Source organism: Microbacterium sp. JZ31, from assembly GCF_016805985.1.
In the GTDB taxonomy this organism is placed as follows: domain Bacteria; phylum Actinomycetota; class Actinomycetes; order Actinomycetales; family Microbacteriaceae; genus Microbacterium.
In genome coordinates this window covers 1,241,843-1,298,424 of sequence record NZ_CP017661.1, presented here as the reverse complement: position 1 = coordinate 1,298,424, position 56,582 = coordinate 1,241,843, and the positions used below count along the sequence as shown (strand labels likewise).

At 70.7% G+C, this 56,582-nt stretch carries 54 protein-coding genes, 1 tRNA gene and 1 pseudogene (2 of these 56 running past the window's edge); 23 read left to right on the top strand and 33 right to left on the bottom strand.

Annotation, left to right across the window (positions count from 1 at the left end; all coding sequences use genetic code 11):
• The 9 genes from uvrC to BJP60_RS06075 all read right to left on the bottom strand — a co-directional run.
• Positions 1-667, bottom strand: the beginning of a protein-coding gene (uvrC, locus tag BJP60_RS06115; RefSeq protein WP_203138276.1) for an excinuclease ABC subunit UvrC. 1,238 nt of this gene lie to the left of the window's left edge; only the first 667 of its 1,905 coding nucleotides appear in the window; its start codon is at positions 665-667; its stop codon lies off the left edge, out of view.
• A complete protein-coding gene (gene uvrA / locus BJP60_RS06110) occupies positions 667-3,570 on the bottom strand; it encodes an excinuclease ABC subunit UvrA (protein WP_203138274.1) in 2,904 nt (967 codons plus the stop codon). The genes uvrC and uvrA overlap by 1 nt, the downstream gene beginning before the upstream one ends.
• A gap of 79 nt (positions 3,571-3,649) precedes the next feature.
• Positions 3,650-4,096, bottom strand: coding sequence for a MarR family winged helix-turn-helix transcriptional regulator (locus tag BJP60_RS06105; RefSeq protein WP_238439595.1), 447 nt, complete (start codon positions 4,094-4,096; stop codon positions 3,650-3,652).
• Positions 4,097-4,500: 404 nt separating this feature from the next.
• Complete coding sequence (gene uvrB / locus BJP60_RS06100; protein ID WP_203138272.1) at positions 4,501-6,582, bottom strand: excinuclease ABC subunit UvrB; 2,082 nt, start codon at positions 6,580-6,582, stop codon at positions 4,501-4,503.
• Positions 6,583-6,642: 60 nt separating this feature from the next.
• Positions 6,643-8,358 (bottom strand): acetyl/propionyl/methylcrotonyl-CoA carboxylase subunit alpha, encoded by a 1,716-nt coding sequence (locus tag BJP60_RS06095; RefSeq protein WP_203138270.1) that lies wholly within the window; start codon positions 8,356-8,358, stop codon positions 6,643-6,645.
• Between the two features lies 1 nt (position 8,359).
• A complete protein-coding gene (locus BJP60_RS06090; protein ID WP_238439594.1) occupies positions 8,360-9,958 on the bottom strand; it encodes an urea amidolyase family protein in 1,599 nt (532 codons plus the stop codon).
• Positions 9,955-10,758: a putative hydro-lyase gene (locus BJP60_RS06085; protein WP_203138268.1), complete on the bottom strand. Its 804-nt coding sequence runs from the start codon at positions 10,756-10,758 to the stop codon at positions 9,955-9,957. The genes BJP60_RS06090 and BJP60_RS06085 overlap by 4 nt, the downstream gene beginning before the upstream one ends.
• On the bottom strand, positions 10,755-11,525 hold the full coding sequence (locus BJP60_RS06080) for a LamB/YcsF family protein (protein ID WP_203138266.1): 771 nt from the start codon (positions 11,523-11,525) through the stop codon (positions 10,755-10,757). The genes BJP60_RS06085 and BJP60_RS06080 overlap by 4 nt, the downstream gene beginning before the upstream one ends.
• 2 nt (positions 11,526-11,527) lie before the next feature.
• The gene (locus BJP60_RS06075) at positions 11,528-12,790 is read right to left on the bottom strand and encodes an NRAMP family divalent metal transporter (protein ID WP_203138264.1); all 1,263 of its coding nucleotides are present in this window, start codon (positions 12,788-12,790) and stop codon (positions 11,528-11,530) included.
• Between the two features lie 174 nt (positions 12,791-12,964).
• On the opposite strand from BJP60_RS06075, the gene BJP60_RS06070 reads away from it, so the two are divergent.
• On the top strand, positions 12,965-13,606 hold the full coding sequence (locus BJP60_RS06070; RefSeq protein WP_203138263.1) for a GntR family transcriptional regulator: 642 nt from the start codon (positions 12,965-12,967) through the stop codon (positions 13,604-13,606).
• A 3-nt stretch (positions 13,607-13,609) separates the two neighbouring features.
• Here the strand turns inward: BJP60_RS06070 and coaE are convergent, their stop codons facing one another.
• Positions 13,610-14,206 carry a dephospho-CoA kinase gene (coaE, locus tag BJP60_RS06065; protein ID WP_203138262.1) on the bottom strand — a complete coding sequence of 199 codons (597 nt, stop codon included), beginning with the start codon at positions 14,204-14,206 and terminating at the stop codon, positions 13,610-13,612.
• Positions 14,207-14,282: 76 nt separating this feature from the next.
• Here coaE and BJP60_RS06060 point away from each other — a divergent pair, with 76 nt between their 5' ends.
• On the top strand, positions 14,283-14,900 hold the full coding sequence (locus BJP60_RS06060; RefSeq protein ID WP_203138261.1) for a hypothetical protein: 618 nt from the start codon (positions 14,283-14,285) through the stop codon (positions 14,898-14,900).
• Between the two features lie 6 nt (positions 14,901-14,906).
• On the opposite strand, the gene BJP60_RS06055 is transcribed toward BJP60_RS06060, so the two are convergent.
• Positions 14,907-15,560 carry an HAD-IA family hydrolase gene (locus BJP60_RS06055; RefSeq protein WP_238439593.1) on the bottom strand — a complete coding sequence of 218 codons (654 nt, stop codon included), beginning with the start codon at positions 15,558-15,560 and terminating at the stop codon, positions 14,907-14,909.
• A gap of 103 nt (positions 15,561-15,663) precedes the next feature.
• On the opposite strand from BJP60_RS06055, the gene BJP60_RS06050 reads away from it, so the two are divergent.
• Positions 15,664-16,026: a VOC family protein gene (locus BJP60_RS06050; protein ID WP_203138259.1), complete on the top strand. Its 363-nt coding sequence runs from the start codon at positions 15,664-15,666 to the stop codon at positions 16,024-16,026.
• Between the two features lie 56 nt (positions 16,027-16,082).
• On the opposite strand, the gene BJP60_RS06045 is transcribed toward BJP60_RS06050, so the two are convergent.
• The 7 genes and pseudogenes from BJP60_RS06045 to rpsA form a co-directional block, all read right to left on the bottom strand.
• Complete coding sequence (locus tag BJP60_RS06045; RefSeq protein WP_203138257.1) at positions 16,083-16,631, bottom strand: CoA-binding protein; 549 nt, start codon at positions 16,629-16,631, stop codon at positions 16,083-16,085.
• Positions 16,628-17,964: pseudogene (locus tag BJP60_RS06040) on the bottom strand (O-acetylhomoserine aminocarboxypropyltransferase/cysteine synthase family protein). Before BJP60_RS06040 ends, BJP60_RS06045 begins: the two are co-directional and overlap by 4 nt.
• Positions 17,961-19,955, bottom strand: a complete 1,995-nt coding sequence (acs, locus tag BJP60_RS06035) for an acetate--CoA ligase (RefSeq protein WP_442923412.1) — start codon at positions 19,953-19,955, stop codon at positions 17,961-17,963. Before acs ends, BJP60_RS06040 begins: the two are co-directional and overlap by 4 nt.
• Positions 19,952-20,809, bottom strand: a complete 858-nt coding sequence (locus tag BJP60_RS06030; RefSeq protein WP_203138255.1) for an ABC transporter permease — start codon at positions 20,807-20,809, stop codon at positions 19,952-19,954. The genes acs and BJP60_RS06030 overlap by 4 nt, the downstream gene beginning before the upstream one ends.
• On the bottom strand, positions 20,806-21,858 hold the full coding sequence (locus BJP60_RS06025) for an aliphatic sulfonate ABC transporter substrate-binding protein (RefSeq protein ID WP_203138250.1): 1,053 nt from the start codon (positions 21,856-21,858) through the stop codon (positions 20,806-20,808). The genes BJP60_RS06030 and BJP60_RS06025 overlap by 4 nt, the downstream gene beginning before the upstream one ends.
• Positions 21,855-22,820 carry an ABC transporter ATP-binding protein gene (locus BJP60_RS06020; protein WP_203138249.1) on the bottom strand — a complete coding sequence of 322 codons (966 nt, stop codon included), beginning with the start codon at positions 22,818-22,820 and terminating at the stop codon, positions 21,855-21,857. Before BJP60_RS06020 ends, BJP60_RS06025 begins: the two co-directional genes overlap by 4 nt.
• 163 nt (positions 22,821-22,983) lie before the next feature.
• Positions 22,984-24,435 carry a 30S ribosomal protein S1 gene (gene rpsA, locus BJP60_RS06015; RefSeq protein WP_203138248.1) on the bottom strand — a complete coding sequence of 484 codons (1,452 nt, stop codon included), beginning with the start codon at positions 24,433-24,435 and terminating at the stop codon, positions 22,984-22,986.
• Between the two features lie 243 nt (positions 24,436-24,678).
• On the opposite strand from rpsA, the gene BJP60_RS06010 reads away from it, so the two are divergent.
• On the top strand, positions 24,679-25,086 hold the full coding sequence (locus tag BJP60_RS06010; RefSeq protein WP_203138247.1) for a DoxX family protein: 408 nt from the start codon (positions 24,679-24,681) through the stop codon (positions 25,084-25,086).
• A gap of 29 nt (positions 25,087-25,115) precedes the next feature.
• Here the strand turns inward: BJP60_RS06010 and BJP60_RS06005 are convergent, their stop codons facing one another.
• The 4 genes from BJP60_RS06005 to BJP60_RS05990 are packed head-to-tail and all read right to left on the bottom strand — an operon-like array spanning position 25,116 to position 30,262.
• Positions 25,116-27,029, bottom strand: coding sequence for a glycogen debranching N-terminal domain-containing protein (locus BJP60_RS06005; RefSeq protein WP_203138246.1), 1,914 nt, complete (start codon positions 27,027-27,029; stop codon positions 25,116-25,118).
• The gene (locus tag BJP60_RS06000; protein ID WP_203139014.1) at positions 27,026-27,859 is read right to left on the bottom strand and encodes a carbohydrate ABC transporter permease; all 834 of its coding nucleotides are present in this window, start codon (positions 27,857-27,859) and stop codon (positions 27,026-27,028) included. The genes BJP60_RS06005 and BJP60_RS06000 overlap by 4 nt, the downstream gene beginning before the upstream one ends.
• Before the next feature lie 23 nt (positions 27,860-27,882).
• Positions 27,883-28,998 carry a carbohydrate ABC transporter permease gene (locus tag BJP60_RS05995; protein WP_203138244.1) on the bottom strand — a complete coding sequence of 372 codons (1,116 nt, stop codon included), beginning with the start codon at positions 28,996-28,998 and terminating at the stop codon, positions 27,883-27,885.
• A 10-nt stretch (positions 28,999-29,008) separates the two neighbouring features.
• Positions 29,009-30,262: a sugar ABC transporter substrate-binding protein gene (locus tag BJP60_RS05990; protein ID WP_203138242.1), complete on the bottom strand. Its 1,254-nt coding sequence runs from the start codon at positions 30,260-30,262 to the stop codon at positions 29,009-29,011.
• A 124-nt stretch (positions 30,263-30,386) separates the two neighbouring features.
• Here BJP60_RS05990 and BJP60_RS05985 point away from each other — a divergent pair, with 124 nt between their 5' ends.
• Both BJP60_RS05985 and BJP60_RS05980 read left to right on the top strand, forming a co-directional pair.
• Positions 30,387-31,400: a LacI family DNA-binding transcriptional regulator gene (locus tag BJP60_RS05985; RefSeq protein WP_203138240.1), complete on the top strand. Its 1,014-nt coding sequence runs from the start codon at positions 30,387-30,389 to the stop codon at positions 31,398-31,400.
• Between the two features lie 130 nt (positions 31,401-31,530).
• Positions 31,531-32,985: a DUF4190 domain-containing protein gene (locus BJP60_RS05980; RefSeq protein WP_203138238.1), complete on the top strand. Its 1,455-nt coding sequence runs from the start codon at positions 31,531-31,533 to the stop codon at positions 32,983-32,985.
• Positions 32,986-33,007: 22 nt separating this feature from the next.
• Here BJP60_RS05980 and BJP60_RS15520 read toward each other — a convergent pair whose 3' ends face one another.
• The 9 genes from BJP60_RS15520 to BJP60_RS05940 all read right to left on the bottom strand — a co-directional run bounded on the left by BJP60_RS15520 (position 33,008) and on the right by BJP60_RS05940 (position 41,651).
• Positions 33,008-33,073 (bottom strand): TraR/DksA C4-type zinc finger protein, encoded by a 66-nt coding sequence (locus tag BJP60_RS15520; protein ID WP_336244374.1) that lies wholly within the window; start codon positions 33,071-33,073, stop codon positions 33,008-33,010.
• 92 nt (positions 33,074-33,165) lie between these two features.
• Positions 33,166-33,354 carry a hypothetical protein gene (locus BJP60_RS15515; protein ID WP_336244369.1) on the bottom strand — a complete coding sequence of 63 codons (189 nt, stop codon included), beginning with the start codon at positions 33,352-33,354 and terminating at the stop codon, positions 33,166-33,168.
• Positions 33,355-33,389: 35 nt separating this feature from the next.
• Entirely contained in the window at positions 33,390-33,860 is a 471-nt protein-coding gene (locus BJP60_RS05970) for a hypothetical protein (RefSeq protein ID WP_203138236.1), read from the bottom strand.
• Between the two features lie 269 nt (positions 33,861-34,129).
• Positions 34,130-35,158 carry a ketol-acid reductoisomerase gene (ilvC, locus tag BJP60_RS05965; protein WP_203138235.1) on the bottom strand — a complete coding sequence of 343 codons (1,029 nt, stop codon included), beginning with the start codon at positions 35,156-35,158 and terminating at the stop codon, positions 34,130-34,132.
• A gap of 84 nt (positions 35,159-35,242) precedes the next feature.
• Positions 35,243-35,752, bottom strand: a complete 510-nt coding sequence (gene ilvN / locus BJP60_RS05960) for an acetolactate synthase small subunit (RefSeq protein WP_203138231.1) — start codon at positions 35,750-35,752, stop codon at positions 35,243-35,245.
• Position 35,753: 1 nt separating this feature from the next.
• Positions 35,754-37,571, bottom strand: a complete 1,818-nt coding sequence (locus BJP60_RS05955; protein WP_203138226.1) for an acetolactate synthase large subunit — start codon at positions 37,569-37,571, stop codon at positions 35,754-35,756.
• Positions 37,572-37,620: 49 nt separating this feature from the next.
• Positions 37,621-39,336, bottom strand: coding sequence for a dihydroxy-acid dehydratase (ilvD, locus tag BJP60_RS05950; RefSeq protein WP_203138224.1), 1,716 nt, complete (start codon positions 39,334-39,336; stop codon positions 37,621-37,623).
• 77 nt (positions 39,337-39,413) lie between these two features.
• A complete protein-coding gene (gene otsB, locus BJP60_RS05945) occupies positions 39,414-40,202 on the bottom strand; it encodes a trehalose-phosphatase (protein WP_203138222.1) in 789 nt (262 codons plus the stop codon).
• 18 nt (positions 40,203-40,220) lie between these two features.
• Complete coding sequence (locus tag BJP60_RS05940; RefSeq protein ID WP_203138216.1) at positions 40,221-41,651, bottom strand: alpha,alpha-trehalose-phosphate synthase (UDP-forming); 1,431 nt, start codon at positions 41,649-41,651, stop codon at positions 40,221-40,223.
• A 167-nt stretch (positions 41,652-41,818) separates the two neighbouring features.
• Between BJP60_RS05940 and BJP60_RS05935 the strand changes: the two genes are divergently transcribed.
• The gene (locus BJP60_RS05935; protein ID WP_238439591.1) at positions 41,819-42,127 is read left to right on the top strand and encodes a hypothetical protein; all 309 of its coding nucleotides are present in this window, start codon (positions 41,819-41,821) and stop codon (positions 42,125-42,127) included.
• Positions 42,128-42,380: 253 nt separating this feature from the next.
• On the top strand, positions 42,381-43,004 hold the full coding sequence (locus tag BJP60_RS05930) for a GntR family transcriptional regulator (protein ID WP_203138215.1): 624 nt from the start codon (positions 42,381-42,383) through the stop codon (positions 43,002-43,004).
• Between the two features lie 147 nt (positions 43,005-43,151).
• Here the strand turns inward: BJP60_RS05930 and BJP60_RS05925 are convergent.
• A tRNA-Lys gene (locus BJP60_RS05925) sits at positions 43,152-43,227 on the bottom strand.
• Positions 43,228-43,404: 177 nt separating this feature from the next.
• Here BJP60_RS05925 and BJP60_RS05920 point away from each other — a divergent pair.
• The 15 genes from BJP60_RS05920 to BJP60_RS05850 all read left to right on the top strand — a co-directional run bounded on the left by BJP60_RS05920 (position 43,405) and on the right by BJP60_RS05850 (position 56,424).
• The gene (locus BJP60_RS05920; protein WP_238439590.1) at positions 43,405-45,090 is read left to right on the top strand and encodes a GspE/PulE family protein; all 1,686 of its coding nucleotides are present in this window, start codon (positions 43,405-43,407) and stop codon (positions 45,088-45,090) included.
• 127 nt (positions 45,091-45,217) lie between these two features.
• On the top strand, positions 45,218-46,408 hold the full coding sequence (locus BJP60_RS05915) for a type IV pilus twitching motility protein PilT (RefSeq protein WP_269467744.1): 1,191 nt from the start codon (positions 45,218-45,220) through the stop codon (positions 46,406-46,408).
• Positions 46,405-47,640, top strand: a complete 1,236-nt coding sequence (locus BJP60_RS05910) for a type II secretion system F family protein (protein ID WP_203138214.1) — start codon at positions 46,405-46,407, stop codon at positions 47,638-47,640. The genes BJP60_RS05915 and BJP60_RS05910 overlap by 4 nt, the downstream gene beginning before the upstream one ends.
• A gap of 80 nt (positions 47,641-47,720) precedes the next feature.
• Positions 47,721-48,218: a type IV pilin protein gene (locus BJP60_RS05905; protein ID WP_238439589.1), complete on the top strand. Its 498-nt coding sequence runs from the start codon at positions 47,721-47,723 to the stop codon at positions 48,216-48,218.
• An 80-nt stretch (positions 48,219-48,298) separates the two neighbouring features.
• The gene (locus BJP60_RS05900; protein WP_442923411.1) at positions 48,299-48,742 is read left to right on the top strand and encodes a type IV pilus modification PilV family protein; all 444 of its coding nucleotides are present in this window, start codon (positions 48,299-48,301) and stop codon (positions 48,740-48,742) included.
• A 7-nt stretch (positions 48,743-48,749) separates the two neighbouring features.
• On the top strand, positions 48,750-49,292 hold the full coding sequence (locus BJP60_RS05895) for a prepilin-type N-terminal cleavage/methylation domain-containing protein (protein ID WP_203138212.1): 543 nt from the start codon (positions 48,750-48,752) through the stop codon (positions 49,290-49,292).
• Positions 49,280-50,911 (top strand): hypothetical protein, encoded by a 1,632-nt coding sequence (locus BJP60_RS05890; RefSeq protein WP_203138211.1) that lies wholly within the window; start codon positions 49,280-49,282, stop codon positions 50,909-50,911. Before BJP60_RS05895 ends, BJP60_RS05890 begins: the two co-directional genes overlap by 13 nt.
• Positions 50,908-51,735: a prepilin peptidase gene (locus tag BJP60_RS05885; protein WP_203138210.1), complete on the top strand. Its 828-nt coding sequence runs from the start codon at positions 50,908-50,910 to the stop codon at positions 51,733-51,735. Before BJP60_RS05890 ends, BJP60_RS05885 begins: the two co-directional genes overlap by 4 nt.
• Positions 51,736-51,747: 12 nt before the next feature.
• Positions 51,748-52,752, top strand: coding sequence for a type IV pilus biogenesis protein PilM (gene pilM, locus BJP60_RS05880; RefSeq protein ID WP_203138209.1), 1,005 nt, complete (start codon positions 51,748-51,750; stop codon positions 52,750-52,752).
• Positions 52,749-53,816 (top strand): hypothetical protein, encoded by a 1,068-nt coding sequence (locus BJP60_RS05875; protein WP_203138206.1) that lies wholly within the window; start codon positions 52,749-52,751, stop codon positions 53,814-53,816. Before pilM ends, BJP60_RS05875 begins: the two co-directional genes overlap by 4 nt.
• Positions 53,813-54,505, top strand: a complete 693-nt coding sequence (locus tag BJP60_RS05870) for a hypothetical protein (RefSeq protein ID WP_203138205.1) — start codon at positions 53,813-53,815, stop codon at positions 54,503-54,505. Before BJP60_RS05875 ends, BJP60_RS05870 begins: the two co-directional genes overlap by 4 nt.
• A gap of 136 nt (positions 54,506-54,641) precedes the next feature.
• Positions 54,642-55,469, top strand: a complete 828-nt coding sequence (locus BJP60_RS05865; protein ID WP_238439588.1) for an inositol monophosphatase family protein — start codon at positions 54,642-54,644, stop codon at positions 55,467-55,469.
• Entirely contained in the window at positions 55,466-55,993 is a 528-nt protein-coding gene (locus tag BJP60_RS05860) for a hypothetical protein (protein WP_203138203.1), read from the top strand. The genes BJP60_RS05865 and BJP60_RS05860 overlap by 4 nt, the downstream gene beginning before the upstream one ends.
• A gap of 99 nt (positions 55,994-56,092) precedes the next feature.
• On the top strand, positions 56,093-56,287 hold the full coding sequence (locus BJP60_RS05855; RefSeq protein ID WP_203138202.1) for a hypothetical protein: 195 nt from the start codon (positions 56,093-56,095) through the stop codon (positions 56,285-56,287).
• Complete coding sequence (locus BJP60_RS05850) at positions 56,284-56,424, top strand: hypothetical protein (RefSeq protein WP_203138201.1); 141 nt, start codon at positions 56,284-56,286, stop codon at positions 56,422-56,424. Before BJP60_RS05855 ends, BJP60_RS05850 begins: the two co-directional genes overlap by 4 nt.
• Here BJP60_RS05850 and BJP60_RS05845 read toward each other — a convergent pair.
• Positions 56,411-56,582: the final stretch of a DUF3618 domain-containing protein gene (locus BJP60_RS05845; RefSeq protein ID WP_203138200.1), read on the bottom strand. Its footprint extends 392 nt past the window's final position; 172 of the gene's 564 nt are visible here — the last part of the coding sequence; its start codon lies off the right edge, out of view; it ends in the stop codon at positions 56,411-56,413. The genes BJP60_RS05850 and BJP60_RS05845 overlap by 14 nt on opposite strands.

Below are 56,582 nucleotides of genomic sequence, written 5' to 3'. Positions count from 1 at the left end.
CCGCCGCCGCCTTCATGCGCGCGGTGAGATCCCGCGTGAAGCGCTCGTCGCCGCCCTGCATGAACGCGATGAAGTCGTCGACGATCGCGCGATGCTCCGCGATCGTCACGCGGTGCGAGCACGGCCCGCCGCACTTGCCGATCTGGCCCGGGAAGCACGGCCGTCCGGTCTGCATGGCGCGCTTGTACGACGAGTCGCTGCACGTGCGGATCGGGAACACCCTGATCATCAGGTCGATCGTGTCGTGCACGGCCCAGATCTTCGGGTACGGGCCGAAGTACTTCGCCCCCGGGATGCGACGGTTGCGCGTGACCATGACGCGCGGCGCCTCGTCTCCCAGCGTGATGGCCATGAAGGGGTAGGACTTGTCGTCGCGGTAGCGCACGTTGAACGGCGGATCGAACTCCTTGATCCACTGGTACTCGAGCTGCAGCGAGTCGACGTCGGTGGGCACGACGGTCCACTCGACCGACGCGGCCGTCGTCACCATCCGGCGCGTGCGCTCGTGCAGCGTGTGCAGCGGCGCGAAGTAGTTCGACAGACGCTGGCGCAGGTTCTTCGCCTTGCCGACGTACAGCACGCGCCCGTGCGCGTCGCGGAACCGGTAGACGCCAGGGTTCGTCGGGATCTCCCCCGGCTTGGGCTTGTAGGCGAGCTGCTCCCGCATCAGCCCGCCTTACGGACCGGGGCCTCGATCTCCCGCTCCCGCAGGCCGAGCACCTCGGCGAGGAACGCGCCCGTGTGACTGCCCTCGACGCGGGCGACCTGCTCGGGCGTTCCCGTGGCGATGATCTGGCCGCCGCCCGATCCGCCCTCCGGGCCGAGGTCGATGATCCAGTCGGCCGACTTGATCACGTCGAGGTTGTGCTCGATCACGATCACCGTGTTGCCCTTGTCGACGAGGCTGTTCAGCACCTCGAGCAGGCGGCGCACGTCCTCGAAGTGCAGGCCCGTCGTCGGCTCGTCGAGCACGTACACGCTGCGGCCGTTGCTGCGGCGCTGGAGCTCGGTCGCGAGCTTGACGCGCTGCGCCTCGCCGCCCGAGAGCGTCGTGGCCGACTGACCGAGGCGCACGTAGCCCAGGCCGACGTCGACGAGCGTCTTCATGTAGCGGTGGATCGCCTGGATCGGCTCGAAGAACTCGGCGGCCTCGGCGATCGACATCTCGAGCACCTCGGCGATGTTCTTGCCCTTGTAGTGCACCTGCAGCGTGTCGCGGTTGTACCGCTTGCCGTGGCAGACCTCGCAGTCGACGTACACGTCGGGCAGGAAGTTCATCTCGATCTTCAGGGTGCCGTCGCCCGAGCAGGCCTCGCAGCGCCCGCCCTTGACGTTGAAGCTGAACCGGCCGGCCTGGTAGCCGCGCACCTTCGCCTCGGGCGTCTCGGCGAACAGGTTGCGGATGCGGTCGAACACCCCCGTGTAGGTCGCGGGATTCGACCGCGGCGTGCGTCCGATCGGCGCCTGGTCGACGTGCACGACCTTGTCGAGCTGGTCGAGACCGGTCACGCGCGTGTGCTTGCCGGCGACGCGGCGGGCGCCGTTCAGGCGGGTGGCGAGCACCTCGTACAGGATGTCGTTCACGAGCGTGGACTTGCCGGATCCGGACACGCCCGTCACGGCCGTCAGCACGCCCAGCGGGAACTCCGCGGTCACGTCGCGCAGGTTGTTCTCGCGCGCCCCCACGACCGAGATCGTGCGCTTGCGGTCGATGCGGCGGCGCTTGGACGGCGTGGGGATCTCGCGGCGGCGCGCGAGGTAGTCGCCCGTGATGGAGTTCTCGTCGGCCAGCAGCTGTCGGTACGGACCCGAGTGGACGACCTCGCCGCCGCCCTCGCCTGCACCGGGGCCGATGTCGACGATCCAGTCGGCGGCCTCGATGGTCTCCTCGTCGTGCTCGACCACGACGAGCGTGTTGCCGAGGTCGCGCAGCGTCACGAGCGTCTCGATCAGGCGGCGGTTGTCGCGCTGGTGAAGGCCGATCGACGGCTCGTCGAGCACGTAGAGCACTCCCGTCAGCCCCGTGCCGATCTGCGTGGCCAGGCGGATGCGCTGCGCCTCGCCGCCCGAGAGCGAGCCCGCGGCGCGGCTGAGCGTGAGGTAGTTGAGGCCGACGCGGATCAGGAAGTCGAGCCGGACGCGGATCTCGCGCAGCACCTGCGCGGCGATGTGCGCCTCGCGGTCGGTCAGGGTCAGCAGGTCCATGAACCCGCGCGCGTCCTCGAGGCTGAGGTGGGACACCTCGGCGATCGAGCGGTCGTGGATCTTGACCGCGAGCACCTCGGGCTTGAGGCGGTCGCCGTCGCACACCGGGCACGGCACCTCGCGCAGGTACTCGCCCCAGCGCTGGCGCTGGCTGTCGCTCTCGGCCTGAGACCACTGGCGCTCGATGTAGGGCACGACGCCCTCGAACCCGCTCGCGTAGCGGACCTCGCGGCCCCACCGGTTCTTGTAGCGGACGTTGACGTTGTAGCCCTCGCCGTACAGGACGGCGTCCTTGACCGCCTGCGGCAGCGCGCGCCACGGAGTGTCGAGCGAGAACTTGAGGTCATGCGCCAGGCCGACGAGCAGGCGCTCGTAGTACTGGAACAGGCCCTTGCCCTGCGTGGTCCACGGCACGATCACGCCCTCGCGGATGGACAGCTCCTCGTCGCCGAGCATGAGCTCGACGTCGACCGACATGCGGGTGCCGAGGCCCGAGCACGCGGGACAGGCGCCGAACGGCGCGTTGAACGAGAACGTCCGCGGCTCGATCTCCGTCAGCTGCAGGGCGTGCCCGTTCGGGCACGACAGCTTCTCGGAGAACGACTGCCAGGCGTCCTCGCCTTCCTCGTCGACGAAGTTGACCTGCAGCACGCCGCCCGCGAGGCCCAGGGCGGTCTCGACCGAGTCGGTGATGCGCCCCAGCATGTTCTCGCGCGAGACCAGGCGGTCGACCACGACGGAGATGTCGTGCTTGTAGCTCTTCTTGAGCGTGGGCGGCTCGGCGAGCTGGATGAGATCGCCGTCGACGATCGCGCGGGAGTAGCCCTTCGCGCCGAGCTCCTTGAAGAGGTCGACGAACTCGCCCTTCTTCTGCGTCACGACCGGCGCCACGACCTGGTAGCGCGTGCCCTCGGGAAGACCGTTCAGCTGATCGGCGATCTGCTGCACGGTCTGGCGCTGGATCCGCTCACCGCACTCGGGACAGTGCGGCACGCCGATGCGCGCCCACAGCAGACGCATGTAGTCGTAGATCTCGGTGATCGTGCCCACCGTCGAGCGCGGGTTGCGGTTCGTCGACTTCTGGTCGATCGACACCGCCGGACTCAGGCCCTCGATGAAGTCGACGTCGGGACGATCGACCTGACCGAGGAACTGGCGCGCGTACGCGCTGAGCGACTCGACGTACCGGCGCTGCCCCTCGGCGAAGATCGTGTCGAAGGCGAGGCTCGACTTGCCGGAGCCGGAAAGGCCCGTGAACACGACCATGGAGTCGCGCGGGATCTCGAGGTCGACGTTCTTCAGATTGTGCACGCGGGCACCGCGCACACTGATCTTTCCGGGGCTGGAGACAGGGACGATCGGCACCAGACCAGTCTAGGTGGGGCTACCGACACGCGGACGTTTGTTCGAATTCCGCGGCCGGATCCTCAGCGGAACCCCAGTCTCAGCCGGTCTTCTCAAGGCGTCCGGAGAACGGCTTCAGCGCGTCGCGCAGCGCCGCCACCTCGTCGACCGTCATGCCGACCCGCTCCATGATCTGCAGCGGCACAGACAGGGCCTGCTCGCGGAGCGCGCGACCGGCCTCGGTGAGTTCGATGCCGAGCCGGCGTTCGTCGTCGGGCCGGCGCCGCCGGTGCACGAGACCCTGCGCCTCGAGGCGCTTCACGAGCGGCGAGGCCGTGGCCGGATCGAAGGCCAGTGCCTCCGCGATCTCCCCGAGCGTGCGGGGCGACTGCTCCCACAGCGCGAGCATCACCAGGTACTGCGGGTGCGTCAGACCGAGGCGCTCGAGGACGGGACGGTAGATCGACACGACGTTGCGCGCGGCGGTCACGATCGCGAAGCAGAGCTGGTTCTCCAGCGCGAGCAGGTCATCCTCGGGGTGCTGCACGGCCCTAGTCTTCCACACGCTTTGTTTAGTACACTAATCGTTATGGGAGAGAAGACTCCGCTCCGCGCACGCATCCGGGAGGCCGGCGGCCTCTACCAGTGGGCGAACACGACGCTGATCCGTCTCGCCGGTCCGCCCCACGTCAGCCCGAACCTTCCTCGCAATCGCGACGCCGATCCATGCGCGCACTGCGGACAACGCAGGGACGCCCACACCGCGGGTCCCGACGGCGCACTGCACTGCCCCTCCGTCTGACCTGACGCGGGGGCCTCGCTGCCCTGTCGAGGTCTGCAGCGACGCGGAACGCGCACCGGGGTCGGAGAGTCCGCAGAAGCCTGCCCGGCTGCCTCACTCTCAGCCATTCAAGGACAGATTCACCCGCGCGCGTGCTCCCGCCGTCAGCCCTACGCGTGGCCCGCCTTCTCCATCTGCCGCAGTTCGCGCTTGAGGTCCTGCACCTCGTCGCGCAGACGCGCGGCGAGCTCGAACTTCAGCTCGTCGGCCGCCGAGAGCATCTGGCGCGAGAGGTCGGCGATCGCCTCCTCGAGCTGGGTGGCGCCCTCGGCCGCGAGGCCCTCGCGCTTGCGCACGGGCGTCGGCGACTTGCCCTTGCCGCTCTTGAGGCGCGAGGCGTCGCGCTTGGACAGCATCGCGTCGGTGTCCGCGCCCTCGCGCGCGAGCTGATCCGTGATGTCGGCGATCCGCTTGCGCAGCGGCTGGGGGTCGATGCCGTTCTCGCGGTTGTACGCGATCTGGATCTCCCGCCGGCGCTCGGTCTCCTCGATCGCGTTGCGCATCGAGTCGGTCATCGAGTCGGCGTACATGTGCACCTGGCCCGACACGTTGCGCGCCGCGCGGCCGATCGTCTGGATGAGCGACGTGCCGGAGCGGAGGAAGCCTTCCTTGTCGGCGTCGAGGATCGCGACGAGCGACACCTCGGGCAGGTCGAGGCCCTCGCGGAGCAGGTTGATGCCGACGAGCACGTCGTACACGCCCTGCCGCAGCTCGGTCAGCAGCTCGACGCGGCGGAGCGTGTCGACGTCGGAGTGCAGGTAGCGCACGCGCACGCCGTGCTCGCCGAGGAAGTCGGTGAGCTCCTCGGCCATCTTCTTCGTGAGCGTCGTGACGAGCACGCGCTCGTCGCGACCGACGCGCAGGCGGATCTCCTCGAGCAGGTCGTCGATCTGCCCCTTGGACGGCTTCACGATGATCTCGGGATCGACGAGCCCCGTCGGGCGGATGATCTGCTCCACCACGCCGTCGGCGATGCCCATCTCGTACTTGCCGGGCGTGGCCGAGAGGTACACGGTCTGACCGATCCGGTTCTTGAACTCGTCCCAGCGCAGCGGCCTGTTGTCCATCGCGCTCGGCAGCCGGAAGCCGTGCTCGACGAGCGTGCGCTTGCGCGACGCGTCGCCCTCGTACATCGCGCCGATCTGCGGCACGGTCACGTGCGACTCGTCGATCACGAGCAGGAAGTCGTCGGGGAAGAAGTCGAGCAGCGTGTGCGGCGGCTCGCCCGCCATGCGGCCGTCGAGGTGGCGCGAGTAGTTCTCGATGCCGGAGCAGAAGCCGAGCTGCTGCAGCATCTCGAGGTCGAACGTCGTGCGCATCCGCAGACGTTGCGCCTCCAGCAGCTTGCCCTGTGACTCGAGCTCCTTGAGGCGCTCCTCCAGCTCGTGCTCGATGGTCTTGATCGCGCGCTGCACGGTGTCGGTGCCCGCCGCGTAGTGCGTCGCGGGGAAGATCGCGATCGCATCCAGGCGCTCCAGCACGTCGCCCGTGAGCGGATGCAGCTTGTACAGCGCCTCGATCTCATCGCCGAAGAGCTCGATGCGGATCGCATGCTCCTCGTACACGGGGATGATCTCGATCGTGTCGCCGCGTACGCGGAAGTTGCCGCGCGAGAAGTCGACGTCGTTGCGGTTGTACTGCATGCCGATGAACTGGCGGATGAGCGCGTCGCGGTCGTACCGCTCCCCCACCTGCAGCGCCACGAGCGCGCGCAGGTACTCCTCCGGCGAGCCGAGGCCGTAGATGCAGGACACCGTGCTGACCACGACCACGTCGCGGCGACTCAGCAGCGAGTTGGTCGTCGAGTGGCGCAGACGCTCGACCTCGGCGTTGATCGAGGAGTCCTTCTCGATGAAGGTGTCCGTCTGCGGCACGTACGCCTCGGGCTGGTAGTAGTCGTAGTACGACACGAAGTACTCGACCGCGTTGTTCGGCAGCAGATCGCGGAACTCGTTCGCGAGCTGCGCCGCGAGCGTCTTGTTGTGCGCCATCACCAGTGTCGGCCGCTGCACCTGCTCGACCAGCCAGGCCGTAGTGGCCGACTTGCCCGTACCCGTCGCGCCGAGCAGCACGACGTCCGTCTCGCCCGCGTTGATGCGGGCCGCGAGCTCGGCGATCGCCTTCGGCTGGTCGCCCGACGGCATGTACTCGCTGACCACCTCGAACGGGCGCACACTCCGAGTCGTCTGCATGATCCCAGCCTAGAAGGGGCCACGGACACCGGGCCGGGGCTTCGCTGGAGGCGGACGCCGTCAGCCCTCGACGACGCCCAGCGGATCGCCGACGGCGACCGCGCTCCCCTCGCTCGCGCCGTGGCGCAGCACGCCCGAGCGGTGCGCGGGGACCTTCGTCTCCATCTTCATCGCGTCGATCACCGCGACGTCCTGCCCGGCCTCGACCGAGGATCCGTCCTCCGCGAGCCAGCGCACGAGCGCACCCGGCACGGGCGCCTCGAGCGAGGCGGGGTCGCGCGGGGCGACCGCGGCAGGGGCGGCGGGCGCCGCCGCGACCCCCGACAGCAGCTCGGCGGGCAGCCCGACCATGACGCGACGCCCGTCGAGCTCGATCGGGAACCGCCGCAGGGGCGCGTCGGGCAGCGGCTCCGGGCGGGGCTGGGTCTCGAGCCGCGGCATCAGCTCCGACTCGATCCACTGCGTGTGGACGGCGAATCCGCCGGTCGAGAACGCGGGGTCCGCCAGCAGCTCGCGCGCGAAGTCCGCGACGGTCGCGACCCCTTCGATCCCGAGCTCCCGCAGGGCCCGGCGGGCACGCACGAGCGCCGCGTCCCGGTCCGTCGACGAGACGATGAGCTTCGCGACGAGCGAGTCGAAGGCCGGCTGGACGGCGTCTCCCGCCTCGATGCCGCTGTCCCAGCGCACGCCGGGCCCCGCGGGGATCCGCAGCGCCGTGACGACGCCCGGGCTCGGCAGGAAGCCGCGACCGGGGTCCTCCGCGTTGATGCGCAGCTCGATCGCGTGCCCAGTCGGTGCCGGCGTGGCGCGCAGCGACAGTCCCTCTCCCGCCGCGATGCGCAGCTGCTCGCGCACGAGGTCCACGCCGGTGACCGCCTCGGTCACGGGGTGCTCGACCTGCAGGCGCGTGTTGACCTCGAGGAAGGAGATGACGCCGTCCTCGCCCATCAGGAACTCGACGGTTCCCGCACCCCGGTACGACACGGCGGTGCAGATGTCGCGCGCGGCGTCGTGGATCCGCTGCCGCTGCTCGGCGGTCAGGCCCGGCGCGGGCGCCTCCTCGACGAGCTTCTGGTTGCGGCGCTGCAGCGAGCAGTCGCGGTCGCCCACGACGACGACCGTGCCCGCGCCGTCGCCGACCACCTGCGCCTCGATGTGCCGGGGGCGATCGAGGAAGCGCTCGACGAAGCATTCGCCGCGTCCGAACGCCGCGAGGGCCTCGCGCGATGCCGAGTCGAACGCCTCCGCGACGTCCTCGAGGCGCCGGACGACCTTGAGGCCGCGTCCGCCGCCGCCGAAGGCCGCCTTGATCGCGATGGGCAGGCCGTGCTCGCGCGCGAAGGCGACCGCCTCGTCGGGCGAGCCCAGCGGACCGTCCGTGCCGGGGACGAGGGGCGCGCCGACACTGCGGGCGATGCCCCGCGCCGTGATCTTGTCGCCGAGCGCCTCGATGCTCTCGGGGCTGGGCCCGATCCAGACCAGGCCGGCCTCCTCGACCGCGCGCGCGAACGCCGCGCTCTCGGAGAGGAAGCCGTAGCCCGGATGCACGGCGTCGGCGCCCGAGGCGCGCGCGGCAGCGAGGATCGCCTCGATGCTGAGGTAGCTGTCGGCGGGTGTCGCACCGCCGAGCGCGTGCGCCTCGTCCGCGAGTCGGACGTGCAGCGCGTCGGCGTCCTGGTCCGCATAGACGGCGACGGACGTCATCCCTGCCTCGGCGAGCGCGCGGATCACGCGGACCGCGATCTCGCCCCGGTTGGCGATCAGCACCTTCTGCACGTCAGTCTCCTGTCTCGCCCGTCGCCACGTCGTCCGAGACGAGGCGGAAGCGGATGCGGGCGCCGGGCGGCAGCTGCCCGGCGAGGTCGAGGTCGGCGTCGATCACGGCGCCGATGATGGGATACCCGCCCGTGAGCGGGTGGTCGGGGAGGAACAGCACGGGCTGCCCGTCGGGCGGCACCTGGATCGCGCCCGTGACGGCGCCCTCGCTCGGCAGCTCGCCAGGGATCGCGCGCTCCAGCGGCGTCGCGCCCTCGAGCCGGACGCCCACGCGGTCCGAGCGGGGCGTGACGAGCCATTCCTGGGCGAACAGCGTGCGCAGGCCCGCGTCCGTGAACCAGTCGTCGCGCGGTCCGCGGACGATCCGCAGCTCGACCGCATCACCCGCGGCGGGAAGCGGTGGGCGCGGTGCGGGAACAGGCTCGACGGCGTACGGCGCGGCCGCGGGTCCGTTCACCGGGATCACGGTCCCCGCCGCGAGCGGGGAGCCGCCGAGCTCGCCGGCGCCGAGCCCGGCGAGCGTGTCGCTCGCGAGGCTGCCGAGCGCGGGTTCGAGGTCGAGACCGCCCCGCACGGCGACGACCGCACGCAGCCCGTCGCGCGCGGCGCCGAGGCGCAGCTCGTCGCCGTCCTCGATCGCCGCCGGGACGCCGTCCGTCACGGGCAGCTCGACGCCATCGGGCCGGACGAGTACCGGGTCCATCGCCGCACCCGCGACCGCGATCACGCCCGCACCGCGCGAGCGCAGCACAGCACCGCCGCCCGCGAGCTCGAGCGCGGCCTCACCCGGGCGATTGCCCACGGCGCGATTCGCGCGGCGCAGCGCGCGCCGGTCGGCGACGCCCGAGGCCGAGACGCCGAGTGCCGCGTTGCCCGGACGCCCGAGATCCTCCACCACGAGCTGCAGGCCCGGCCGGACGACCTCGACGGCGAACGGGCCTTCGTGGACGGCGGGAGCGGGGCGCGGCGCGGCCGACACGCTCTCGCGACCCGCGCGCTCGAACCGCACGACCGTGCCCGGCGCGAACAGCGCGGGAGGGTCGCGACGGAGGTCCCACATCACGGCGTCCGTGCGCCCGATCAGCTGCCAGCCGCCCGGACTCTCGCGCGGATAGACGCCCGAGAACGTCCCCGCGAGCGCGACGGACCCGGCGGGGATGCGCGTGCGAGCCGTGGGGCGACGCGGCACGTCGAAGACCGGGTCGTCGCCCACGAGGTAGCCGAAGCCGGGCGCGAACCCCGTGAAGGCGACGCGCCAGGTGGCGCCGCTGTGGCGGGCGACGACCTCGTCCTCGCTGAGCTCGAGGATGCGCGCGACCTCGGCGAGGTCTTCGCCGCCGTAGTGCACGGGGATCACGACCGAGCCCGCGTCTCCCCCGGCGTCCGCGATGGGCACCAGCCGCGCGATCCGGCCGGCGAGCTCCGCCGCGCCGCTGGCGGTCGGGTCGAAGCGCACGAGCACCGTGCGCGCGGCGGGGATGAGCTCCGTCACGCCGGGAAGAGCGGCCGCGGCGAGCGCCGCGTGCAGGCGCATCGCGGCGTCGAGGTCGTCCTCCTCCACGAGCAGCGCGGTGTCGGAGGCGGTCAGCACGCGCCTCACGCGAGGTACTCCCCATCCGGGACGTCGGTGACGAACATGTGGCCGGGTGCGTGCGTGAGCGCGAACGGCGGGCGCGAGGCCATGATCGCCGCCTGCGGAGTCACCCCGCAAGCCCAGAACACGGGCACCTCGCCCGCGCGGATCTCGGGGGCGTCGCCGAACTCGGGCACGTCGATGTCGGCGATGCCGAGCGCGGCCGGATCGCCGACGTGGACGGGCGCGCCGTGCACCGCGGGATAGCGACCGGAGATCGTCACGGCGTCGGCGACCCGCTCGGCGGGGATCGGCCGCATGGACACCACAAGCTCTCCGCGCAGCCGCCCGGCGGGAGCGCACTGCCGCGCCGTGCGGTACATCGGGACGTTCCTGCCCAGCTCGCGGTGCCGGATCGAGATGCCCGCGTCGTCGAGGCCGGCCTCGAACGTGAAGCTGCACCCGATCAGGAAGGACACCAGGTCGGGATGCTCCTCCCACGCCGCCGAGGCGTCCGTGGTCTCCTCGACGAGCTCGCCGTCGCGCCAGACGCGATACGCGGGGATGTCGGTGCGCAGGTCGGATCCGGGCGCCATGCGCGACTCGACCGCGCCCGCGTCGAGCACCTCGAGCACCGGGCAGGGCTTGGGATTGCGCTGCGCGAACAGCAGCACGTCGTACGCCCAGTCGGCGGGCACGGCGATGAGGTTCGCCTGCACGAGGCCGTGCGCGACGCCGCTCGTGGGCGTGACCCGGCCCGCGCGGTACGCGGCCCGGGCGGCACGCGCTTCGGCTCGTGCCTCCGCCACCGTGTCGGCGCGGCTCACGCCGCCTCCCCCGCGAACGGCGCGATCCGGATCCCCTCCGCCTCCAGCAGGTCTCGCGTGGCGCGGGCCATCTCGATCGCTCCGGCGCTGTCGCCGTGCACGCAGATCGAGGCGGCGCGCACCGGCACGAGGCTGCCGTCGATCGCCTCGATGACGCCCTCCCGCGCGAGTCGCAGCATGCGCGCGGCGACGAGCTCGGGATCGTGCAGGACGGAGCCCGGCTCCGTGCGCGAGACGAGCTCGCCGCCCGGCGTGTAGGCGCGGTCCGCGAACGCCTCGGCGGCGGTCGCCAGTCCTGCGCGCTCGGCGACGTCGATCGCGACACCGCCGGCCAGACCGAGCATCACGAGCGACGGGTCGACGGCGCGGATGGCCGCGACGACATCCCGCGCCTGCCGCTCGTCGCGCGCGATCGTGTTGTACAGCGCGCCGTGCGGCTTGACGTACCGGACGGCGCCGCCGACGGCGGCCGCGAGGCCCATCAGCGCGCCGAGCTGGTACTCCACGTGCGCCTGCAGCGTCGCCGAGTCGACGTCCATCGCCTTCCGTCCGAAGCCCTCGTAGTCGCGGTAGCCGGGATGGGCGCCGATCGTGACGCCGTGCGCCACGGCCGACGCCAGCGTCTTCCGGATGCCCTCGGGGCTGCCCGCGTGGAAGCCGCACGCCACGTTCGCGCTGCTGACGATGCCGAGCATCGCCGCGTCGTCCGCGACCACGCGGTCCGGCGTGTTCTCTCCGAGGTCGGAGTTCAGGTCGATGGTCGTCATTGTCAGCCTCCGATGCCGATGAACGCGAAGATGGGTCCGATCGAGACGGCGCCCATGTACCAGCTCAGCAGCGTGGCGAGCGAGCCCACCACGAGCAGCCACACGGGGTACCGGTAGCCGCCGAGCAGGTCGCGCTGCCGGAACCACCCGATGTACATGAAGATCGTCATGCCGATGGGCAGGATCAGGCCGTTGAAGCCGCCGACGAACACCAGGATGGCCGCGGGCGCCGCGCCGATCAGCAGGTAGAACACGAGCGACACCACGATGAACGCGACCGTCGTCAGCTGCAGGCCCCAGCCGGCCGCGAGCTTCTTGGAGAACGTCGAGATGAACGTGGCCGAGGTGTACGCGGCGCCGATCACGGACGTGATGGCCGCGGCCCAGAAGATGGCGCCGAAGATGCGCATGCCCGCGTCGCCGAGCACCGCGCCGAACGCCTGTCCCGCGGGGTTGGCCGCCTGGCTCGACAGGTCGAGCGCGACGCCGGATGCGACGACGCCCAGGACGGCGAGGAACAGGACGTACCGCATCACGCCGGTGACGAGGATTCCCGTGACGGATGCCCGGTGCACGGCGGGAACGTTCTCGGCGCCGACGTGACCGGAGTCGAGGTAGCGGTGCGCACCGGCGTAGGTGATGTAGCCGCCGACCGTGCCGCCCACGATCGTCGTGATCGTGGCGAAGTTGAGCTCGTCGGGCACGAACGTCTGGCGGAGCGCGTCGCCGACCGGCGGCTGGGACGCGATCGCCACCGCCACGGTGAGCACGATCATCGCGACGCCCATCACGAGCACGACCGCGTCGACGATCCTGCCGGCGCGCTTGAACAGGAAGATGCCGATCGCCAGCAGCGCCGAGACGAGCCCGCCGATCTTGGGATCGATGCCGAGCAGGGCGTTGAGGCCGAGACCCGCGCCGGCGATGTTGCCGATGTTGAACGCGAGGCCTCCGACGACGATCAGCACCGCCAGGACGTGGCCGGCGAACGGGATCGCCGCGTTCGCGAGCTCGCCCGCGCGCTTGCCGGAGACCGTGATGATGCGCCACACGTTCATCTGCAGCGCGAAGTCGATCAGCACGGACGCGAGGATCGCGAACGCGAACGACGCACCGAGCTGCGCCGTGAAGGTGGCGGTCTGCGTGATGAAGCCGGGGCCGATGGCGGAGGTGGCCATCAGGAAGATGGCACCGAGGATCGCTCCGCGGCGTGAGCGGACGAACCCGGTCGCCCGCTCGGCGGTGGTCGTGGTGTCGGGGGTCATGGGGGTGGCTCCTCTGGGGCGAAGGGCGGTCGTGGAGGTGGGGCTTCCGCATCGTCGCGGTGGGGCTCACGACGTTCGTGTGGAACAACATCCCACGCATTGTTCAACAATCCAAGTCATTCGTGTTTCGATCGTGTGACGCGTCACTCTCCGGCGCGGCCATAGGATGCGAGCATGCCCGCCCCCGACGACACGCTCGCCGACGCCCTGCGGGAGCGGATCATCCTGGGCGAGTTCGCGCCGGGGACGCGGCTGTCGGAGGCCTCGCTCGCCGATCACCTGGGCGTCTCGCGCAACACGCTGCGCGAGGCGTTCCGCGTGCTCGCCGAGCAGGGATTGATCGAACACGTGCCGCACCGCGGCGTCTCGGTGGCCTCGCCCGCGGTGGCCGACGTGATCGACATCTATCGCGCCCGTCGTCTCATCGAGCCGGCGGCGCTCGCGGCCGGATCGCCGCTGCATCCCGCGGTCGCCGACATGACAGCCGCGCTCGAGCGCGGCGAGGCGGCTCTCGCGGCGCGCGACTGGCGCGCGCTCGGCACTGCCAACATGGCCTTCCACGAGGCGATCGTGGCGCTGGCCGACAGCCCGCGACTCGGGCGGCTCTACCGCGACATCGCGGCGGAGCTGCGGCTGGCGTTCCTCGAGATCGACAGCCCGGAGGCCCTGCACGCACCGTTCGTCGCCCGCAACCGCTCGCTGCTGGAGACGTTCCTGGCGCACGGCGGCGAGGCCGCCGCGCGGCAGCTGCACGACTACCTCGTGCACTCCGAGCAGACGGTGCTCGGCGCGTACACGCGACAGCGCCGCGGCTGAGGCTCAGCCCCTCAGCGACTCCCACAGCGCGTCCGCCTGCACGAGCGTCTCCTCGAGCGTGCCGGACGTGTCGATCACGACGTCCGCGAGCTTCAGGCGGTCCTCGTCCGACGCCTGGTTCGCCACGCGCGCCCGCGCCTCGGTCTCGGACATGCCGCGGTGCTCCGCGAGGCGGGCGATCCGGACCTCCGCGGGCGCGTGCGCGACGACGACCCGATCCCATTCCCCGGTTCCCCGCGCTTCCGCGAGCAGCGGCACGTCGTAGACGACGAGCGCATCCGGATCCGCGTCGAGCGCCTCCCGGAACCGCCGCTGCGACTCGGCCTTGACCGCCGGATGCACGATGCCGTTCAGACGCGCCAGCCGGTCGGGATCTCCGAACACGAGCGCCCCGAGGGCGGCGCGATCCAGCTCCCCGGACGCGGTGAGCACGCCGTCCCCGAACTCGGCCGCGATCGCCGCGAGCACCGGCTGTCCCGCCTGCTGCAGCTCGCGCACGAGCGCGTCGGCGTCGATCACGACCGCCCCGTGCTCGGCCAGACGCCGGGCGATCGTCGACTTCCCCGAGGCGATCCCGCCCGTCAGCGCGATGAGTGGCATTCCCCCAGTCTTCCACCGGTGCGGGCGCGCGCGGACCGCGCGGCCCTGCGGCGCGGTCATGTGCTTCGATGACGGCATGACGCACGACGAGCAGCAGCGCCCCGCAGAATCCCCCTGGCACCGCTGGGCGCCGATCGGGCAGACGCTCGACGCGAGCGGCGTCGTCGGAGGGCCGGTGCCGAGCATCGCGTCACTCACGCTGCTTCCGCTGGACGAGATGCTCGCTCCCGAGAAGCCGCGGGCGGGCGAGACGGATCCGTCGGAGTGCGGCCACTGCGGTCCGTCCGAGCACACGATCTGGGCGAACGACACGTGGCGGGTGGGTTCCGGCTTCGCGATCCCCGGCCTGCCGTTCCTCGCGTCGATCTCGCCACGAGAGCACGTCCTGCTGGAAAACGCGCCGATCGAGGTGCTCGCCGGGCTGGGGCCCGTCCTGCAGCGCCTGTCGAACGCGGTCAAGCAGATCCCCGGCGTCGCGCGCTGCCACTTCATGCGCTGGAACGACGGCTCCGCGCATCTGCACCTGTGGGCCTACGCGCGACCCGAGGGGATGATGCAGGGGCGCGGCGCGATCCTGCCCTACTGGGAGCAGGTCATGCCCGCCATGCCGGAGGACATGGCGCGCGAGCACATCGAGATCGTCGCGCAGGCGATGCTGCGCAGCGGGGACGGCGCGTACTACCCGGAACGCTGATCCGGCTCAGCTCTGAAGGGTGAGCCGGATCCGGCCCTCGGTGAGCGCCACCGAGACCTGGCGCAGGTCGCGCAGGGCGTGGGTCGGGTCGTGCGCGGCCGCGGCCTCGCCGACGCCGATCACCCGCATGCCGGCGGCGCGGCCGGCCTGGATCCCCGCATGGGAGTCCTCGAACACCACGCAGTCGGCCGGCTCGACGCCCAGCTTCCGTGCCGCGAGCAGGAAGCCCTCCGGATCCGGCTTGCTCGCCGTCACGTCGTCGGCCGTGACCGCGACGCGCGGCACCGACATCCCGGCGGCGGTCATGCGCGCGCGGGCGAGTTCGAGGTCGGCCGACGTGACGAGCGCGTGAGGCGCATCCGCCAGCGCGCGCAGCAGCACGGCGGCACCCGGAATCTCGACGACGCCCTCGGTCTCGGCCGTTTCGCGCGCGAGCATCTCGCGCGCCTCGGCGATGTTGATCTCCACGGGGCGCTCGGGCAGGAGCACGGCCATGCTGTCCTTCGCCTGACGACCGTGGATGAGCGCGAGCACCGCATCGGGATCCAGGCCCTGCTTCTCGGTCCACTCCAGCCACAGCCGCTCGACGACCGACGTCGAATCGACGAGAGTCCCGTCCATGTCCAGCAGCACCGCGCGGGCCTCGAGAGTGATCGTCACTCCTGCACGCTACCCGGATGCGCGATCGATGCGCTCTTGCCGGTGTCGGCGGCCGGGAATACGGTGAGCGCGTCAGTCACGCCCCGCGGAAGGAAGGTCAGTCATGGCACACGGCGACGTCACCCATCTGGAGATCCCGGTCAGCGACCTGGAGAGCGCGAAGGACTTCTACGCCGACCTGTTCGGCTGGGACATTTCGTCGCCGCCCGGCTTCGAGGAGTACCCGATGTGGCAGGCACCCAACAAGATCTCGGGCGGCGCACTGACCCCGCGCGAGGAGGGCTTCACGCAGCCGCGATCGGTGATCGAGGTCGACTCGATCGAGGAGACGCTCGCGAAGGTCACGGCCGGCGGGGGCAGGGTCGTCCAGCCGCGCGCGCCGATCGACGAGACCAGCTGGTGGGCCCTGTTCGAAGACCCCGACGGCAACGTCATCGGCCTGTTCGAGGGCACGATGGGAGGCTGATCCCCCGCTGCGGCGCGAAGTCCGGCTTCCTTCCCCGCCGGGGAGGAAGCCGGCCCTCAGCGCGAGATGAGCTGGCGCTTCGAGCTGATCACGCCCGTGTCGAAGCCCGCGAGGTGCAGACCGCCGTGGAAGCGCGCGTGCTCGATCTTCACGCACCGGTCCATGACGACCGTGAGACCGGCGTCCTCGGCCCGCGCCGCGGCATCCTCGTTCCACGAGCCGAGCTGCAGCCACAGGGTCTTCGCCCCGACGTCGATCGCCTCCTGCGCGACGCCCGGCAGGTCCTCGTGCCGGCGGAACACGTCGACGAGGTCCGGCACCACCGGCAGGTCGGCCAGCGACGCGTAGGCGGGGCGTCCCAGGATCGTCGTTGCGCGCGGGTTGACGAAGTACACGTCGTACGGCGAGCTCGACAGCAGGTACGTCGAGACGAAGTAGCTCGCGCGCGCCGGGTTGTCGGACGCGCCGACGATCGCGATCGACTTCGTGCGGCGCAGGATGTCGTAGCGGTCCTGTGCGTTCGGCCCGGTCCAGGTGCGGCCGGGGGCCGGCTCCTTGGCCCACGGAAGCTCGCACGCCACCAGTCCGCCCGGTGCCTCGCTCATCGGTTCACTCCCGTCGCCTGCGTCAGGGCCTGATCCAGGTCCCAGATGATGTCGTCCGCGTCCTCGAGTCCCACCGAGATGCGGATCAGGTCCGCCGGCACCCCGGCGGCGACGAGCTGCTCGGGGTGAGCTGCTGATGCGTGGTCGACGCGGGGTGGATGACAAGCGTACGTGCGTCGCCGATGTTGGCGAGGTGGGACGCGAGGCGCACCGAGTCGATGAACGTCTCGCCCGCTTCCCGCGCGGCCGCCGCGCGGGCCTCATCGTCGGAGAACTCGCCCGTCGGCTTGACGCCGAACGCGAAGACCGAGCCTGGGCCCAGCGGGAAGTACTGCTGCGCGCGCTCATGGTGCGGGTGTCCCTCGAGTCCCGCCCACGTGACGAACGACACGCGCGGATCCGTGGACAGCCACTCGGCGACGACGCGGGCGTTGGCGATGTGGCCGTCGATCCGCTGCGCCAGCGTCTCGATGCCCTGCAGCAGGTTGAACGCCGCCTGCGGGCTCAGCGCGGGCCCGATGTCGCGCAGCTGCTCGCTGCGCAGCTTGGTGAGGAAGCCGTACTCGCCGAAGTTGTCCCACCAGCGGATGCCGCCGTACGACGGCACCGGCTCGGTCATGGTCGGGAACTTCCCGTTGCCCCAGTCGAAGCGGCCCGCCTCGATCACCACGCCGCCGAGCGTCGTGCCGTGGCCGCCGAGGAACTTCGTGACCGAGTGGATCACGATGTCGGCACCGTGCTCGAGCGGTCGCGAGAGGTACGGCGTCGCGAGGGTGGCGTCGACCACAAGCGGCACGCCCGCCGCGTGCGCGACCTCGGCGAGGCCCGCGATGTCGGCGACCTCGCCTCCGGGGTTTCCGATCACCTCGGTGTAGACCACCTTGGTGTTCGGCGTGATCGCCGCGGCGAAGTCGACCGGGTCGCTCGAGGCGACGAACGTCGTGTCGACGCCGAAGCGGCGCAGCGTCACGTCGAGCTGCGTCACGGTACCGCCGTACAGCTGGGCGGAGGCGACGACGTGGTCGCCGGCACCGACGAGCGCGGCGAACGTGATGAACTCGGCGCTCATGCCGCTCGCAGTCGCGACCGCGCCGATCCCGCCCTCCAGCGAGGCCAGTCGCTCCTCGAGGGCGGCGACCGTGGGGTTGCCGATGCGCGAGTAGATGTTGCCGTACTTCTGCAGCGCGAACAGGTTCGCGGCATCCTTCGCCCCGTCGAAGACGAACGAGGACGTCTGGTAGATCGGCACGGCGCGGGCGCCCGTCGCGGCGTCGGGCGTGCCGCCGGCGTGCAGAGCGCGGGTGCGGAACCCGAAACGGTGCTCCTCGGTCATGAGTTCTCCTTCTCTCGGGCGGCCTCCACCGCGGCGCGCACGCCGTCGACGGCCCAGGGGTTCTGCAGCGATGTGGTGTCGCCCAGCTCGTCACCCTGCCACAGCTGGGCCAGCAGCCGGCGCAGGATCTTGCCCGAGCGCGTCTTCGGCAGCTCGGGGACGAACACGATGTGCTTGGGCTTGGCGACGGGCCCGATGTCGCGCGCGACCTGCGCGCGCAGCCCGTCGGCGTCGACCGGCTCGCGCGTGGCGACGAACGCCGCGACCGCCTGGCCCGTGAGCGGATCGGCCACCCCGGCCACGCCGGCCTCGCCGACCGCCTCGTGCGCGACGAGCGCCGACTCGATCTCGATTGTCGACAGGCGGTGCCCCGAGACGTTCACGACGTCGTCGAGGCGGCCGAGGATCCAGACGTATCCGTCCTGGTCCACGGTCGCGCCGTCGCCCGCGACGTAGTACCCGCCGTGCGCGCCGTGTCCCGCGTACGGAGCCCAGTACGAGTCGCGGTACCGTTGCGGGTCGCCCCACACGGTGCGGGCCATGCCCGGCCACGGCCGGCGCACGACGAGGGTGCCGGATCGCCCGGGAGCGACCGGCTCGCCGTTCTCGTCGACGACGGCCGCGTCGATGCCCGGCAGCGGCACCGTGGCCGATCCGGGCTTGAGGGTCGTGACGCCGGGCAGGGGCGCGATCATCGCGGCACCGGTCTCCGACTGCCACCACGTGTCGACCACGGGCAGCTCGTCGCGGCCGTGGTTGCGGCGGAACCACACCCAAGCCTCGGGGTTGATCGCCTCCCCCACGGTGCCGAGCAGCCGGAGCGTGGACAGATCATGCCCCTGCGGAATCCGCTCGCCCCACCACGTCATGAACGTCCGGATCAGCGTGGGCGCCGTGTAGTAGACCGTCACGCCGTAGCGCTCGATGATCTCGAGGTGCCGCTCCTGCGTGGGGGTGTCGGGCGTGCCCTCGTAGATCACCTGCGTGAGCCCGTTCGACAGCGGACCGTACAGCTCGTACGTGTGCGCCGTGACCCACGCGAGGTCGGCCGTGCACCAGTGCACGTCGTCGGGCTTGGCGTCGAAGTGCGCCCAGTGGGCCCAGCTCGCGTGCGTCAGGTACCCGCCCGACGTGTGCACGAGGCCCTTGGGCTTCCCCGTCGTGCCGGACGTGTAGATGATGAACAGCGGGTGCTCGGCGTCGAACGCCTCCGGTGCGTGCGTCTCGGGCGCCGTGTCGACGACGTCGTGCCACCAGACGTCGCGCCCCGCGGTCCACGGCACGTCCTGCCCGGTGCGGCGCACGACGAGCACGTGCTCGATGTGCGGCACGTCCGCCGCGGCCTGGTCGGCGGCCGACTTGACCTCGACGGCCTTGCCGCGACGCCACTGGCCGTCGGTCGTCACGAGCAGCTTGGCGCCCGTGTCCTCGATCCGGAACCGCACGGCCTCGGCCGAGAAGCCGCCGAACACGAGCGAGTGGACGGCGCCGATCCGCGCGCACGCGAGCGCGATCACGACGGTCTCGATCAGGACCGGCAGGTACACCACGACACGGTCGCCGGGCTGGATGCCGAGCGCGAGCAGCCCGTTCGCCGCCTGGGACACGCGGCGCTGCAGATCCGCGTACGTCACGGCGATCCGGTCGCCCGGCTCGCCCTCGAAGTGCAGGGCGACCTTGTCGCCGCGGCCCGCCTCGACGTGCCGGTCGACGCAGTTGTACGCGACGTTCAGGCGCCCGCCGACGAACCAGCGCGCGGCCGGAACGGTCAGCTCCCCGTCCTCGCCGGGGACGGGCGGCTGCCAGTCGTGGGCCGTTTGCCAAGGCTCCGCCCAGTCGAGGCGGCGGGCGGCGTCCTCCCAGAACGCCTCCGGATCGGCTGCGGCACGGTCATAGGCCTCGGCGCCGACGTTCGCCTGCGCGGCGAACGCCTCGGGCGCGGGATAGGCGCGGCTCTCGGTGAGACGGGCCTCGTCGATCACGGAGCTCACAGCCACCTCCTCAGCACGGCGCGCTCGAACAGCACGAGCAGCGCGTTGGTCAGGGTGCCGAGCAGCGCCAGCAGGACGATCGCCAGCAGGATGCGGTCGACGCGACCGGTCTGCTGCGAGTCGGTGAGCAGCCAGCCGAGGCCCATGGACGAGGCGATCAGCTCGGCCGCGACCAGGAACAGCCAGGCCTGCGCGAGCGCAAGCCGTAGTCCCGACACCAGCGACGGCACGACAGCGGGGAGCTGGACGGTGCGCAGCAGCGACCAGCCGCGCAGCCCGAAGGAGCGCCCCGCCTCGACGAGGTGCGGATCCACGCGGCGCAGTGCTCCCGCGACCGTCGTGTACACGGGAAAGAACGCGCCGATGGCGATCAGCGTGATCTTCGACTCCTCGCCGATCTGCAGCCACAGGATCAGCAGCGGCACCCACGCGAGCGACGGCACGGCGCGCAGCGCGACGAGCGTCGGGCTGAAGAGGATGTCCCCCGCTCGTGACAGACCGACGATCGCCGCGAACGCGAGCCCGATCGCCGATCCGGTGAGGAAGCCGATCAGGACGCGCTGCGTCGAGATGGCGATGTGCAGTCCCAGGCTGCCGTCCTGGATCAGCTGCCCCGCCGCCTGCACCACCGACAGCGGCGCGGGAAGCCGATGCGCCGGCACCAGGCCCGTCGTCGTGACGACGTGCCACACGGCGATCACGACGACGGGCACGAGCAGACCGCCGACGATCACCGTCGACCGGCGGGTCCAGAACGGTCGCCCGCCGCGGGGGCGCGTGATCGAACCGCCGAACGTCGCGGCGGACGGCCCGAAGCCCCCCGCCGCGGCGTTCGTGTCGTGCGTGTCCGTCACTGGCCCGTTGCCTGCTTCGCGAACGAGTCCTCGATGATCGTGTCGAGCGCGTCGGTCACGGCCTGCTCGCCGCCCTGGACATCGCCGGACTCCACGATCACGGGCGCGATCTTCTCGAGCACGGCGATCTGGTCGGCGCCGGGAACGCCCGAGACGTCGAGGTTCGAGCGCTCCTGGATCACCGTGGTGGCAACCTCGGGCGCGATGCCCGCGGCGTCGGCGAGCAGTGCCGCGGTCTCCTCCGGGTGCTCGAGCGCCCAGGCGCGGGCCTCCTCGTAGGCGTCCACGATCACCTGCGCGACGTCGCCGTGGTTGTCGATGAAGTCCTCGGTGGCGTTCAGGAAGCCGTAGGTGTTGAAGTCGACGTTGCGGTAGATGAGCTGCGCGCCCGACTCGACCTCCGCCGCCGCCATGATCGGGTCCAGGCCCGCCCACGCATCGACGGAGCCGCCGTCGAGGGCCGCGCGGCCGTCGGCGTGCTGCAGGTTCTGCACCTCGACGTCGTCGAGCGACAGGCCGGCCTCCTCGAGGGCCTGCAGCAGGAAGAAGTAGGGGTCGGTGCCCTTCGTGGCCGCCACGGACGTGCCGGCGAGCTGCTCAACCGAGGTGATGTCGCTGTCGGCGCCGACGACGATCGCCGACCACTCGGGCTGCGAGTAGATGTCGATCACCTTGATGGGCGAGCCGTTCGCGCGGGCGAACAGCGCAGCGGATCCGGCGGTCGACGCGACGTCGGCGGATCCGGAGCGCAGCAGCTCGTTGGCCTTGTTCGAGCCGGCGGACTGCACCCACTCGACCTCGACGTCGTCGCCGAGGGCTTCCTCGATCAGGCCCTGGTCGCGCACGACCAGGCTGAGCGGGTTGTAGGTCGCCCAGTCGACCGTGACCGAGTCCGTCGACCACTCTCCGGCGGCGTCGCCGCCGGCCGCGGCGGCTCCGGAGGCGTTCTCGCCGGCGACGCAGCCGGTGGCGAGCATCGCCATGGCGCCCGTCAGCAGGATCGCGGGGGCGCCGCGACGGACAAGCGTGGGGCGGATGACGGTGCTCATCGGTTCTCCTTGGATGGCGGGTGGTGGTGGGTGGACACGCCGAGTCCCTCGAGGAGGGTGGCGCGCAGATCGGCGAGGGCTCGGTCGGCGCGGTCGCGGGGCCGGGAGCCCGGCACGGTCACGACGCGCGCCACGGACCCGTCGACGCGGCTCGCGGCGGGAGGGGCGACGTGGCGCTCGACGTGCGCCGGCAGCGCCGCGCCGGACGCGCCGATGCCGGCGCCCGAGCCGAGTGCGAGCACCCGCGCGCGGGCCTCGGAGGAGGCGTCGACCGCCGGCGCGTGAAGGGAGCGCAGCAGCATGACACGGTCACCGAGGTACAGCGCCTCCTCGACGTCGTGCGTCACGAGCAGGATCGTCGTGGGCTGGGCCGCGTGGATGTCCAGCAGCAGATCCTGCATGCGCAGGCGCGTCAGGGCGTCGAGGGCGCCGAAGGGCTCGTCGAGCAGCAGCACCTGCGGGTTGCGCGCGAGCGCACGGGCGAGCGAAGCACGCTGCGCCATGCCGCCCGAGACCTCGCGCGGGCGCTGGTCGGCCGCGTGGTCGAGGCCGACGAGGTGCAGCAGCTCGCGCACGCGCTCGCGTCCGGCGCGGCGGCCCTCGCGTCCGCGGAACGCGCCGCGCGGCAGGCCGAGCTCGACGTTCTGCGCCAGCGTGCGCCACGGCAGCAGTCGCGGCTCCTGGAAGGCGACGGCCGTGCGCTCATCCGTGTCGGCGAGCGACGTGCCGTCGACCGTGATCGCTCCGCCGGTGGGCGCGTCCAGGTCCGCGATCAGCCGCAGCAGCGTCGACTTGCCGCAGCCGGACGGGCCGATGACGGACAGGATCTCGCCGGGCGCGAGATCGAGCTCGATGCCGCGCAGCACCTCGCGCTCTCCCCCGGGCGCCGCGAACGTGCGTCCGACGCCGGTCAGGCTGACCGCGCCGGCGCGCGCGGGCGCGTCCGAGGCGAGGAGGGTCATGAGCACAATGCTCCCGCCGCCGACGCCACGGTCCGAATCGGCGTGCAACATTGCGACACACAGCGCCCGGACGTGCAGATCGGCGGTAGAGAGCCCGCGCCGGGAAACGACAACGGGGCCGGATCCCGAAGGATCCGGCCCCGTTGCGGGTGTCAGCTGAGGATCAGCGGCCCGCCAGCTTCTCGCGCAGCGCGGCGAGGGCCTCGTCGTCGGCCAGGGTGCCGGCGCCGGCCGACTCCGAGCTGAACGACTGGCCGGCGGCGAACTCGTCGCCCGCCGCAGCCTCGGCCTCGAGGGCCTTGGCGACCTGCGACTTGTGCTGCTCCCAGCGAGCCTGAGCGGCGGCGTACTCCTGCTCCCACTTCTCGCGGGCCTCGTCGAAGCCCTCGAGCCACTGGTTGGTCTCCGGGTCGAAGCCCTCGGGGTACTTGTACTCGCCGTTCTCGTCGTACTCCGTGACCATGCCGTACAGCGCCGGGTCGAACTCGGTGCCGTTGGGGTCGACCATCTCGTTCGCCTGCTTGAGCGAGAGCGAGATGCGGCGACGGTCGAGGTCGATGTCGATGACGCGGACGAAGACCTCCTCGCCCACCGACACGACCTGCTCGGCGAGCTCGACGTGCTTGGCCGAGAGCTCCGAGATGTGCACGAGGCCCTCGATGCCGTCGGCGACGCGGACGAACGCACCGAACGGAACCAGCTTGGTGACCTTGCCCGGCGTGATCTGGCCGATCGCGTGCGTGCGGGCGAAGACCTGCCACGGGTCCTCCTGGGTCGCCTTCAGCGACAGCGAGACGCGCTCGCGGTCCAGGTCGACCTCGAGGATCTCGACGGTGACCTCCTGGCCGACCTCGACGACCTCGGAGGCGTGCTCGATGTGCTTCCACGACAGCTCCGAGACGTGCACGAGGCCGTCCACGCCGCCGAGGTCGACGAACGCACCGAAGTTGACGATCGACGAGACGACGCCCTTGCGGACCTGACCCTTGTGCAGGTTGTTGAGGAACTGCGTGCGCGTGGCCGACTGCGTCTCCTCGAGGAGGGCGCGGCGCGAGAGCACGACGTTGTTGCGGTTCTTGTCGAGCTCGAGGATCTTGGCCTCGATCTCCTGGCCGAGGTACGGCGTGAGGTCGCGGACGCGACGCAGCTCGATGAGCGAGGCCGGGAGGAAGCCGCGCAGGCCGATGTCGACGATGAGGCCACCCTTGACGACCTCGATGACGGTGCCGGTGACGACGCCGTCGTTCTCCTTGATCTTCTCCACGTCGCCCCACGCGCGCTCGTACTGCGCGCGCTTCTTCGACAGGATCAGACGGCCTTCCTTGTCCTCCTTCTGGAGAACCAGAGCCTCGACGACGTCGCCGACGCTGACGACCTCGTTGGGGTCAACGTCGTGCTTGATGGAGAGCTCGCGCGAGGGGATGACGCCCTCGGTCTTGAAGCTCACGTCCAGCAGAACCTCGTCGCGGTCGATCTTGACGATCGTGCCCTCGATGATGTCGCCGTCGTTGAAGGACTTGAGGGTCTTCTCGACCGCGGCCAGGAAGTCCTCAGCAGAGCCGATGTCGTTGATCGCGACCTGCTTGGTGGCCGGGGCGGTCGTTGCGTTAGTCATGTAGTGGGTTGTCCTTGTTGGATGTTTACTCGGGCCGTGGTCCGGCCTCCGCCCCGGCTGTCCGGGCGCACGAGACCACGGTGTGAACCGCGGCAGTTGGATTGTGTTCGCTCATCCCGCGTGGGTCCGTCCCGGGAAAGCCCAGGCGACGCGCACACGCGTGACACTCCAGGGTATCAGAGCGGCACCTCGGATATCGAGGCGCCGTTGCAGGCCCAGACGCCGCGTGCATACGCTCGCCGCATGGACTCCAACAACGCGCGACCGTCATCCCTTCCCCGCACGATCGGCCGCGTGTTCCTGGGCGCCGCGCTGGTGTTCGCGGGCATCACGCACCTGACCGTCGCGCGCGAGGAGTTCCAGGCCCAGGTGCCCGACTTCGTGCCGCTCGATCCCGACACGACCGTCGTCGCGTCGGGCGTCGCGGAGATCGGCCTCGGCGCCGCGCTGCTGTTCGGACGCCGCCGGCGGCTCGTCGGCACGGTCGCCGCCGGGTTCTTCACCGCCATCTTCCCCGGCAACATCGCGCAGTGGCTCCACGGTCGCGACGGCTTCGGCCTCGACACCGACCGCAAGCGCTTCGTGCGGTTGTTCTTCCAGCCGGTGCTCGTCGCGCTCGCGCTGTGGTCGACCCGCGACCGTCGCTCCTGACCCGGCAGCCCGCCGGGCGCTCGCAGCGCCTACCCCTCGGCTCGCACGCTCCACGCCACGATCGCCGCGGCGGCCGACCACGCCTGCGGGCGGCAGGCCGCCGGGTACGGCAGGGGCACTCCGACGCGCGCGGCCGCGTCACCGCTGTGCAGCTCGGGCACGCGGTAGTCGAAGCCCTCGGCGGCGGCGAGCATGCCCTCCACCACGGCGCTCGCCTCGTCCCGCAGCCCGGCGCGCAGCATCCCGTGCGCGACGATCGCGGTGTCGTGGGTCCAGACGCTGCCGCCGTGGTACGACAAGGGCCAGTACCCGGAGGCGCCGGTCGACATGGTGCGGACCCCGAACCCTGAGGCCATCGACTCCCCCACGAGCAGCGACGCCACGTGACGCTCGTCGTCGGCATCCAGGATGCCCGTGCCGATCAGATGCCCGATGTTGCTGGTCAGCGCGTCGACCGGCCGCTGATCCCTGTCGACGGCGATCGCGGGGTAGCGACCCTCCGACGTCGAGACCCAGAAGGCCTCCGCGAACCGCGCGCGCAGCGCGGCGGCCCATGCGCGCAGTTCCGCCGCGGTGTCCGGGTCGTCCGACAGCTGCTCCAGCAGGTCCGCGCCGGCCAGCGCGGCCTCGTACGCGTAGCCCTGCACCTCGCACAGCGCGATGGGGCCGCGCGCCAGCGTGCCGTCGCGCCACTGGATCGAGTCGCCCGAGTCCTTCCAGCCCTGATTCGCCAGCCCGTGACCCGAGCGGTCCAGGTAATCGACGAAGCCGTGGCCCGCGCTCGCTCCGCGCTCGGTGAGCCATCGGAGCGCGCGCCGCAGCGCGGGCACCAGCGCCCGCACCTCGTCCTCCGCCATGCCGGCCCGCCACGCGTCGGCCAGCAGGCAGATCCACAGCGGCGTGGCATCGACGCTGCCGTAGTAGCGCGGCGGCAGCGTCACCCGCTCGCCCGGGATCTCGAGGGTCATGGCGCGCAGCTCGTGGAGGATCTTGCCGGGCTCCTGCGCGGACTCCGGATCGTCCTCCGCGCCCTGCAGGCGCGCCAGCACGCGCAGCGTCGACGCGGCGATCGACACGTCGAGAGGCAGCAGCAGGCGCGCGGTCCAGATCGAGTCGCGTCCGAACAGCGTGAAGAACCACGGCGCGCCGGCCGCGAAGAACTGCTCCCCCGGGGCATCCGGCAGCGCGAGCCGCAGGGCGTCGAGGTCGTCGAGCGCCGTCTCCAGCCACCGCGCGAGCCTCGGCTCCGAGCGGCGCACGGATGCGCTCACCGCGCTCGCATCCCACGGCACCGTGCCCTCCGCTGCCCGGACGACGAGCGTGTCGTCCGTGAGCACCACCGACCACGCCGCGTCGGCCTTGCCGCGCGCGTCCGCCCGCATCCGCCACTCGAGCTCGACGAGATCGTCGCCGGGCCGCACGACGCCGTCCCGCGCCGTGACCGTGAAGCGCTGCGCTCCCGAGGTGACGACGGCGGTTCCCTCGGCGACGAGCAGCTCGAACTCCGCTCCGCCGCCCTGGCCGGCCTTCACGGCGTGCAGCGAGGCGAACTCGGGCCGGATCAGGATGCGCAGCGTCACCTCGACAGGCACGTCGCGTCCGTTGCTCAGTGCGAGACGTTCGCGCACGACGCCGTCCTCGACCGTGCGCTCCCGCGTGAGCCGCACGCGCGGATCGGGCATGTCGTCGTCGACGTCCCGGAGCAGTCCCGAGAACGTGGCGCGCGTCGCGCTCCGCCGCGCGGATCCGATCCACTCGATGACGGACTCGTCGCAGGTCAGGACGGCGGAGCGGATGTGGCGCACGTCGCCGTGGTAGATCCCGTCGATCGCGGCGGCCCCGAGGTCGCCGCCGGCACCCGACCACACCTGGGTCGGCGCGCGCAGCACGATCTCGCGGTCGTGCAGCAGCGGCTGCAGCGGTCGGTCGGCGTTCACGGTCATCCCTTCACTGCCCCCTCGCTGGCGTTCATGATGCGGCGCTGGAAGACGAAGAACAGCACGGCGACCGGGATGGTCATGATCGCGGCCGCGGCGAGCTTCAGAGGGTACTGGCTGCCCTGGCTGAGCTGACCGCTCGCGAGCGATGCGACGCCCTTCGTCAGCGTCGTGAGCTCGGGCGACTGCGTCGACACGACGAAGTGGTTGAGCTCGTTCCATGATCCCTGGAACGACAGGATCACGATCGTGATGAGCGCCGGACGCGCCATCGGCAGTACGACCGACCAGAACGTGCGGAACACGCCTGCGCCGTCGATCCGCGCCTGCTCCTCGACGGCCTCGGGGATCGACTCGAAGAAGTTCTTCATGATGAACACGCCGGCCGCGTCGACGAGCAGCGGGAGCACCATGCCGGTGTACGAGTCATACATGCCCAGCTGGTTGATCACCAGGAAGCGCGGGATGAGCAGCACGACGATCGGCACGGACATCACGGTGACCACGCCCGCGAACACGATCCCGCGGCCGCGGAACCGCAGCCGCGCGAGCGCATAGCCCGCGAGGGAGTTGAAGAACACCCGTCCCGCCGTGACGAGCACGGTCACGAGCGCCGAGTTCGTGAACCAGACGGGGAAGTCGGAGTTGAGGAACAGCCGCTCGTACGCGGCCCAGGTGACGGTCGCGGGGAACAGCGAGATGGGCGACGAGGCCGCTTCTGCGTCGGTCTTGAAGGACGTCGCCACCTGCACCAGGAACGGATAGATGTACACCGTGGCCAGCAGAATCAGGATCACGAGCAGCGAGATCTGACGCAGGACCACGCCGCGCGACATCCTCGTCCGGATCGTCGTCCCGCTCACTGCGCGGCCCCCTCTCGCGTGCGCTCGACGCCCTCGTACATCCGCATCCGCCGCCGGGACACGGGCCGCTCGCGCAGCGCCCAGCGCTGCAGCAGCGTCATGACCACGATGATCGCGAACAGGATGAACGCGATCGCGGCACCCTGGCCCCACTGCTGAGACAGGAATGCCGACTGGTAGCTCAGGAACGCGGGCGTGAGCGTCGTCTTGCCCGGCGTCCCCTGCGTGCCGGTGTAGATCTGGTCGAACACCTGCCAGCAGCCGATCAGCCCCAGCGTGAGCACGGTGAACAGCGTCGGACGCAGTTGGGGCAGAGTCACCTGCCAGAAGCGCTCCCACGCGCTCGCCCCGTCGACCATCGCCGCCTCCTGCACCTCGCCCGACAGGTTCTGCAGCGCCGCGAGGAACAGCAGCATGAACGTCCCCGACGTCGTGAAGATCGCCATCAGGATGTACGCGCTCATCGCGACGGAGGGGCCCGCGAGCCAGTCCCACCACGTCAGGCCGAGGAACCGGCCGCCGCTGAGCGCCTCCGGCGCCTGGGTGACGCCGATCCCGCTCAGTGCGCCGTGGATGATGCCCCGCGGCTCGTTGAACCAGTTCGGTCCGCTCATCCCCACGAACGACAGGACGCGGTTGACGACGCCGTTCGTCGAGAACAGGAACAGCCACAGCACCGTGATCGCCACCGAGCTTGTGACGGACGGGAAGTAGAACGCGGTGCGGAAGAACCCCCTGCCGCGCAGAGCCCCGCCGTTGACCAGCACGGCGAGCAGCAGCGCGAGCGCGGTCTGCGCCGGCACCACGAGCAGGACGTACCAGGCGTTGTTGCGCATGGCCGTGCCGAAGTCGCGCTCGGCGAGCCCGCCGCCCGTCGTGACCTCGGCGTAGTTGTCGAGCCCGACGAACGACACGGAGGACGAGAACGGGCTGCCGCGCCCTGTCCAGTCGCTCAGGCTCACCCACAGCGCCATCAGCACCGGCACGAACAGGAACACGCCGAGGATCAGCACCACGGGAAGCGTGAAGATCCATCCGGCGGCGCCCTCGCCGCGCCGGATCCCGGAGGAGCGGGCGCGGCGAGAGCCGGCCGGAGCCGCGGCAGCGGTCATGGTGTGCGAATCAGCCCAGCGCGGCTTCGAGGTTGCCCTGCACGGTCTGCAAGATGGCCGCCGGGTCGCCGTCGCGCAGGCCCTCGAGCTGCGCGTTGAAGTCGGTGATGATGTCTGCCGCACCCTGGATGTTCGGCGGGAACTGCGCGCTCTCGGCGCCGTCGAGGAACGGCGCGAGCTCGGGGTTCGCCTGGCGCCAGTCCTCGGCCGCCGACTGGATCGACGGCATCGGCCCGAAGGCCTCCGAGAACGCCAGCTGCTGCTCCGTGCTCGTCAGATGCTCCACGAGCGAGAGCGCCTGCTCCTGGTTGGGGCTGTCGGCCGCCATTCCCCAGCAGTTCGTGAACTGCAGGGTGCCCTCCCTGGCGGGACCGGCGGGAAGCGGCGCGACCACGTACTCGACGTCCGGGTAGTCGTTGGACATGGCACCGGTGATCCAGTTGCCCTCGATGACCATGGCGGCCGCCTCGGTGCCGAGCGCCTCGCCGCCCCAGCCCGTCCCGATGTCCGCGGCGAACGCGAAGGAGCCGTCCGCGAGGCGGTCCTGCACGTACTGCAGCGCCTCGACGTTCTCCTCGCTGTCGGCGACGGCCTGCCCGTCCTCGATCAGTCCGCCGCCGGCCTGCGCCATGAAGGCGCCCACACGCTGGTACTCGGCACCGAACGCCAGGCCGACGCGGCCGTCGGTCGTGAGCTGCTCGGCGACGGCGGCGAGCTCGTCCCACGTCGTCGGGATGTCCTCGTCCGTGAGCCCGGCCTCCTCCCACATCGCCGAGTTGATGACGAGGGCGAGGGTCGAGAAGTCCTTCGGCGCGCAGTAGAACTCGTCCTCGTAGGTGAAGTTCTCGACGAGCGACGGGTAGAAGTCGTCCTTGTTGGCGAGCTGATCGCCGTAGGGCGCGAGCGAGCCGTTGGCCGCGTAGCCGGCGAGCGCGTCTGTCGCCAGATAGAACAGGTCGGGCGGCGAGCCGGCGGCGAATCCCTGCGACAGCTGCTGCGGCAGGTCGTTGGCGACCTGCACGCTCGCCTGCACGCCGGACTCCTCCGACCACGCGGCCACCGCGTCCTCCACCGCCTGCGTCTCGGCGTCGCCGGACGATCCGATCAGGATGGTGAGCTCACCGGTGGGCGCCTCCGAGCCGCCCCCTCCGCCTCCCTCGCCCGTGCCGTCCTCGAAGCCCGAGCCGCAGCCCGTGGCGAACACGGCGGTCGCCGCGATGAGCGCCGTCGTGCCGAGCATCCGATGTGTCCGTTGGCGTGCCATGGCTCGTCCTCCTCGATGAGTCTGCCGGCGCCCCGGGTGAGAGATTTTAACGTTCAACAACCCGGAGTCGCGATCAGTGTATGAACGTTCCAATCCGCGTGTCAACGGCCCTTCTCCCCCTACGATGAGTCCGCACGCACCGAGGAAGGGAGCGCACGTGGCACGATCGCCCAGACTCGAGGACGTCGCGCTCGCCGCCGGGGTCTCGCGTCAAACGGTCTCGAACGTCATCAACTCCCCCGACGTCGTCCGCGCGGCGACCCGCGAGCGCGTGAGCCGCGCGATCGCGGACCTCGGCTACCGCCCGCACGCCGCTGCGCGCAGTCTGCGCACCCGCCGCAGCTCCACGATCGCGATCCACCTGGATCCGTATGCGGGCGGCATCTCCGGAGTCGTGCTGGACAGGTTCATCCACGCGCTCACCGACCTCGCGGGCGAGCGTGCCATGCGGGTGCTCCTGTACACGGCACGCGACCACGACGAGGAGCTGGTGCGCCTGCGCGAGCTGCTCGACGGCGGCGAGGCGGATGCGGTCGTCCTCACGGGCACCTCGCACGGCGATCCGCGCACGCTCTGGCTCGCCGATCGTCAGACGCCCTTCGTCGCGTTCGGCCGCCCGTGGGGCGAGGACGACCGCCACGCCTGGGTGGACGTCGACGGTGCGGCCGGCACCCGCAAGGCGACGCAGTGGGCGCTCGCGCACGCCGGACCGGACGTGGCCTTCCTCGGCTGGCCGTCCGGATCCGGCACGGGAGACGATCGCGAGGCGGGATGGCGCGCCACGGCGCCGAATGCGCATGCCCTGCGGCTGGTGTCCGAGGAGAGCGTGCGGAGCGCGCGTGCCGTCGTCGCGGACGCGCTCGACGCGGGCGCGCCGCTCGACGCGCTGGTGTGCGCGAGCGACTCCCTCGCCGTGGGTGCCCACCTCGCCGCCGTCGCGGCGGGACGTGCGGATCTGCCGATCGTCGGCTTCGACAACACGCCCGCGGCCGAGGCGATCGGACTCAGCAGCATCGAGCAGCGGCCCGAGCAGGTCGCCTCCGCGGCGCTCGATCTGCTGCTCGGGACACGCGGCGCCGCGGACGGGTCCGACGCACCGTCGCATGTGCTCGTCGAGCCCGAGCTGGTGCTGCGCTGACGGGTCGCTCTCCCCACGGCCCCGGATGCGCAACCGCGCTAGGGTTCTCGCAGGATCGCCCTGGGGGGAGGCGGTCTCCCGGACCTCTCCCAGGCACCCCGTCCACGCACGCATCGCATGAGGAGTTCCCATGTCCAACCCGCCGAACGACGGCAACGGCGTCCCCTCCGAGCAGCCGCCGGCACCGCCCGAGCCGCCGGCGCAGCCCTGGCAGCCGGAGCCGCCGGCACAGCCGGCTGCGCCCGAGGACGCCTCGGCCGACTTCGCGCCGCCGCAGTACACGCCGCCGCAGTACTCGGCTCCCGACTACACGCTGCCCGGCTCGCCCGGCGCCGCCACGCCCGAGCCGGAGACGGCGCCTCCGGCGACGCCGCCCGCCCCGACGGGTGCGGCACCCGAGGGCTCCGTACCTCCCCCGCCGCAGCAGGGTGCGCCCGCGGCTCCGGGGTACGGCGCCGGCGACTCCTCGTTCCCGGGAGCACCTCAGGCTCCGTACGCCGCTCCGAATCCCGACCAGGGCTACCCCGGGTCGTCGCTCCCGCCGTACGCCGCGGCGCCGCCGTCACAGGGATACCCGGGCGGGCCGACCGCGCCGTACGGCGGCGGATCCTACGGCGGCGTGCCCATGACTCCCCCGCAGCCCGGCAAGGGGCTCGCCATCACCTCGATGGTGCTCGGCATCCTGGGCCTCGTCGGCTTCGCCGTCGCCTTCATCCCGTTCGTGGGATTCGCCGCGCTGCTGGTGCCGCTGGTCGCGATCGTGCTGGGCGTCATCGCTCTCGTGCGCAAGAAGCCGGGCAAGGGCTTCGCGATCGCCGGCGTCGTCACGGGTGGTCTGGGACTGATCATCTCCGCGCTCGTCGCGACGATGATGACCGCCTTCCTGCTCAACAGCGGCGACCTGATCCGGCAGAGCTGCGACGAGGCGGGGCTCAGCCAGGAGGAGTGCGACGAGCTTCTGCAGGGCGGCGACCCGAGCAGCGATCCCGCGACGGCCCCGGAGGCGGGGGGCGGCGAGGCCGCGAGTGCGCTCGAGGTCGGCGAGACGTCGTTCGGCGCGTTCGACGAGAGCGGCGAGTACACCTGGTTCACGGTCGAGCTGACGAATCCCGACGACGTGTTCTACGAGTACGTGTACGGCGAGATCGAGGCGGTGGACGCGAACGGCACGATCATCGACACCAGCGGGTTCGGCGGCGCCCTGATCCCCGGCACGACGGTGTTCACGGGCACGTTCGCGGAGGCCCCGACCGCCGAGGTGGCGGAGCTGCAGGTCCTCGGCCTGGAGGACGTCGTGAGCGAGCCCGTGCCGTTCGACGGCGGCGAGTTCGCGGTCGCCGATCTCAAGGCGACGAGCGACGAGTACACGACGACGCTGACGGGCACGGTCTCGAGCACCTTCGCGGAGGACCAGGATGCGCTGCGCCTGACCATCCTCGTGCGCGACGAGAGCGGCAAGATCGTCCTGGCGGACACGCACTCGACCGACCGCGTGCCCGCGGGAGGCTCGGCACGGTTCGAGAAGACCTTCTACCCGGCGCTGCCCGACGGTCTGACCTACGAGGTCTACCCGCACATCCCGTGAGCCCTGGCGGCCCCGGCCGGCCTCATGCGGCGCAGCGAACGCATCGCGTGGCCGTCGGCCGGGCCCGCAGCCTCCCCTCCGGGATCACCGTGCCACACGACTCGCACACGCCGTACGTTCCCGCATCCAGGCGGGCCAGGGCGTCATCGATCTCGCGCAGCTCGCTGCGCGCGGCCTCGCTCAGCGCCGTGAGGTGCGACCACTCCCCGAGAGCGTCGAGCCCTCGGGATCGTGCTCGTCGTCGGCGGTCGCGTCACCGCGTGCGGCCGCGACGCCCGACAGATCGCTCGTGCGGGCCTCGAGGCGCCGTGCGGCGTCGCTCCGCCGCTCGAGCAGCAGTTCACGTGCACTGTCGATCGGATCGGGCATGCGCGCCAGACTACGCCTCGCGCAGCGCGGCGGCGTCAGCCGGCCCGCGCATAGTCGTCGGGCGTGAGCGCGCGCAGACCGTCGTCGTGAAGAACGAACTGCGCACGCAGCCGCACCTCCGAGTCCTGCAGCGCGCCCGCGATCGCCGCCGCCCACGCGAGCTCGTCGTTTCGGAACCGATCGTCCCCCTCCCGCTCCCACACGAGCGCGACCTGCGAGGCGCCGATCGCCTCGCACATCAGGGGCAGCCGCGCGGCCAGCAGCTGCGCCGCGGTGGTAGGACCGAGATCCCCGGCGACGACCGGCTCGTCGGGGGCGCCCGGGAAGTCGTCCGTCGGCATGACAGCCTCGCTCATCCGGTCGTCGCGGTCGAGGAACAGCAGCCACAGCTGACGGCGGATGGCGCCGCTCAGCATCAGCTCGATCAGCTCGTGCAGCCGCGCGTCGTCGAGGGACGCGTCGCGCAGCTGCTCTATGCGGCGCTCGACCGCGTTCGTGTGTGTCATGCACCGAGCGTGACGCATGTGCCCGGGCGGCGTGCGGGATCCGGCCGGATGTGGACGGAGGATCGCCCTCCCGCGCCTGTGGACGAAACGGAGCGACCCCCGCACCTTCTGGGTGCGGGGGTCTGTTCCGGCTCAGGTAGAGCGGTCTGGTGCGAGGGTCAGCGCGCGGCCGAGCCCTCGACGCGCGGCCTTCGGCCGCCGGCCGCGGAGCGGCCAGACGACACAGTCCGACAGGACTATGTCGAGGGCGGCCGAAGCCGGTGCGAGGGTCAGCGCGCGGCGGAGCCCTCGACGTAGTCCTCGTCCGTCTGCTTCCAGGCGAACAGGGCGCGCAGCTCCTTGCCGGTCGCCTCGATCGGGTGGCCCTGCTCCTTCTCGCGCAGCGCGAGGAACTCCTGGGCGCCGTTGTCCTGGTCGTCGATGAAGCGCTTGGCGAACGCGCCCGACTGGATGTCCGCGAGCACGCCCTGCATGCGCTCCTTCACGCCGGCGTCGATCACGCGCGGGCCGGAGACGTAGTCGCCGAACTCGGCCGTGTCGGAGATCGACCAGCGCTGCTTGGCGATGCCGCCCTCCCACATGAGGTCGACGATGAGCTTGAGCTCGTGCAGCACCTCGAAGTACGCGATCTGCGGCTGGTAGCCCGCCTCGGTGAGCACCTCGAAGCCGGCCTGCACCAGGTGGCTCATGCCACCGCAGAGCACCGCCTGCTCGCCGAACAGGTCGGTCTCGGTCTCCTCCGTGAAGGTGGTCTTGATGACGCCGGCGCGCGTGCCGCCGATGGCCTTGGCGTACGACAGGGCGACGTCCCAGGCCTGGCCCGACGCGTCGCGCTCGACCGCGATGATGTCCGGGATGCCCCGGCCCGCGACGAACTCGCGGCGCACGGTGTGGCCAGGGGCCTTGGGCGCGACGAGGATGACGTCGACGCCCTCGGGCGCGTCGATGTAGCCGAAGCGGATGTTGAAGCCGTGCGCGAAGGCGAGCGTCTTGCCCTCGGCGAGGTTCGGCGCGATGGACTCGGAGTAGATGCCGCGCTGGTGCTGGTCGGGCGCGAGGATCATGATGAGGTCGGCCCACGCCGTGGCGTCGGCGACGTTCTTGACCTCGAAGCCCTCCTCCTGCGCCTTGGCGGTCGACTTCGATCCGTCCTTCAGCGCGATGACGACCTCGACGCCCGAGTCGCGCAGGTTCTGGGCGTGCGCGTGGCCCTGCGAGCCGTATCCGACGATCGCGACCTTCTTGCCCTGGATGAGCGACAGGTCGGCATCGGCGTCGTAGAAGATCTCGGTGCTCACGGTGGTGTTTCTCCTTGGGTTGGGGATCTGGGGAAGCTTGAGCCGTTCGGGCGCGGGCGCTGCGCGCCCCCGCTCGACGACCGGTCAGCCGCGCAGGACGCGCTCGGTGATGGACTTCGGTCCGCGGCCGAGTGCGAGCAGGCCCGACTGGGCGAGCTCGCGGATGCCGAAGGGCTCGATCGCCCGGAGGAACGCGTCGACCTTGCCCTTGTCGCCGGTGATCTCGACCACCAGCGCGTCGGGCGCGTAGTCGACCACGTTGGCGCGGAACAGGTTCACGACCTCGAGGACGTTCGAGCGCGAGGCGTTGTCGGCGCGCACCTTCACGAGCATGTGCTCGCGCTGCACGCTCGAGGAAGGATCCAGCTCGACGATCTTGATCACGTTGATCAGCTTGTTGAGCTGCTTCGTGACCTGCTCGAGGGGCAGCTCCTCCACGTCGACGACGACCGTGATGCGGGAAAGGCCCGGCACCTCGGTGACGCCCACGGCGAGGGACTCGATGTTGAAGCCGCGCCGGGCGAACAGGCCCGCGACGCGGGTCAGCAGACCCGGCTTGTCCTCGACGAGGAGGCTCAGCACGTGCGTCGTCATGTCAGTCCTCCTCCGCGAACGCCGGGGCGTGGTCACGCGCGTACTGCACGTAGCTGTTGCTGACGCCCTGCGGCACCATGGGCCACACCATGGCGTCGGCGCTCACGACGAAGTCGATCACGACGGGACGGTCGTTGGTCTCGAGCGCGGTCTTGATCGCGGCATCCACGTCCTCGGCCCGCTCGACGCGGATCGCGAGGCATCCGTACGCCTCCGCGAGCTTCACGAAGTCGGGCACGCGGATGGTGTCGTGGCCCGTGTTGAGGTCGGTGTTCGAGTAGCGGCCGTCGTAGAACAGCGTCTGCCACTGGCGCACCATGCCGAGCGACGAGTTGTTGATGATCGCGACCTTGATCGGGATGTTGTTGATCGCGCAGGTGGCGAGCTCCTGATTCGTCATCTGGAAGCAGCCGTCGCCGTCGATCGCCCACACCGCGCGCTCGGGCTGGGCCACCTTGGCGCCCATCGCCGCGGGCACGGCGTAGCCCATCGTGCCGGCGCCGCCGGAGTTGAGCCACGCGTTGGGACGCTCGTACTTGATGAACTGCGCCGACCACATCTGGTGCTGGCCGACGCCCGAGGCGAACACGCCCTCCGGTCCGGTCAGCTCGCCGATGCGGCTGATCACGTGCTGCGGGGCGAGCAGGCCGTCGGTGGTCGGCGCGTAGCCGAGCGGGTACTGGTTCTGCAGACCGCGCAGGTACGCCCACCACTCGGACGTGTCGGCCTTCTCGGTGCGGGCGTGCAGCGCCGCGTCCAGGTCGACGAGCACGTCCTTCAGGTCGCCCACGATCGGCACGTCGGCCGTGCGGATCTTGGAGATCTCGGCGGGGTCGATGTCCACGTGCACGACCTGCGCGTTCGGGGCGAACAGCGCGGCCTTGCCGGTCACGCGGTCGTCGAACCGCGCGCCGAGCGCCACGATGAGGTCGGCCTCCTGCAGCGCGAGCACGGCCGGCACGGAGCCGTGCATGCCGGGCATGCCGAGGTGCTGCGGGTGCGAGTCGGGGAACGCGCCGCGCGCCATCAGCGTCGTGACGACGGGCGCGCCGCTCGCCTCGGCGAGCGTCTTCAGCTCGGCCGCCGCCTGGGCGCGGATCACGCCGCCGCCGACGTACAGCACGGGCTTGCTCGCCTGCGCCATGAGCGCGGCGGCGGCCTGGATCTGCTTGCCGTGCGCCTTGGTCACGGGGCGGTAGCCGGGCAGGTCGATCTTCGGCGGCCACACGAACGGCGCCTCGTTCTGCTGCGCGTCCTTCGTGATGTCCACGAGCACGGGCCCGGGACGTCCCGTCGAAGCGATCTCGTACGCCGCCGCGATCGCGCCGGGGATGTCCGCCGCGTTCTTCACGAGGAACGAGTGCTTCGTGATCGGCATCGTGATGCCGACGATGTCGGCCTCCTGGAACGCGTCGGTGCCCATCAGGGTCGAAAACACCTGGCCCGTGATCGCCAGCAGCGGCACCGAGTCCATGTAGGCGTCGGCGATCGCCGTGACGAGGTTCGTGGCGCCAGGGCCCGAGGTCGCGATCGCGACGCCGACCTTGCCGCTCGCGGCGGCGTAGCCCTCCGCCGCGTGGCCGGCGCCCTGCTCGTGTCGCACCAGGATGTGCCGCAGCGTCGCCGCGGACATCAGCGGGTCGTACACGGGCAGGATGGCGCCGCCGGGCAGGCCGAAGACGTCGGTGACGCCGAGCAGCTCGAGCGAGCGGACGACCGCCTCGGCGCCCGTGATCACGGGCGCGGAGGCAGACGTGGAGCGGGATGCGGGCGGCCGCGGGAGGACCTTGGCCGCGTCGAATGCAGAGTCGGACGGCATGGTGATGCTTCCTTGAGGTGGGGTCGAGAATCCGCGTGGAGACGCGGGGTCAGCCGGTCGTCGCGCCCTCCGCAGCGGAGCGCACGAGTCGCGAGTACTTCGCCAGGACGCCTCGGGTGTAGCGCGGGGGCAGGGGCTCCCAGCCGGAACGGCGGGATTCGAGCTCGGCGTCGTCGACGAGTAGGTCGAGAGAGCGAGCCGCGATATCGACCCTGATCAGATCACCATCGCGCACCAGGGCGATCGGACCAGCGTCCACTGCCTCGGGTGCAACATGGCCGATGCACAGTCCGGTTGTGCCGCCTGAGAATCGACCGTCCGTCAAGAGTAGTACATCCTTGCCGAGCCCGGCGCCCTTGATGGCCGCCGTGATGGCGAGCATCTCGCGCATGCCGGGGCCGCCCTTGGGGCCCTCGTAGCGGATCACGACCACGTCGCCGGCCTTCACGCTGCCCTCGGCGAGGGCGTCCATCGCAGCGCGCTCGCGCTCGAACACGCGGGCGGGGCCCTCGAAGACGTCCGCGTCGAAGCCGGCCGACTTCACGACGGCGCCCTCGGGCGCCAGCGAGCCGTGCAGGATCGTGATGCCGCCCGAGGCGTGGATCGGGTCATCGAACGTGTGAATGACCTTGCCGTCGACCGGGTCCGGGTCGAGCTCGGCCAGGTTCTCGGCCAGCGTCTTGCCCGTGACGGTGAGCGCGTCGCCGTGCAGCAGCCCCTCGTCGAGCATCGCCTTCATGATCACGGGGATGCCGCCGTGACGGTCGACGTCGTTCATGACGTACTTGCCGAACGGCTTCATGTCGGCCACGTGCGGCGTCTTGTCGCCGATGCGGTTGAAGTCGTGCAGCGTGAGGTCGATCTCGGCCTCGCGCGCGATCGCGAGCAGGTGCAGGACGACGTTGGTCGAGCCGCCGAGTGCCATCGCCAGCGCGATCGCGTTCTCGAAGGCCTCCTTGGTCAGGATGTCCCGGGTGGTGATCCCCTGTCGCAGCAGGTTCACGACGGCCTCGCCCGAGCGGTGGGCGAAGTAGTCGCGGCGGCGGTCGGCGGAGGGCGGCGCGGCCGAGCCGGGAAGGCTGAGGCCGAGGGCCTCGGCGACCGACGCCATGGTGTTGGCGGTGTACATGCCGCCGCACGCGCCCTCGCCCGGCGCGATGGCGCACTCGATGCGCTTGAGGTCCTCCTCGCTCATGAGGCCCGCGCGGCACGCGCCGACGGCCTCGAACGAGTCGATGATCGTGACCTCCTTCTCGGTGCCGTCTGAGAGCTTGACCCAGCCCGGGGCGATCGAGCCCGCGTAGAGGAACACGCTGGAGAGGTCCAGGCGGGCGCTCGCCATGAGCATGCCGGGGATGGACTTGTCGCAGCCCGCGAGCAGCACGCTGCCGTCCAGGCGCTCGGCCATCATGACCGTCTCGACGCTGTCGGCGATGACCTCGCGCGACACGAGCGAGAAGTGCATGCCCTCGTGGCCCATCGAGATGCCGTCCGAGACGGAGATGGTGCCGAACTGCAGCGGGTAGCCACCGCCCGAGTGCACGCCCTCCTTGGCGCCCTGCGCCAGGCGGTCAAGGCTCAGGTTGCAGGGGGTGATCTCGTTCCAGCTGGAGGCGATGCCGATCTGCGGCTTGTCCCAGTCGGCGTCTCCCATGCCGACCGCCCGGAGCATGCCTCGCGACGTGGTCGCCTCGATGCCGTCCGTGACGACGCGGCTGCGGGGCTTGATGTCGGGCGTTGCGGACGGTGAAGCGTGGTCGACCATGTTCGGAAGTCTATGCCGGTGCGCGGGGCGTCCCCGTCCGCCGAAGCAGAGCGCTCCGCCGGTCGCGGAAGACCGATTCAGGATGCTCGTGCGTCGGCCAGAGCGGTGAGCAACTCTGCGAGTTCGAGCGGGTCGGCCACGCGCACGCGGGCCGCCGTCTCGCCGTCGCCCACGCGGATGCCGAGGTCGCCCTCGCCGAGCGTGCGCAGGGCGTCCTCGTCGGTCACGTCGTCGCCCGCGAACAGCACGGCGGTGGCGCCCGTCTCCGCACGCAGGCGTGCGACCGCGGTGTCCTTGCCCTCGTGCCGCCAGGCGTACTCGATGATGTTCTTGCCCGTGCGCCGGCGCCACCCGGGTGCGCGCTCCGCCACGAGCGCGTCCGCGACCGCTTGCGCGCGCGCGGCGTCCGCCTCGGCGGACAGGCGCGTGTGCAGTGCGAAGCCGTACGCCTTGACCTCGATCCAGGCGCCGGGGATCCCGTCGATCGCCCGCTCGGCGTCGGCCACGAGCGCATCGGCGCCGGATGCCCGTTCGGCGTCGTCGCCCACTGTGACGTCCTCGGTCGCGAGCCGGACACCCGAGGGCCGCCAGTGCTCGGCGCCGTGCGAGCCGGCCAGCCAGACGGCCGAGTCGTCCGTATGCTCCCCGATCACGCGCAGGTCGGCGAGCTGCCTGCCCGACACGAACGCGACGACCGTGTCGGGCAGCGTGACGAGGCGCTGGACCGCGGCCGTCGTCTCGGGCAGCGCCCTGACCGCCATCGGGTCATCCCCCAGCGGCGCCATCACGCCGTCGAAGTCGAGCGCGACGAGAAGCCGCTCCGTCCGCGCGATGTCCTGTACCTCTGTGGTCCATGCGGGGCTCATGCGGGTTCTCCGTTCGCGTCAGCGGCGCTCGTTGCGCGCCGTGCGGATCTTGTGGATGTCGCTCAGGAAGTCGTGGGACCAATCCTCGACGTCATGATCGAGCACGCGGCGGCGCAGCGCGCGCATCCGGCGCGACTGCTCACCGGGCGACATCTCCACGGCGCGCATGATCAGGTCCTTCATGCCGTCGATGTCGTGCGGATTCAGGAGCAGAGCGCTCGTCAGCTCGTCCGCCGCTCCGGCGAACTCGCTCAGCAGCAGCACGCCCGAGTTGTCCGTGCGAGAGGCGACGTACTCCTTCGCGACGAGGTTCATGCCGTCGCGCAGAGCCGTGACGAGCATGACGTCCGCGGCGAGGAACAGCGCGACCATCTCCTCACGCGGGAACCCCTGGTGCAGGTAGCGGATCGCCGTGTGGTGCATCGTGTCGTAGTCGCCGTTGATGCGGCCGACCGTGAGCTCGATCTCGTCGCGCAGCTCGGCGTACGCGTCGACGCGCTGGCGGGAGGGACTCGCGACCTGCACGAGGGTGGCGTCGCCGACGCTGAGCCGGCCGTCCTGCAGCAGCTCGCCGAACGCCTTGAGGCGGTGGCGGATGCCCTTCGTGTAGTCGAGCCGATCGACGCCGAGCAGGATCGTCTTCGGGTTCCCGAGCTGCTCGCGGATCTCAGCCGCGCGAGCGCGCACCTTCGGGTCCGCGGCGAGGTCGATGTAGGACTGCGCGTCGATCGAGATCGGGTAGGCCTTCGCGATCGCGACCCGCGACTCCGCGCCGTCCTGCGGGGCCGCGACGACGATCTCGTTGGACCGCGTCGTGTGGTGCAGCACACGACGCACCGAACGCTGGAAGTTGCCCGCGTCCGCCTGGCGCTGAAAGCCGATCACGTCGGCGCCCAGCAGTCCCTCGAGCACCTGACGACGCCAGGGAAGCTGCGAGTACAGGCCGTATGCGGGGAACGGAATGTGGTGGAAGTAGCCGATCGTGACATCGGGCCGGAGCTCGCGCAGCATCTTCGGGACGAGCTGCAGCTGGTAGTCCTGCACCCATACGACGCCGCCCTGCTCGACCGCCCCGGCGGCAGCCTCGGCGAACCGCCGGTTGACCCGCACATACGACTCCCACCACGAGCGCCGGTACACCGGCGTGGCGATCACGTCGTGATAGAGCGGCCAGATCGTGCCGTTCGCGAAGCCCTCGTAGTACGACTCGATCTCGGCCGCGCTGAGCGAGACCGGTACGAGGCGGGAGCCGTCGAAGTCGAACGGCTCGAGGTCGAGGTCGGGCTGCCCGCCCCACCCGACCCACGCGCGATCCGGCTTGCGCATCACGGGCTCGAGGGCCGTGACCAGGCCGCCCGGTGAGCGCCGCCAACTCTCCTCGCCGTCCGGCGTGATCACCCTGTCGACAGGAAGACGATTGGCGACGACGACGAGATCTGCGCGGGACATGGTTGCTCCTCCTCGGGGCTCTTTTTCACGCTATCAGCGGGCGGTTTCCGCCGCGGACCGGGAGCCGGGGCTTGACGATGCATTCCGCGCCGGTTATGCCCGTGACACGGAGACGCCGCCCGCGCAAGCCCCTGCGGCCCGCCGCGCGGGCCACTACGTTGGTGCCCATGGGACTGCGCAAGTACGTGACCGGAACGGGACTCATCGGCACCCTCACGAGCGGGTACGCGCTGCTGCGCGGCGCCAACGCCCAGAAGTTCACCTGGCGCACCGCGCTCGGATGGCTCAGCTGGGGCGTGACGCTCGCCGTGACGATCGGGACGATCATGGACATCCGGAAGGCGAGCCGCGGGCTTCCGGTCTCCGAGGACTCCCCTATCCACGGCAAGGAGGAGAAGTACTTCTCCCTCAAGGACGCCAACAAGGAGCTCGACAAGCGCCGTCAGAACGCGCGCGACAAGCGCTCCCGCCGCTGAGCCGGCGCCCGGGTGGGCGCCAACCGGTCGAGTTGCTATGAATCCGCCGCTTCGACGCGGGTTCCCATAGACGCACGGGTCTTCGTCCTGCATATTTGTGGGATCGCATGCCGCGGATTTCGGGATCCCGAAAGTTCCGAACCGCCGGCCTGCAGCCGACGACACCGCGCGAGGCGCATCCTCGACGTGCGCTCCCCGACTCGCTGTGCGGTCGTCGCCGGCCTACCCGTTCATCCCAGGTTGGAGCAGTCGATTGATTGAAGCGCTCGAGATCAGCCCCCAGCGGCTCAGCGACATGGTCGCGGAGCGCATAGCCGCCGCCATCATGGACGGCACCCTCCCCGCGGGATCGCGCGTTCGGGATCAGGACCTCGCGACGCAGCTCGGCGTCTCCCGGATGCCGGTGCGCGAGGCGCTTCAGCGCCTGCAGCGCGTGGGCCTGATCGAGACCGCGGCGAGCCGGTACACGCGCGTCACGACGGTGACGCCCGGGATGGTGCGGTCGACGCTCGACTTCGTCGCCCACTACACCGTCTCGCTGCTGCGCATGGCGCTCGCCAAGATGTCCGAGGAGCAGCGGCAGGAGGCCGCGCTGCAGATCGACGAGATCATCGCGCGGATGATCCACTCGAATCAGGGCCTCACCGCCCAGCGCGAGGTGAACGAGCTGCTCGTCAGCTGCAGCGAGAACGAGTTCCTTGCGAACCTTTCGACGGACATCGGCATCGCGATCCAGCGGAACCTCGCCACGTCCGATGACGAGGCCTCCTCGGCCGCCATGCTCCCCTACCTCACGGCGCTGCGCGACGCCGTGCGCACGGGCGACGCCGCAGAGGGCGAGCGGGCCATCCGCGCGCACTGCGGCCTGCCGGACTGAGGCCCACCGCGTACGACCGGAGAGCCCCGGCGGATCGTCCTGCGATCCGCCGGGGCTCTGTTTCACGCTCGCACGCCCGCCGTCGCACCGGACGCGCAGAAGCCCCGGCTGATCATCCAGGGATCGATCTGCCGGGGCTTCGTTCGGTGGTGCGCCCCCAGGGACTTGAACCCTGAACCCACTGATTAAGAGTCAGTTGCTCTGCCGATTGAGCTAGAGGCGCATGCTCTGGAGAGGAATTCTCGCTCTCGTGAACCGAGGGACTACGTTACCAGCCACCTCGCTCGGGCGCCAATCGAGGCGGAACCGACGCCTCTCGGGCGTGTCAGCCGAACGCCGGATGCCGGAGATAGGATGAGCCGCCCCGGCATTCGACGCGATCCTGCCCCGAAGGAGTCCAGTGGCCGCACTGATCCACATCCTCGTGCGCCAGGGCGCCCTCGCGCGCGAGCGCGCACTCGAGCTCGCCGGCAGCGAGCGCGACGAGATGCTGCGGCTGCGCGAGCTGCTCGACTCCGGCGAACTGTCAGAGGTGGCGTACGCGCGCGCCAGAGCCGTGCAGTTCGGCGTGCCGTTCGTGCAGCTGGAGGACGAGAAGGGCGACCCCGAACTGCTGTCCCGTCTGTCGGTGTCGTTCGCCCACGCGAACGAGATCGCCCCGCTCGGGGTACGGAGCGGATCCGGGCCGTCGCAGGTGGTGCTCGCGATGGCCGATCCGGAGAACGTGGTCGCGCTCGACGACGTCCGCGTCGCGTACGGCATGCCCGTGACGATCGTCGTCGCGACCGCGAGCGACATCCACACTTACATCGACCGGTACCACCGCGCCGACGAGGAGCTCAGCGCCCTCTCGAACAGCCTCGAGACGAGCGAGGAGGGGGCTCCCGACGACGGCACATTCGTCGTCACCGGCGGCGGCACGGAGGACGACGCCCCGATCGTCCGGTTCGTGAACCTCGTGCTCGGGCAGGGCATCCGCGACCGCGCGAGCGACATCCACATCGAGCCCACCGCCGACCGCGTGCGTGTGCGGTACCGCATCGACGGCGTGCTGCACGAGATGCCGAGCGCGCCCAAGTCGATCCAGTCGGGCGTCATCTCGCGCCTGAAGATCATGAGCGACATCGACATCGCCGAGCGCCGCATCCCGCAGGACGGCCGCATCTCGGTGCAGCACGAGGGTCGCAAGATCGACCTCCGCGTGGCGACGCTGCCGACCGTATGGGGCGAGAAGATCGTCATGCGCATCCTCGACCAGTCGGGCACCGCGATCTCGCTCGAGAGCCTCAACCTGTCGCCCCGCAACCTCGAGACCTATCGCGCCGCGTACACGAAGCCGTACGGCATGATCCTCGTCACCGGGCCGACGGGATCCGGCAAGTCCACGACCCTGTACTCGACGGTCAGCGAGCTCGCCAAGCCCGAGGTGAACGTGATCACGATCGAGGACCCGGTCGAGTACCGGATGTCCGGCGTCAACCAGGTGCAGATCAACACGCAGGCGGGCCTGACGTTCGCGAACGCGCTGCGCGCGATCCTGCGGTCCGACCCTGACGTCATGCTCGTGGGCGAGATCCGCGACGCCGAGACGGCGAACATCGCGATCGAGTCGGCCCTCACGGGCCACCTCGTGCTCTCGACGCTGCACACGAACGACGCCCCCAGCGCCGTGACGCGTCTGATCGAGATGGGCGTGGAGCCGTTCCTGGTCGGCTCTGCCCTGGACGTCGTGGTCGCGCAGCGACTGATCCGCCGGCTCTGCGACCGCTGCAAGGAGCAGGATGCCGTCACGGACGACGAGCTGCATGCCAGCGGCTTCGTCAGGCCGGCCGGCGACGCGCGCCCGGTCTACCGTCCCGTGGGCTGCCAGCACTGCGCCGAGACGGGGTACCGCGGCCGCAGTGCGATCCACGAGGTGATGGCGGTGACCGAGGAGATCGAGCGCCTTGCCGTCGCGCGCGCATCGAGCAGCGAGATCGCGCACGTCGCCCGCGCCCAGGGCATGCACACACTGCGGGAGGACGGCTGGCTCAAGGCGCTGGACGGGATGACCTCGATCGAGGAGATCCTGCGCGTCGTGGCGTGAGCCGAGAAGGGTGGCCCCGCTACCCCATGCAGGTGGTGCGAGTCCGCCTCAGCTGGGCACGGCCGGTGCTCCCGCTGAGTCGCGGCCTCTGACGGACGGGCTCCCGGCCGGCCGCTACAGTGTGCGGGTGGACCTGAGCTCCCCCGCGTCCGAGCCCCCGATCGAACGCTACGCCTCTTCCTCGCCCTTCACCGTGGTGGACGCCCTGCACAGGGTGGTTGCCGACGGAGGATCCGACCTGCACATCACGGCCGGGGTGCCGCCGACGATGCGACTGCACGGATCCCTCAAGCCCATCGACGGCGCTCCCGTGTGGACGGCCGAGGACGTGCGGCGCGAGGTGACGTCGATCCTGACGGCCGAGCAGCTCGCGCAGTTCGACAGCTCCCACGAGCTGGACTTCGCGTATCCCCTGTCGCCCGGCGCCCGCTTCCGCGCGAACATCTACCAGCAGCGCGGCACGACGGGCGCGGTGTTCCGGTTCATCCCGACCAACATCAAGACGCTCGGCGAGCTCGGCATGCCTCGCGCGCTCTCGCGGTTCGCCGAGATGCCGCGCGGGCTCGTCCTCGTGACGGGGCCCACCGGGTCCGGAAAGTCGACGACGCTCGCGGCGATGATCGACCAGATCAACCGGACCCGCGCCGACCACATCATGACCATCGAGGATCCGATCGAGTTCCTGCATCCGCATCGGCGCTCGATCGTGAACCAGCGCGAGGTCGGCCACGACACGGCGTCGTTCCAGACCGCGCTGCGTCAGGTGCTGCGACAGGATCCGGACGTCATCCTGATCGGCGAGATGCGAGACCTCGAGACGATCTCCGTCGCCCTCACCGCCGCCGAGACGGGGCACCTCGTGTTCGGCACGCTGCACACGCAGAGCGCGCCGCAGACGATCGACCGCATCATCGACGTGTTCCCGCCGCACCAGCAGCAGCAGGTGCGCACGCAGCTCGCCGCGACGCTGCGGGGCGTGGTGTGCCAGACGCTCGTCCCCGATGCGCGGGGCACCGGCCGCGTGGCCGCGACCGAGGTGCTCGTCATGACGCCGGCCGTGGCGAACCTGATCCGCGAGGAGCAGATGCACCAGCTGCCCGGCGTGCTGCAGGCCGGTTCCGTCCACGGCATGCACACGCTCGACCAGAACCTCGCGGAGCTCGTCGACCAGGGCCGCATCACGTACGAGGCGGCCGAGGAGCGCGCGCAGGACAAGGACGGCTTCCGTCAGCTCGCGCGCCGGTCGACCTCGGGCGGCGCGCTCGGCGCCGAGCCCGACTACGGCGACCTGTACTCGCGACGCAGCAGGCGGCAATGAGCACGAGCACCGCGCAGGCGTTCGACTACGTCGGGCGCGACACGACGGGCAAGAGGCGCCGCGGAACCGTGGACGCACCCAGCAAGGCCGCGGCCATGGCGCGCGTCCGCGAGATGGGGATCACGGTGACGTCGGTCACCGAGTCCAGCATCCTCACGCGGGAGATCGACTTCTCGCTGTTCCAGAAGAAGATCTCCCTGCGCGAGGTCTCGATCGCCATCCGGCAGATCTCCACCATGATCGACGCCGGGCTCACGCTCGTGCGCGGGCTGTCGATCATCGTCGGTCAAATCGACAACGTGCGGCTGCGCGACGTGTTCACGACGGTGCTGCGCGACATCGAGCGCGGTCAGCCGCTGTCGGACGCCTTCGCCAAGCGACCGGATGTCTTCCCGCCCCTGCTCGTGCACCTCGTACGCGCGGGCGAGGCCGGCGGCTTCCTCGCCGACTCCCTGAACTCGGCCACCGACAGCTTCGACGCCGACCTGAAGATCCGCGACACCGTCAAGGCCGCGCTGACCTACCCCGTGATCGTCCTGTGCGTCGCCGTGCTCGCGGTGATCGCGATGCTGATCTTCATCGTGCCGGTGTTCCAGAAGATGTTCGCCGACTTGGGCGGAGACCTGCCGCTGCCGACGCAGATCCTGGTGACCCTCTCCGAGAACATGATCTGGCTCGGGCCGCTGCTCGTCGTGCTGGTTTTCGGTGGTGTGCTCTGGTTCCGCAGGTACGGCCATCAGCCGGCCGTGCGCGAGGCCATCGACCGGGCGCGCGGCAAGGTGCCCGTGCTCGGCCCGTTCTTCAAGCAGGTCGCGATCGCGCGGTTCACGCGCACGCTGTCCACCACGCTGAGCGCCGGTGTGCCCATCCTGCAGGCGCTCGCGATCGTGAAGCAGACCGCCGGCAGCGCCGTCGTGGAGGAGGCCGTCGGTCGCGTGGCCGACGGCGTGCGACGAGGGAAGTCGCTCGCCGCGCTTATCGTCGACGAACCCGTCTTCCCTCCACTGGTGAGCCAGATGGTCGCCGTCGGCGAGGACACCGGAGCGCTCGATTCGATGCTGAAAAGGGTCGCGGATTTCACTGACCGGGAGGTTCAGCAGACGGCGACGCGTCTTACCGCCATGATTGAACCGCTGATGGTGGTTCTCGTTGGAATCATCGTCGGTGGGATGATACTTTCCCTCTACCTGCCGATCTTCGGAGTATTCGACCAGATCCAGCAGACGGGTTGACGGCCGACTTACCGGTATACTGACCTGGAGAATTCCCCCCGGAGTTCTCCACCAGGTGAGGAAGTCGTCACTGCTGCTCTGTGAGATGCTCCGGGATCAGCTGGTGTCTCAACACGATCAAGACCGTCCTGAACAGGAGCTCCCCCTATGTCCGTCGCCACCCCCGGGCGACGAACCGCGTCATTGACGCGCTCGTTCGTCGTCGCACGGAACTGAAGAACAACAACGACCGCGGCTTCTCGCTCATCGAGCTTCTCGTCGTCGTCCTGATCATCGGCGTCCTCGCCGCGATCGCCATCCCGATCTACCTCGGCTCGGTCGACACCGCGCGCGCTGAGTCCGTGAAGGCGGCCGTTACCAACGCCAAGTCCGAGATGATGGCGAAGGTCTTCGAGAACGGCGGCGAGATCTCCTCGACGGAGATCGACGCCATTGAAACCGCGAACACGACCACAGACATCACGGTGACCATCACCGGTACCACGCCGGAGGACGCGGTTTTCAATGCCAAGTGGGGCGGCGGCAAGCCGGAAGCCACTTTGGGCGGTACCGCGAAGTCCGCAACGCTTGTTCCTTAAGCGATCGCTACGGGTTGAACGCTGGCGCTTCCTTGATGAAGCGCCGGCGTTCAAAACCATAGTTTCGCTGGCGAGCGTTCATGAGCACATCGCGATTAATTCATGACGACCGCGGATTCGGCATGGTCGAAGCGCTCGTTTCGATGCTTCTTCTCGCCATTGTCGCGGTGGCATTTCTGCCCCTCCTCATCACCGGATTGAAAGCCGCGACGGTGAATACCACCGTCACCACGGCGACGCAGGCGGTTAACGAGCAGCTCTCCCCTATTTCTGCACGTCAATTCACGTGCGCGGAAATTCAGAATTGGCTCGCCGCACCCTCGCCGAGCCTTCAGGACCCGCGTGGCGTAACCATTCATCTGCACCGCGCTGCGGGCGCTGCGAGCACGGACGCCGGCGGTGCGCTGATCTGCGCTGCCGGCGGCACCGTCACCCTCCAGGTGTCCGCGACGAGCGCCGCCGACCCGGCCGCGGCGGGCGCTTCCACCTTCGCCTCGGCCGGAGCGATCGTCCGCATCCGATAGGACCGTCATGTCCCAGGCGCACGCCTCCACGCCGCACGACGACAGCGGCTTCACGCTCGTGGAGCTGCTCGTGTACGTCGTGCTGCTCGGCGTGGTCCTCGCCGCCGGCTTCGGGCTGCTGTCCAACTCGTTCCGCAGCTCGAACAACGTCCTCGGCTCCGCCGAGGCCTCGCGCGACGGGCAGACAGTCGCACGCACCATAACGACCTCGGTGCGCAACGCCACGCACGTCACGGTCAAGGCGGACGGCACCGTCATGACCGCGCAGCGGACCGACGGAAAGTGCCTCGCGTGGAAGATCAGCGGCACCACGCTGTCGGCCCACTTCACCTACGGAAACGGCACCGCCTCCACACCGTTGCCCAGCTCCGGCTGGATCGCGCTCTCCGATGCCGCCCGGCAGAGGACGACGGCCGTCAAGGTCTTCACTGCTCGCAACGGCGGCGTCGACCTGCAGTTCACCGTCGAGACCGCCACTGCGCCCACTCTCATCGACACGTTCGTCGTTCCCCGCCTCCCCGGAACGGGGGCCAGTCGATGCCTCGTCTGAGCCTCCACCGCGATGATCACGGATCCGCCCTGGTGTCGGTCGTCGGCATCGTGCTGGTGACCATCGTGATCGCCATGACGATCTCCGCCACGACCATCTCGGCGCTGGATCGCACGGGCGAGACCCGCCAGACGGTCGCCGCCGACTTCGCCGCCGAGGCGGGCATCGCCGTCGCGCAGGCGGATCTCGAAGCCGGTCGCTGCGCCGCCCACGGCCCGACCTATCAGAGCGGCAGCGCAAACGGCGCTCCGTTCTTCCGCGCCGTCGTCCTCAAGCGCACCGCGACAGGTGAGCAGCTCGGCTGCCCCAGCGACAACCAGTCGGCGCGCATCGTGTCGACCGGTTATGCCGATGCCCCGGGCTACGCCGCCAAGAGCGGCGTCAAGCGCAGCCTCGAAGCTGTGTACAGCCGCTCGCCCGTGCCTCTGAACCCCAGCGGTCCCGCGGTGTTCGCTTACAGCTCGCAAGGAATGGGCGGCTCCGGCAAGCTCGTCGCCGAGAACGGTCTCGAGCCGAGCGTGCACGTGCGCGAAGGAAACGTCACCTGTGACGGCGGGAGCTCGGGCGAGGCCGACTGGGTGATCAGGAGCGGCACCTTCACCGCGCAGGGTTCCTGCGTCGTGGCGGGCAGCGTCTGGGCGTCCGGAGATGCCAGCACGACGGGCGGCGCCCAGATCGGCGGCGACCTCGTCGCACAGAACCTGAACCTCACGGGTGGCACGATCTCGGGCAGCACCTGGTCACGAGGCAAGACGACCATCGGCTGGGGCACCACCATCAGCACGAACATGACGGTCGGTACGGATCTCGTCTACGAGGGCGCCACCGTGGGCCGCACGACCACGCCGCACGACGGCAGTGTCTGGGTCAACGGCACCGCCAACCTCAAGTCGTACGACGTCAACATCAAGGGGCAGATCCGAGCTGGCGTCGCGGTGACCGGCGACGGCAAGCCGCAGGCAAAGCCGACGCCCATCGTCGGCACTCCGGTCGGAGCGCCCGCCGCCCCCGCGGCCCCTGTCGTCGCCGACTGGGTGGATCTGCCGTACGACCCCGAGATGTGGGCCGGCTTCACCCCCGTGACGCTGAGTGGCAACTGCACGTACAACTCTTTCACCGCCGCCATTGCGACGATCGCCGGCCGCCCGGGACTGATCGATGCACGGGCGTGCCTCAACATCGTGACGATCTCCGATCACCAGCAACTCACGATCGAGAACGACCTGGCCATCTTCGCGAAGAAGTTCGATCTTGCCGGCAGCGCCAGCTTCGCAAGCGCCGACGGCGACCAGTTGTGGCTCATCAATGAGGACGCGACGGCGGATCACGTTCCCACTTGCAACAATCAGCAGCTCAAGATCGGCGGCGGTTTCTACTTCACGAACGTGCCCGTCATGTTCTACTCACCGTGCCGCGTGGAGATCGCCTCGAGCCTCAACGTGCGCGGCCAGATCTTCGCGGGGGCCGTCACGGTGGCGGGCGGCGCGACGCTCACGTATACGCCCGCAGGCCTTCCAGGCTTCGATCTCGGCACCGGTCAGCCGAGCTCCCCCGCATCAGCCCGCGAGCTCACGGCCTACACAACGGCGCCAGACACCGCGGAGAGGTGGATCCCATGATCCCCCTCGTCGCCACGGGATCCGGCGCGCTCGGACTCGCGATCGGATCGTTCCTCAACGTCGTCGCGTGGCGCGTGCCGCGCGGGGAGTCGGTCGTCGCGCCCGCGAGCGCCTGCCCGAAGTGCGGGCACGCCATCCGACCGCACGACAACGTGCCCGTGCTGTCGTGGCTGCTGCTGCGCGGGAAGTGCCGCGACTGCGGCGCACGCATCTCGCCCCGGTACCCGATCGTCGAGGCGATCACCGGAGCACTGTTCGTGCTCGTCGCCGTGACGATGGGACCCGCCCTCGTCACCGCCCCGAGCGCATCCGCGGCGTGGGCGGCCAGCCTCGAGCTGGTCGCATTCCTCGCCCTCGCGGGGTTCGGCGTCGCCCTCGCGGCGATCGATCTGGACACGCACCGCCTACCGAACGCACTCGTCTACCCACTCCTGGTGACGGGCGCGCTCCTGCTCGGCCTGGCGGCGCTCATCGAAGGCGACGGCGCAGCGGCGCTGCGCGCGGGGGCCGGGGCGATCGCGCTCTGCGCGGTCTACCTCGCGATCGTCTTCGTGAAGCCGGGCGGCATGGGCTTGGGGGACGTCAAGTTGGCCCTGCCGCTCGGCCTCTTCCTCGGCTGGACCGGCTGGGGAGCCCTCGCCGTCGGCTTCATCGCCGCGTTCGCTCTCGGCGCCGTCATCGGGCTCGTCCTGATCCTGACGCGTCGGATCGAGCGGCGCGGCGGTATCCCCTTCGGACCGTGGATGATCGCCGGCGCATGGATCGGGATCCTGTGCGGCAACGGGCTTGCGAGCGCCTACCTGGCGCTTTTCGGGCTGGGCTGAGGAAGGACGCTCATGGCCAGGATGATCGGACTCGACTTCGACAGCGACTCCGTGCGCGCCGCCGAGGTGTCGGGCATCGGCACGCCCGAACCGCGCATCGAGCGCTACGGCGAAGTGCGTCTGCCGGCGGGCGCCATCAGCAACGGCGAGGTGATGGAGCCGAACACCGTCGCCGACGCGCTGCAGCGCCTGTGGCAGGCGGCGAAGTTCTCGACGCGCGCGGTCGCGCTCGGCATCGGCTCGCATCGCGTGATCGCGCGTCCGCTGATCGTCGAGGACGGGCGTCGCGAACAGGTGCGTGCCTCCCTGCCGATGTACGCCGAGGAGCTGCTGCCGTTCCCCACGGACGAGGCCCTCATGGACTTCTACCCCATCGAAAGACCGGCGGACCAGCCGGGTCGCGTGCGCGGGCTGCTCGTGGCGGCGGCACGCGACGCGGTCGACGACAACGTCCGCACGGTGCGGCGCGCGAAGCTGCGCCCCGAGTCCGTCGACCTCGTGCCGTTCGCGCTCGCCCGCACGCACTTGCGCGGCGGCATCGCGCAGGGAACCGTCGGCCTCGTCGAGATCGGCGCGTCCAGCACGAACGTGCTGATCGGGGTGCACGGCGTGCCGCAGTTCCTGCGCATCATCCCGAGCGGAGGCGACGAGGTCGTCCGCCAGCTCGCGGCCGTCCTCGCCACGGACGAGGAGACAGCGGCGCGCATGATGCGCAGCGAGCATCCCGATCGCGAGGCGCTGCTCGATGCGGCCGCTCCGCTCGTGAACGCGATCGCGAACACGCTCGACTACTACGCGAACACGCATGCGGACGGCGCATTGCAGCACATCCTGCTGACGGGCAGCGCGGCGGGCATTCCGACGCTGCACGACCAGCTGCAGGCGCGCATCCGCCGGATGGTGACGCTCGCGAACCCGCTGCACGGCCTCCGGATCGGCAAGAAGGTCGACCCGCGAGCGCTCACCGAGGGCGCGCCCGGCGTCGCGATCGGCCTCGCCCTGGGAGTAGCGTCATGACTCCCGACGACTCGGTCCCCATCGACACGGGAGACACGGAAGGGCAGCCGGTCGAGAACCGCCGGACGCGCCGCGCGCGTCCCGGCACCGGGCCGATCCCGGAGCACGGGGATCCCCCGCCCGGGCCCACCCCGCCGGCGTGGGACGCCGTGACGCAGCCCGCGCCGCTCGACGGGCCGGCCACGCTCGACGCGCTTCGCCCCGCGGCAGCGTACGCATCGGACGTGCTCACGCCCCCGCCGGCCGCTTCCGCGCCGCGCAAGCCTGCGAAGCCGGTAAAGCAGCCGAAAGAACGAAAGCAGCCGAAGGCCTTGAAGCCCGAGAAGGCGCCGCGCGGCGCCGAGCCGCCGAAGGACGAGAAGCCGGCTCCCATACCCAAGGCCCGGGCGGACCAGCTGCCGATCGGCGGCGTACCGAGGGTCGACCTGCTGCCGCCCGAGCTGAGATCGGCCCGCGAATGGCGGCAGGCTCGCAACAGGTCCCTGCTGCTGGTGCTGCTCGCAGCAGTGCTCGTGCTCGTGGGCGTCGGTGCTGCGACGGGCTGGGCCCAGGTGCACGCCCTGGCACGCGACATCGCCCAGCACCGCACGGACGATCTGCTCGCGCAGCAGTCCGAGTTCGTCGAGGTCAATCGGGTGCAGGGCGACATCCGCGCCGCCGAGCAGGCGCTCGAGGAGGCGAGCGCGAGCGACATCGCCTGGATCCCCTTCCTCAGTGAGCTCAGCGCGACGATCCCGCCTCAGTCGCGCCTGACGACGCTCACGATCGAGATGCCGAGCCCCGGCACTCCGCTCGCCGCCCCCACCGACGCCCTGCAGGGCGAACGCGTCGCGACCGTGCGCTTCACGGCGCTGTCCGCGCGCGTGCCGGACGTTGCGGCGTGGAGCCGCGCCATCGAGCAGATGGGCGGCGTGGTGTTCGTCGCGCCGCGCGCCACCACGAAGATCGAGGACGGCGAGGGCTACGAGGTCGAGATGACGTTCGACATCAGCGCCGAGCGCCTGCGCAACGCGCCGGCCGCGCTGGATGAAGACCTGCCCCAGACCGAGGAGGACGCGCCGTGAACCGCGTACGCCTGACCTACCTCGTGACGACGCTCGTGTGCATCGCGCTCATGCTCGTCGGCTTCTTCGCCGGCGTGAAGCCGCAGCTCGACGCCGCGGTCGCGGCGCGCGCGGAGCAGATGACGATCGACGCTCAGAACGCCACGCTCGAGCTGCGGCTCGCCGATCTCGCGCGCACGCGCGACGAGCTCGACGTGCACGAGGCGGAACTCGCCGACCTCCGCCGGGCCATCCCGGCCGAGGGCGCCTACGACGCCTATCTCGACGAGGTCTACGCGCTCGCCCGGGCCACCGGCGTCGCTATCGACCGGGTGACCTTCGGCGACGCGGTGCCGAACGGCGCTCCCGCGGATGCGCCCGCCGCCCCGACGGAGGACCCGGCGGAGGCGTCCGGATCCAGCGCGCCCGCGACGGACACCGCGACGCCCGCGCCCGCGGAGACGACCGCACGGGCGGACGCCGCGCCGCAGTCCGCACCGGCCTCGGGCGTGCTGCTCGCGATCCCCGTCCAGGTCGGGGTCACCGGCCCGGGCCCCGGCGTGCTCGACTTCACCGATCGCCTGCAGAACGGCGACCGGTACACGCTCGTCACGCGCGTTTCGCTGAACTCGGACGAAGACGCCGGCGATGTGCTCGGCGTCGAGGCGACAGCGCTGCTCGACGGCTTCGTCTGGGCGCTGCCGGAGTAGGCCGTCGCGCCGAGGACCGAGAGCCGTCCGGGCGGTTTCGACTCCCTCGCTGCGCTCGGTCGCTCAACCAGCAGAGGGGGCAGGCCGCCGCTGCGAGGCGTCCGAGGGTTGCGGAACGCGCCGGTATCCTGAGACCGTGACTCCCCCGGCGTCGGCAACTCCCCTTCCGCACGGCGATCTCGACGCCGATCTGCAGCTCGCGCTGCGGCTCGCCGACGCCGCCGACGGACAGACGCTGCCGCGGTTCGACGCCGCCGACCTCGACGTGTCGCGCAAGGCCGACCGCACCCACGTCACCGACGCCGATCTCGCCGCCGAGCGTGCAGTGCGCGCACTGCTCGCACAGCACCGGCCCGAGGACGGCATCTTCGGCGAGGAGTACGGCTCCGGCGCGCCCACCTCGCGGCGCTGGATCATCGATCCGATCGACGGCACCGCCAACTTCCTGCGCGGCGTGCCAGTGTGGGGAACGATGATCGGCCTCGAGATCGACGGCGAGATGCGCCTCGGCGTGGTCAGCTCTCCCGCGCTCGGCCGCCGCTGGTGGGGAGCCGAGGGTCTGGGCGCATGGACGCTCGCCGACGGCGGCGAGGCCCGCGCCATCCGGGTCTCGGACGTCGCGACGCTCGAGGACGCGAGCGTGAGCTTCCAGAGCATCGCGCAGTGGGATCGCGCGGGTCACCTCGATGCGCTCGTCGCCCTGACGCGCGCCGTGTGGCGCGACCGCGCCTACGGCGACGTGTGGTCGTACATGCTCCTCGCCGAGGGACGTCTCGAGATGGTCGGCGAATTCGACGTCAAGGAGTACGACCTCGCCGCGGCCGCCGCCATCGTGACCGCCGCGGGCGGCCGGTTCTCGTCGTTCGAGGGCGAGCCGACGATCGCGGCCGGATCGGCGATCGCGACGAACGGCGTGCTGCACGACGCGATCCTCCAAGCGCTGCACGATTCGGACGTCTCATGATCCGCGCGCGCCGCGCGGCGTCCGCTCTGCTCGCCGCCGCGGCGATGCTGGCGCTCGCGTCGTGCGCGCCGGATGCACAGCCCGCCCCCGTCGAGAGCGTGCCAGCGGATCAGGGAGACGGCCAGGCCGATCCGAACGCCGAGCCGACCTGCGAGACGATCCTGCCGGAGTCGCTCGTCGCCGAGTTCGAGAACCTCGGCCTCGCGGCGATCGAGGAGCCCTTCAGCTTCGGCGACCCGCAGACCACGTCGCTTCCCGAGGGCCTGATGTGCACGTGGGGCAGCCCGGAGGTCGCCACCGATCACGGCGTGCAGCTGTACGGCTGGGCGCCCATGGACGCCGCCGGCACCGAGAAGTGGACGGCCTTCCTCGTCGACCAGGGGTGGACCCGCACCGAAGGCGACGGCTACGTCTACCTGAGCGACCCGTTCGAGGGCGTCGAGGGCGTGACGTACGCGTTCGGGGCCGACCACGTGATCCTGGCGGACACCAAAGACGGCGTCACGCTCGTCGACTGGCCCTGATCTCGGCGCTCCATACAGATTCGAATCCGCATCCATCAGGATGTATCGGATCGCGCGGTCCGCGCTCTCTCCATGCAGCGAGGGAGAAAGGAGCCGGGAATGAGCGACGCCGACGTCGACGGTGCACCATCCAACGATGAGTACACCTGGTTCGAATACGCCGTGCGTCGTCCCGGAGCGGTCGGCAACGCCCTCGGCCCGCTGTCGCGGCAGGAAGCCGCGCGGCTGGCATCGGAGATCGGAGGCACGGTCATCCGTCGCCGGATCACCCACAGTGCGTGGGCGATCGCGTGACCCAGGTAGCGCGGGATCAGCTGGGGAGCATCACGCGCGTCCAGGGTCAGGCCCGCGCGCACGCGAGGGCGGCGGGAACCCCCACCGCCGCCCTCGTCGTGTGGCACGTGCCGTGCGCGGAGATCAGCTTCCGCTGACGTTGTCGCGCGCCTCCTGCGTGCGGTCCTTCACCGTGCCCGCGGCATCCTGTGCGTCCGAGCGAACGTTCTGCGCGGCGTCCGTCGCGGTGTCCTTGACGGCGTTCGCGGCGTCCTGCACCGGCTCCTTGAGGTCCTGGCCGACCTGCTGCGCGACG

What these genes read in the sequence shown, in the direction of transcription:
- uvrB (WP_203138272.1), bottom strand. Translation starts at nt 6,582, where the DNA reads ATGCAGACGACTCGGAGTGTGCGCCCGTTCGAGGTGGTCAGCGAGTAC.
- BJP60_RS06080 (WP_203138266.1), bottom strand. Translation starts at nt 11,525, where the DNA reads ATGACGACCATCGACCTGAACTCCGACCTCGGAGAGAACACGCCGGAC.
- BJP60_RS06075 (WP_203138264.1), bottom strand. Translation starts at nt 12,790, where the DNA reads ATGACCCCCGACACCACGACCACCGCCGAGCGGGCGACCGGGTTCGTC.
- BJP60_RS06070 (WP_203138263.1), top strand. Translation starts at nt 12,965, where the DNA reads ATGCCCGCCCCCGACGACACGCTCGCCGACGCCCTGCGGGAGCGGATC.
- coaE (WP_203138262.1), bottom strand. Translation starts at nt 14,206, where the DNA reads ATGCCACTCATCGCGCTGACGGGCGGGATCGCCTCGGGGAAGTCGACG.
- BJP60_RS06060 (WP_203138261.1), top strand. Translation starts at nt 14,283, where the DNA reads ATGACGCACGACGAGCAGCAGCGCCCCGCAGAATCCCCCTGGCACCGC.
- BJP60_RS06050 (WP_203138259.1), top strand. Translation starts at nt 15,664, where the DNA reads ATGGCACACGGCGACGTCACCCATCTGGAGATCCCGGTCAGCGACCTG.
- BJP60_RS06045 (WP_203138257.1), bottom strand. Translation starts at nt 16,631, where the DNA reads ATGAGCGAGGCACCGGGCGGACTGGTGGCGTGCGAGCTTCCGTGGGCC.
- BJP60_RS06025 (WP_203138250.1), bottom strand. Translation starts at nt 21,858, where the DNA reads ATGAGCACCGTCATCCGCCCCACGCTTGTCCGTCGCGGCGCCCCCGCG.
- BJP60_RS06020 (WP_203138249.1), bottom strand. Translation starts at nt 22,820, where the DNA reads ATGACCCTCCTCGCCTCGGACGCGCCCGCGCGCGCCGGCGCGGTCAGC.
- rpsA (WP_203138248.1), bottom strand. Translation starts at nt 24,435, where the DNA reads ATGACTAACGCAACGACCGCCCCGGCCACCAAGCAGGTCGCGATCAAC.
- BJP60_RS06010 (WP_203138247.1), top strand. Translation starts at nt 24,679, where the DNA reads ATGGACTCCAACAACGCGCGACCGTCATCCCTTCCCCGCACGATCGGC.
- BJP60_RS06005 (WP_203138246.1), bottom strand. Translation starts at nt 27,029, where the DNA reads ATGACCGTGAACGCCGACCGACCGCTGCAGCCGCTGCTGCACGACCGC.
- BJP60_RS06000 (WP_203139014.1), bottom strand. Translation starts at nt 27,859, where the DNA reads ATGTCGCGCGGCGTGGTCCTGCGTCAGATCTCGCTGCTCGTGATCCTG.
- BJP60_RS05995 (WP_203138244.1), bottom strand. Translation starts at nt 28,998, where the DNA reads ATGACCGCTGCCGCGGCTCCGGCCGGCTCTCGCCGCGCCCGCTCCTCC.
- BJP60_RS05990 (WP_203138242.1), bottom strand. Translation starts at nt 30,262, where the DNA reads ATGGCACGCCAACGGACACATCGGATGCTCGGCACGACGGCGCTCATC.
- BJP60_RS05985 (WP_203138240.1), top strand. Translation starts at nt 30,387, where the DNA reads ATGAGTCCGCACGCACCGAGGAAGGGAGCGCACGTGGCACGATCGCCC.
- BJP60_RS05980 (WP_203138238.1), top strand. Translation starts at nt 31,531, where the DNA reads ATGTCCAACCCGCCGAACGACGGCAACGGCGTCCCCTCCGAGCAGCCG.
- BJP60_RS15515 (WP_336244369.1), bottom strand. Translation starts at nt 33,354, where the DNA reads ATGCCCGATCCGATCGACAGTGCACGTGAACTGCTGCTCGAGCGGCGG.
- BJP60_RS05970 (WP_203138236.1), bottom strand. Translation starts at nt 33,860, where the DNA reads ATGACACACACGAACGCGGTCGAGCGCCGCATAGAGCAGCTGCGCGAC.
- ilvN (WP_203138231.1), bottom strand. Translation starts at nt 35,752, where the DNA reads ATGACGACGCACGTGCTGAGCCTCCTCGTCGAGGACAAGCCGGGTCTG.
- BJP60_RS05955 (WP_203138226.1), bottom strand. Translation starts at nt 37,571, where the DNA reads ATGCCGTCCGACTCTGCATTCGACGCGGCCAAGGTCCTCCCGCGGCCG.
- ilvD (WP_203138224.1), bottom strand. Translation starts at nt 39,336, where the DNA reads ATGGTCGACCACGCTTCACCGTCCGCAACGCCCGACATCAAGCCCCGC.
- otsB (WP_203138222.1), bottom strand. Translation starts at nt 40,202, where the DNA reads ATGAGCCCCGCATGGACCACAGAGGTACAGGACATCGCGCGGACGGAG.
- BJP60_RS05940 (WP_203138216.1), bottom strand. Translation starts at nt 41,651, where the DNA reads ATGTCCCGCGCAGATCTCGTCGTCGTCGCCAATCGTCTTCCTGTCGAC.
- BJP60_RS05935 (WP_238439591.1), top strand. Translation starts at nt 41,819, where the DNA reads ATGGGACTGCGCAAGTACGTGACCGGAACGGGACTCATCGGCACCCTC.
- BJP60_RS05910 (WP_203138214.1), top strand. Translation starts at nt 46,405, where the DNA reads ATGAGCACGAGCACCGCGCAGGCGTTCGACTACGTCGGGCGCGACACG.
- BJP60_RS05900 (WP_442923411.1), top strand. Translation starts at nt 48,299, where the DNA reads ATGAGCACATCGCGATTAATTCATGACGACCGCGGATTCGGCATGGTC.
- BJP60_RS05895 (WP_203138212.1), top strand. Translation starts at nt 48,750, where the DNA reads ATGTCCCAGGCGCACGCCTCCACGCCGCACGACGACAGCGGCTTCACG.
- BJP60_RS05890 (WP_203138211.1), top strand. Translation starts at nt 49,280, where the DNA reads ATGCCTCGTCTGAGCCTCCACCGCGATGATCACGGATCCGCCCTGGTG.
- BJP60_RS05885 (WP_203138210.1), top strand. Translation starts at nt 50,908, where the DNA reads ATGATCCCCCTCGTCGCCACGGGATCCGGCGCGCTCGGACTCGCGATC.
- pilM (WP_203138209.1), top strand. Translation starts at nt 51,748, where the DNA reads ATGGCCAGGATGATCGGACTCGACTTCGACAGCGACTCCGTGCGCGCC.
- BJP60_RS05875 (WP_203138206.1), top strand. Translation starts at nt 52,749, where the DNA reads ATGACTCCCGACGACTCGGTCCCCATCGACACGGGAGACACGGAAGGG.
- BJP60_RS05860 (WP_203138203.1), top strand. Translation starts at nt 55,466, where the DNA reads ATGATCCGCGCGCGCCGCGCGGCGTCCGCTCTGCTCGCCGCCGCGGCG.
- BJP60_RS05855 (WP_203138202.1), top strand. Translation starts at nt 56,093, where the DNA reads ATGAGCGACGCCGACGTCGACGGTGCACCATCCAACGATGAGTACACC.